Annotated in this window: 54 protein-coding genes, 1 tRNA gene and 3 pseudogenes (1 of these 58 only partly in view); 24 read left to right on the top strand and 34 right to left on the bottom strand. The window is 68.4% G+C overall.

The genetic code is table 11. From position 1 onward, the window contains the following. Both J2739_RS26195 and J2739_RS26190 read right to left on the bottom strand, forming a co-directional pair. Positions 1-281, bottom strand: the 5' end (the start) of a protein-coding gene (locus J2739_RS26195; protein ID WP_309907177.1) for a DUF6538 domain-containing protein. 1,720 nt of this gene lie to the left of the window's left edge; 281 of the gene's 2,001 nt are visible here — the first part of the coding sequence; its start codon is at positions 279-281; the stop codon falls past the left edge of the window. An 86-nt stretch (positions 282-367) separates the two neighbouring features. Further along, a tRNA-Gly gene (locus J2739_RS26190) sits at positions 368-441 on the bottom strand. A gap of 292 nt (positions 442-733) precedes the next feature. Between J2739_RS26190 and J2739_RS26185 the strand changes: the two genes are divergently transcribed. Together J2739_RS26185 and J2739_RS26180 are read left to right on the top strand one after the other, a co-directional pair. Beyond that, entirely contained in the window at positions 734-1,147 is a 414-nt protein-coding gene (locus J2739_RS26185; protein WP_309907175.1) for a hypothetical protein, read from the top strand. Positions 1,148-1,152: 5 nt separating this feature from the next. Next, the gene (locus tag J2739_RS26180; protein WP_309907173.1) at positions 1,153-1,539 is read left to right on the top strand and encodes a c-type cytochrome; all 387 of its coding nucleotides are present in this window, start codon (positions 1,153-1,155) and stop codon (positions 1,537-1,539) included. Positions 1,540-1,597: 58 nt separating this feature from the next. Here the strand turns inward: J2739_RS26180 and J2739_RS26175 are convergent, their stop codons facing one another. The 4 genes from J2739_RS26175 to J2739_RS26160 all read right to left on the bottom strand — a co-directional run bounded on the left by J2739_RS26175 (position 1,598) and on the right by J2739_RS26160 (position 4,256). Beyond that, positions 1,598-2,071 (bottom strand): c-type cytochrome, encoded by a 474-nt coding sequence (locus J2739_RS26175; RefSeq protein ID WP_309907171.1) that lies wholly within the window; start codon positions 2,069-2,071, stop codon positions 1,598-1,600. 31 nt (positions 2,072-2,102) lie between these two features. Further along, positions 2,103-2,735, bottom strand: a complete 633-nt coding sequence (locus J2739_RS26170; RefSeq protein WP_309907169.1) for a TetR/AcrR family transcriptional regulator — start codon at positions 2,733-2,735, stop codon at positions 2,103-2,105. Between the two features lie 2 nt (positions 2,736-2,737). Further along, positions 2,738-3,163 carry an ester cyclase gene (locus J2739_RS26165; protein WP_309907167.1) on the bottom strand — a complete coding sequence of 142 codons (426 nt, stop codon included), beginning with the start codon at positions 3,161-3,163 and terminating at the stop codon, positions 2,738-2,740. Positions 3,164-3,434: 271 nt separating this feature from the next. After that, on the bottom strand, positions 3,435-4,256 hold the full coding sequence (locus tag J2739_RS26160) for a ferritin-like domain-containing protein (protein WP_309907166.1): 822 nt from the start codon (positions 4,254-4,256) through the stop codon (positions 3,435-3,437). 228 nt (positions 4,257-4,484) lie between these two features. Here J2739_RS26160 and alaS point away from each other — a divergent pair, with 228 nt between their 5' ends. The 3 genes from alaS (at position 4,485) to J2739_RS26145 (ending at position 9,636) form a co-directional block, all read left to right on the top strand. Further along, on the top strand, positions 4,485-7,109 hold the full coding sequence (gene alaS / locus J2739_RS26155) for an alanine--tRNA ligase (RefSeq protein ID WP_309907164.1): 2,625 nt from the start codon (positions 4,485-4,487) through the stop codon (positions 7,107-7,109). Positions 7,110-7,325: 216 nt separating this feature from the next. Further along, positions 7,326-8,345, top strand: coding sequence for a 2-dehydropantoate 2-reductase (locus tag J2739_RS26150; RefSeq protein WP_309907162.1), 1,020 nt, complete (start codon positions 7,326-7,328; stop codon positions 8,343-8,345). Positions 8,346-8,382: 37 nt separating this feature from the next. Next, on the top strand, positions 8,383-9,636 hold the full coding sequence (locus J2739_RS26145) for a D-amino acid dehydrogenase (RefSeq protein ID WP_309907160.1): 1,254 nt from the start codon (positions 8,383-8,385) through the stop codon (positions 9,634-9,636). Here the strand turns inward: J2739_RS26145 and J2739_RS26140 are convergent. Both J2739_RS26140 and J2739_RS26135 read right to left on the bottom strand, forming a co-directional pair. After that, positions 9,627-10,370 carry a transporter substrate-binding domain-containing protein gene (locus J2739_RS26140; protein WP_309907159.1) on the bottom strand — a complete coding sequence of 248 codons (744 nt, stop codon included), beginning with the start codon at positions 10,368-10,370 and terminating at the stop codon, positions 9,627-9,629. The genes J2739_RS26145 and J2739_RS26140 overlap by 10 nt on opposite strands. Positions 10,371-10,379: 9 nt before the next feature. Beyond that, a complete protein-coding gene (locus J2739_RS26135; RefSeq protein ID WP_309907157.1) occupies positions 10,380-10,562 on the bottom strand; it encodes a hypothetical protein in 183 nt (60 codons plus the stop codon). Positions 10,563-10,814: 252 nt separating this feature from the next. Between J2739_RS26135 and J2739_RS26130 the strand changes: the two genes are divergently transcribed. From J2739_RS26130 to J2739_RS26060, 15 genes and pseudogenes are all read left to right on the top strand, one after another. Further along, positions 10,815-11,792, top strand: a complete 978-nt coding sequence (locus J2739_RS26130) for a Bug family tripartite tricarboxylate transporter substrate binding protein (RefSeq protein ID WP_309907278.1) — start codon at positions 10,815-10,817, stop codon at positions 11,790-11,792. Between the two features lie 7 nt (positions 11,793-11,799). Continuing rightward, positions 11,800-12,615, top strand: a complete 816-nt coding sequence (locus tag J2739_RS26125; RefSeq protein WP_309907155.1) for an SDR family oxidoreductase — start codon at positions 11,800-11,802, stop codon at positions 12,613-12,615. Positions 12,616-12,632: 17 nt separating this feature from the next. Then, on the top strand, positions 12,633-13,187 hold the full coding sequence (locus tag J2739_RS26120) for a cupin domain-containing protein (protein ID WP_309907154.1): 555 nt from the start codon (positions 12,633-12,635) through the stop codon (positions 13,185-13,187). Between the two features lie 18 nt (positions 13,188-13,205). Continuing rightward, positions 13,206-14,078 carry an alpha/beta fold hydrolase gene (locus J2739_RS26115; RefSeq protein WP_309907152.1) on the top strand — a complete coding sequence of 291 codons (873 nt, stop codon included), beginning with the start codon at positions 13,206-13,208 and terminating at the stop codon, positions 14,076-14,078. A gap of 33 nt (positions 14,079-14,111) precedes the next feature. Continuing rightward, positions 14,112-14,939, top strand: a complete 828-nt coding sequence (locus tag J2739_RS26110) for an IclR family transcriptional regulator (protein WP_309907150.1) — start codon at positions 14,112-14,114, stop codon at positions 14,937-14,939. Between the two features lie 10 nt (positions 14,940-14,949). Beyond that, the gene (locus J2739_RS26105) at positions 14,950-15,783 is read left to right on the top strand and encodes an SDR family oxidoreductase (RefSeq protein WP_309907148.1); all 834 of its coding nucleotides are present in this window, start codon (positions 14,950-14,952) and stop codon (positions 15,781-15,783) included. Further along, complete coding sequence (locus J2739_RS26100; protein WP_309907147.1) at positions 15,776-17,473, top strand: thiamine pyrophosphate-binding protein; 1,698 nt, start codon at positions 15,776-15,778, stop codon at positions 17,471-17,473. The genes J2739_RS26105 and J2739_RS26100 overlap by 8 nt, the downstream gene beginning before the upstream one ends. A 9-nt stretch (positions 17,474-17,482) precedes the next feature. Then, positions 17,483-18,283, top strand: a complete 801-nt coding sequence (locus J2739_RS26095) for an aspartate dehydrogenase (protein ID WP_309907145.1) — start codon at positions 17,483-17,485, stop codon at positions 18,281-18,283. Between the two features lie 6 nt (positions 18,284-18,289). Next, on the top strand, positions 18,290-19,765 hold the full coding sequence (locus J2739_RS26090; RefSeq protein WP_309907143.1) for an aldehyde dehydrogenase: 1,476 nt from the start codon (positions 18,290-18,292) through the stop codon (positions 19,763-19,765). A gap of 14 nt (positions 19,766-19,779) precedes the next feature. Beyond that, the gene (locus tag J2739_RS26085) at positions 19,780-20,754 is read left to right on the top strand and encodes a VOC family protein (RefSeq protein ID WP_309907141.1); all 975 of its coding nucleotides are present in this window, start codon (positions 19,780-19,782) and stop codon (positions 20,752-20,754) included. Positions 20,755-20,855: 101 nt separating this feature from the next. Then, positions 20,856-21,815, top strand: a pseudogene (locus J2739_RS26080) (Bug family tripartite tricarboxylate transporter substrate binding protein). A 52-nt stretch (positions 21,816-21,867) separates the two neighbouring features. Then, on the top strand, positions 21,868-22,089 hold the full coding sequence (locus J2739_RS26075; RefSeq protein WP_309907139.1) for a recombinase-like helix-turn-helix domain-containing protein: 222 nt from the start codon (positions 21,868-21,870) through the stop codon (positions 22,087-22,089). A 12-nt stretch (positions 22,090-22,101) separates the two neighbouring features. Further along, positions 22,102-23,139, top strand: coding sequence for a Rieske 2Fe-2S domain-containing protein (locus J2739_RS26070; protein WP_309907138.1), 1,038 nt, complete (start codon positions 22,102-22,104; stop codon positions 23,137-23,139). Between the two features lie 43 nt (positions 23,140-23,182). Continuing rightward, positions 23,183-24,154 carry a PDR/VanB family oxidoreductase gene (locus tag J2739_RS26065; protein ID WP_309907135.1) on the top strand — a complete coding sequence of 324 codons (972 nt, stop codon included), beginning with the start codon at positions 23,183-23,185 and terminating at the stop codon, positions 24,152-24,154. A gap of 29 nt (positions 24,155-24,183) precedes the next feature. Next, positions 24,184-25,290: a porin gene (locus J2739_RS26060; RefSeq protein WP_309907133.1), complete on the top strand. Its 1,107-nt coding sequence runs from the start codon at positions 24,184-24,186 to the stop codon at positions 25,288-25,290. Positions 25,291-25,302: 12 nt separating this feature from the next. Here the strand turns inward: J2739_RS26060 and J2739_RS26055 are convergent, their stop codons facing one another. The 19 genes and pseudogenes from J2739_RS26055 to mltG all read right to left on the bottom strand — a co-directional run bounded on the left by J2739_RS26055 (position 25,303) and on the right by mltG (position 43,783). Then, a complete protein-coding gene (locus J2739_RS26055) occupies positions 25,303-26,193 on the bottom strand; it encodes a methyltransferase, TIGR04325 family (protein WP_309907131.1) in 891 nt (296 codons plus the stop codon). A 20-nt stretch (positions 26,194-26,213) separates the two neighbouring features. Further along, positions 26,214-26,477 (bottom strand): copper-binding protein, encoded by a 264-nt coding sequence (locus tag J2739_RS26050; protein ID WP_309907277.1) that lies wholly within the window; start codon positions 26,475-26,477, stop codon positions 26,214-26,216. Further along, positions 26,454-26,924 (bottom strand): annotated as a pseudogene (locus J2739_RS26045) (cupredoxin domain-containing protein); the annotation flags it as partial. The pseudogene J2739_RS26045 and the gene J2739_RS26050, both read right to left, overlap by 24 nt. A gap of 37 nt (positions 26,925-26,961) precedes the next feature. Continuing rightward, positions 26,962-28,383: a multicopper oxidase family protein gene (locus J2739_RS26040; protein WP_309907129.1), complete on the bottom strand. Its 1,422-nt coding sequence runs from the start codon at positions 28,381-28,383 to the stop codon at positions 26,962-26,964. A gap of 24 nt (positions 28,384-28,407) precedes the next feature. Beyond that, on the bottom strand, positions 28,408-29,823 hold the full coding sequence (locus J2739_RS26035; RefSeq protein ID WP_309907127.1) for a TolC family protein: 1,416 nt from the start codon (positions 29,821-29,823) through the stop codon (positions 28,408-28,410). After that, positions 29,820-30,134, bottom strand: a complete 315-nt coding sequence (locus J2739_RS26030; RefSeq protein WP_309907125.1) for a hypothetical protein — start codon at positions 30,132-30,134, stop codon at positions 29,820-29,822. The genes J2739_RS26035 and J2739_RS26030 overlap by 4 nt, the downstream gene beginning before the upstream one ends. 119 nt (positions 30,135-30,253) lie before the next feature. Then, entirely contained in the window at positions 30,254-30,679 is a 426-nt protein-coding gene (locus tag J2739_RS26025) for a hypothetical protein (RefSeq protein ID WP_309907124.1), read from the bottom strand. 52 nt (positions 30,680-30,731) lie between these two features. Beyond that, positions 30,732-32,996, bottom strand: coding sequence for a copper-transporting P-type ATPase (locus J2739_RS26020; RefSeq protein WP_309907121.1), 2,265 nt, complete (start codon positions 32,994-32,996; stop codon positions 30,732-30,734). Between the two features lie 97 nt (positions 32,997-33,093). Then, positions 33,094-33,675, bottom strand: coding sequence for a hypothetical protein (locus J2739_RS26015; RefSeq protein WP_309907120.1), 582 nt, complete (start codon positions 33,673-33,675; stop codon positions 33,094-33,096). A 101-nt stretch (positions 33,676-33,776) separates the two neighbouring features. After that, positions 33,777-34,256, bottom strand: coding sequence for an aminoacyl-tRNA deacylase (locus tag J2739_RS26010; protein WP_309907118.1), 480 nt, complete (start codon positions 34,254-34,256; stop codon positions 33,777-33,779). Between the two features lie 118 nt (positions 34,257-34,374). Next, positions 34,375-34,758 (bottom strand): FHA domain-containing protein, encoded by a 384-nt coding sequence (locus tag J2739_RS26005; RefSeq protein WP_309907116.1) that lies wholly within the window; start codon positions 34,756-34,758, stop codon positions 34,375-34,377. Positions 34,759-34,863: 105 nt separating this feature from the next. After that, the gene (locus J2739_RS26000) at positions 34,864-37,587 is read right to left on the bottom strand and encodes a CoA-binding protein (RefSeq protein WP_309907114.1); all 2,724 of its coding nucleotides are present in this window, start codon (positions 37,585-37,587) and stop codon (positions 34,864-34,866) included. 16 nt (positions 37,588-37,603) lie between these two features. Continuing rightward, entirely contained in the window at positions 37,604-38,893 is a 1,290-nt protein-coding gene (locus tag J2739_RS25995) for an ATP citrate lyase citrate-binding domain-containing protein (RefSeq protein WP_309907112.1), read from the bottom strand. 306 nt (positions 38,894-39,199) lie between these two features. Beyond that, positions 39,200-39,865: an ankyrin repeat domain-containing protein gene (locus tag J2739_RS25990; protein ID WP_309907111.1), complete on the bottom strand. Its 666-nt coding sequence runs from the start codon at positions 39,863-39,865 to the stop codon at positions 39,200-39,202. Further along, positions 39,862-40,668, bottom strand: a complete 807-nt coding sequence (locus tag J2739_RS25985; protein WP_309907109.1) for a TatD family hydrolase — start codon at positions 40,666-40,668, stop codon at positions 39,862-39,864. Before J2739_RS25985 ends, J2739_RS25990 begins: the two co-directional genes overlap by 4 nt. A 64-nt stretch (positions 40,669-40,732) precedes the next feature. Further along, a complete protein-coding gene (locus J2739_RS25980) occupies positions 40,733-41,107 on the bottom strand; it encodes a PilZ domain-containing protein (protein WP_309907107.1) in 375 nt (124 codons plus the stop codon). Continuing rightward, positions 41,104-42,123, bottom strand: a complete 1,020-nt coding sequence (locus tag J2739_RS25975; RefSeq protein ID WP_309907105.1) for a DNA polymerase III subunit delta' — start codon at positions 42,121-42,123, stop codon at positions 41,104-41,106. Before J2739_RS25975 ends, J2739_RS25980 begins: the two co-directional genes overlap by 4 nt. Then, positions 42,120-42,767: a dTMP kinase gene (tmk, locus tag J2739_RS25970; protein ID WP_309907103.1), complete on the bottom strand. Its 648-nt coding sequence runs from the start codon at positions 42,765-42,767 to the stop codon at positions 42,120-42,122. Before tmk ends, J2739_RS25975 begins: the two co-directional genes overlap by 4 nt. Then, positions 42,764-43,783 (bottom strand): endolytic transglycosylase MltG, encoded by a 1,020-nt coding sequence (gene mltG / locus J2739_RS25965; protein ID WP_309907101.1) that lies wholly within the window; start codon positions 43,781-43,783, stop codon positions 42,764-42,766. The genes tmk and mltG overlap by 4 nt, the downstream gene beginning before the upstream one ends. A gap of 82 nt (positions 43,784-43,865) precedes the next feature. On the opposite strand from mltG, the gene ygfZ reads away from it, so the two are divergent. After that, complete coding sequence (ygfZ, locus tag J2739_RS25960; RefSeq protein ID WP_309907099.1) at positions 43,866-44,789, top strand: CAF17-like 4Fe-4S cluster assembly/insertion protein YgfZ; 924 nt, start codon at positions 43,866-43,868, stop codon at positions 44,787-44,789. Between the two features lie 18 nt (positions 44,790-44,807). Here the strand turns inward: ygfZ and J2739_RS25955 are convergent, their stop codons facing one another. The 6 genes from J2739_RS25955 to J2739_RS25930 form a co-directional block, all read right to left on the bottom strand. Beyond that, positions 44,808-45,020, bottom strand: coding sequence for a YbdD/YjiX family protein (locus J2739_RS25955; protein WP_309907097.1), 213 nt, complete (start codon positions 45,018-45,020; stop codon positions 44,808-44,810). After that, the gene (locus tag J2739_RS25950) at positions 45,020-47,083 is read right to left on the bottom strand and encodes a carbon starvation CstA family protein (RefSeq protein WP_309907095.1); all 2,064 of its coding nucleotides are present in this window, start codon (positions 47,081-47,083) and stop codon (positions 45,020-45,022) included. The genes J2739_RS25955 and J2739_RS25950 overlap by 1 nt, the downstream gene beginning before the upstream one ends. A gap of 126 nt (positions 47,084-47,209) precedes the next feature. Then, positions 47,210-47,842: a response regulator transcription factor gene (locus J2739_RS25945; protein WP_309907275.1), complete on the bottom strand. Its 633-nt coding sequence runs from the start codon at positions 47,840-47,842 to the stop codon at positions 47,210-47,212. A gap of 2 nt (positions 47,843-47,844) precedes the next feature. Next, a complete protein-coding gene (locus J2739_RS25940; RefSeq protein ID WP_309907093.1) occupies positions 47,845-49,206 on the bottom strand; it encodes a cache domain-containing protein in 1,362 nt (453 codons plus the stop codon). A 24-nt stretch (positions 49,207-49,230) separates the two neighbouring features. After that, positions 49,231-50,100 (bottom strand): YbgC/FadM family acyl-CoA thioesterase, encoded by an 870-nt coding sequence (locus tag J2739_RS25935; RefSeq protein WP_309907091.1) that lies wholly within the window; start codon positions 50,098-50,100, stop codon positions 49,231-49,233. Next, entirely contained in the window at positions 50,097-51,047 is a 951-nt protein-coding gene (locus J2739_RS25930) for an alpha/beta hydrolase (protein WP_309907089.1), read from the bottom strand. Before J2739_RS25930 ends, J2739_RS25935 begins: the two co-directional genes overlap by 4 nt. Before the next feature lie 63 nt (positions 51,048-51,110). Here J2739_RS25930 and J2739_RS25925 point away from each other — a divergent pair, with 63 nt between their 5' ends. Beyond that, a complete protein-coding gene (locus J2739_RS25925; RefSeq protein ID WP_309907087.1) occupies positions 51,111-52,247 on the top strand; it encodes an iron-containing alcohol dehydrogenase in 1,137 nt (378 codons plus the stop codon). On the opposite strand, the gene J2739_RS25920 is transcribed toward J2739_RS25925, so the two are convergent. Further along, positions 52,217-53,101 (bottom strand): LysR family transcriptional regulator, encoded by an 885-nt coding sequence (locus J2739_RS25920; protein WP_309907085.1) that lies wholly within the window; start codon positions 53,099-53,101, stop codon positions 52,217-52,219. The two genes, J2739_RS25925 and J2739_RS25920, sit on opposite strands and share 31 nt — an antisense overlap. 90 nt (positions 53,102-53,191) lie before the next feature. Between J2739_RS25920 and bla the strand changes: the two genes are divergently transcribed. Both bla and J2739_RS25910 read left to right on the top strand, forming a co-directional pair. After that, positions 53,192-54,073 carry a class A beta-lactamase gene (bla, locus tag J2739_RS25915; protein ID WP_309907273.1) on the top strand — a complete coding sequence of 294 codons (882 nt, stop codon included), beginning with the start codon at positions 53,192-53,194 and terminating at the stop codon, positions 54,071-54,073. An 852-nt stretch (positions 54,074-54,925) separates the two neighbouring features. Continuing rightward, positions 54,926-55,734, top strand: a pseudogene (locus J2739_RS25910) (hypothetical protein); the annotation flags it as partial.

The following is a 55,734-nucleotide window of genomic DNA, read 5'->3' as shown; positions in this document are numbered from 1 at the left end:
AGGCCGGCGGCATCGGCAGCATCAGCCAAGCTGATCAGGCCGGTGGTCAAAAGGACGGGCGAACCCGTGGTGAGCTTCTTCGCGTCAATCATGGCTTGGATACGTTGGAAGTCCTTCTTCCAACCGAGAGCTACCTCCAGCGCGAGGCGAGCAGCCACGCTGTAGTCGGAGGTGTTGAGCGTCCTGCGAAGATCCGAACTCCCGAGGACGCCCCTTAGCGTTTCCGGGACCCGGATTCTGGCGTAGAAAATGCCGCTTCGGCGGCGGTAGAAGTAGGCCATGTGTCACACAGATGTGGCACAGGGATGTGGCGACATGCCACCGTCGACGCCCTAAGTCCTTGACCGGCAAGGACTTCTTCTACATGTGGAGCGGGTGAAGGGAATCGAACCCTCGTATGAAGCTTGGGAAGCTGCCGTTCTGCCATTGAACTACACCCGCAGCAGTCGCGGATTCTACCGGCAGTTACGACAGGCAGCCGACGTTGGCCGCTTACAGCTTCCAACGTCCGGCGCCCGCTTCGACCCTCCGCTCGGTCGATTCATGCGACCTGCCACGATCCCGCCTCCCCAACCCGATGGAGGCCCCTTACCCGCTTTGTGCGCAAACGCACATTGCCATAAACCCGCCGCACTCACCATCGAAAGCGTCCGCGGCAATTCGCGATGCGACAGGCGACGCGCGTATCGAGCCAACCGGACATGGACCTTGACTTTGACTTTGGGAGTCGATGATGAAGCACACCTTTCCTTTGACCTGGCGACAGCCAGCCGCGGCGCTCGCAGCGGCGGTACTGGCGGCCGGCCCCATCCTGGCGCACGGCCAGCTCGCCTTCCCGCCACGCAAGGCGCAGAGCGCGCCCCTGACGCTGCTGCTCAGCGGGCCCGCGGGTGAGCACTCGTCGCTGGTCTATGCCGCGGACAGCGGGTGGCGCATGCAGCCGGGCTGGAACGTCAAGGCGGATGCGGCCGACGGATCGCGACTCACACCCGCGGCATTGGCCACCGCGCCCCAACCGCCGGCCGAAGCGCCCGCGCTGGTGCGGCCGCTGACGGTGTTCCTCGACGGTCCGACCGGCTTCACCTTCGTCTACGTGGCCGATGAAGGCTGGAAGTTCGTCGGGCAGATCGCCAACCCTGGTCGTTAATCGCCGTGGGCCGGCGCGCCTGGTTCTTCAGCGTGCTGGCCGTCTGGGCGGCGATGCACGCCTGCGGGGTGGTTGCACAAGAGGCGCGCCAGCCGTTCGATGATCCGTCGATCGCCCGCGCCTGGCAGGCTCTGCGTACCGTCGATTGCGAGCGTTGCCACGGCGCGGGCCACATCGGATTGGCAGCACCCTCCATCGTCGACTACGCCCGCACGCAAGAGCGGGAGGCCTTCATGCGGATGGTCTTGGATGGCGACCCGCCACGGGGCATGCCGGGCTACCGCGGCAATGCGCTGGTGCGCGAGAACATCGACGGCATCTACCGCTACTTCCGCGGGCGCGCCGACGGATCCATCGGGGCGGGCGACCGACCGGGACGATCCGAGCATTGATTGGCCCATGGCGGCGCGTGTCCCGGCACGTACTGCCGCAATCCCGCGGCTTGCGTCACTACGGAAACTGCACCGCTGGACCCTGCGCCTTCTGCCCGGGCGGTACGTAGGCCGGCGCCGCCGTGCCAGCAGGTCCCAACGAGCGGGTGTAGGCGTAGATGGCTTTCAACTCGGCGTCGCTCATGTCGCGCACGTTGAACCAGGGCATGGGGGGCCGCGGCTCCATATGGCGCGCATGGTGCAGCCACTGGCGTTCGGTCATGCTGGCCATCATGAGGCGCAGGTTGGTCGCATAGGTCGTGCCCCATGGGCCCGCCCACCCGAGGCTGTCGCCGGTCAGCCAGAGCTTCTCGTCGACCTTGCCGTTGTTCTGTGCATAGCCGGGCGTGTGGCAGTCGTTGCAGCCGGCGATCCGGATGAGATGGCGGCCTCGTTGCAGCGGATCGCGGCTCGGCTCCGGCGGGCCGGCGAGGGCGGCAGATGAGGCGAAGGCGATCACGGCGGCAGCGATGATCATTCGATGCAGTGTCATGGGGTGCTCCTTGAATACACGTTGGAAAACATCACTTCTTGGCGCCGGCGCGGCGAGCCGGGCCGGCCGGTGCCGCGGCGTCCACCAGTGCCCGGATGGCCCAGCGCCGGACCTTGCGTGCCTCCGCATCGTCCAGGCGGAGCACGTCCTTGAAGACCACCATCGCCTCCGGGCCCACCACCAGTGCGAGCGCGTGCTTGAGACGCTTCAGTGCCGCAGGCTTGAAGCGGTCGCGGGCCGGGGCCAGCGCCGCTTCGATCAGCGGCGTGCGGCGGTTCTGGCGCGCCGGCACCTGCGCGTCGATCTCGCCGCGCGCGCTTCGCTCCAGGGACTGCGCCAGCATCATGCGAAGCGGCGCCTCGTTGGCCGTGATCATGGCGTGCAGCGCCTGGTCCACGTGCTCGAGGCGCGCGACCACGTCATGGGCCGGGGCACGGCGCAAGGCGTCCTCGGCCTGCGGCGTCTCGATATCGATGGAGGCTTCCAGATGCAGCGCTTCCATGTTCGGAAAGTAGCGGTAGGCGGTGGCACGCGACACCAGCGCCTGCTCGGCGACCTCCTCCAGCGTGGGCCGGCGCCCCTGCCGCGCCAGTTGCGCTGCCGCCTCCAGCAGCGCCTTGCGGGTGCGCTGCTTCTGCTGGGGGCGGCCCCGTTGCCCGGCCATGCTCAGGCCGTCTGGGGAAGCTGCTGCAGGATGGCGCCGATGTCGACCCAGACGTTCTCCCTGCGGATGTCGCCGCTCTCGGCGAACTCGATCACATGCAGCAAGCGGAAGGCGAGCGGGCGGTCGCGGCCCTCCAGGCCGAAGGGGCGGCCCGGCGCCTTGCCGGTCCACAGCGAGTCGTCGACCATGAAGTCGTTGCCGTACAGGCGGCGCAGCGACTGCACCTTGCCTTCCGACAGATCGGCGAACAGCGCTTCGTAGAAAGGGCGCGCGGCATCGCGGCCGCGGCTCGGGCCGCTGGGCCAGCCGACGACGTCGTGTTCCACGTCGGCGGTGAGCGTGGCCAACACGCCTTGCACATTGTCCTGGGCTTCGAAGCCGAAATGCTCGTCGAGCTTGCGATCCATCTCGCTGGGGGTCATCACCATGGCGCTTTCCTTTTCTGGTTGGGCAGGGCGCGATGATAATGAGACAAGAATCTCATGACAAGAATTTAGTCTTGCCATTTGGCGTATGCCGATGGTTGTATGAGGCGCGATGGAATCGCTCGCCGGAGCCGCTTCCTGAACTTGGGAGAAGCCGAGCGCGTCGGGGCGAGCGACGGCACGGGCGACCTGGCTGCAGCAGTTGAAGCAGCGCTTCGACCGGGCAACCTGTCTCAGGCGAACCCGACGATCGGGCCGGCCGGGGGCATCCGCGTCAGCGCAGGAACACGCACGTCATGAGCAGCTCGACCGGGAACTGAAGCGCCGCCTGCACCGGCTGCGGCAGCTCCAGCGGCCGCATCAGCATCTTGAGCGTGGCGCCGGGACTGAGGTTGCGGCTGACCGTGCGGCCCATGCGGCCGCGCATCTCGCGCAGGTAGCGCGCGTCCTCCGTGCGCTCAGGCGAGCGGTTCTTTGCGATGTGGCGGATCGCACAATCGGCATCCTCGCTCTTGAGCTCCCAGGTGCGACGCGCCAGTGTGCCCAGCACGCGCACGCGGCTCAGGCCTTCCTCCTCGCGGTAGCGGCGGAAGAAGCGATAGAAATGCTTGTAGTGACTGACCTCGTCGTTCGCGATGCGGGTCGCGAGATCGATGAAGACCGGTTCGCGGATGCTGCGGGCCAGGGCGCGGTAGTAGGTGGCGGTGCCGGTCTCGACCACGCAGCGCGCCGACATTTCGAGCCCGCGACTGGGCGCCAGCAGTTCCACCTTGCAGTAGGTCGCGTACTCCGCGAGGAAGTTGCGGTAGGCGGGCTCCCAATCGAACTCCGGCCAGACATGCGCCACGTAGGCCCGCAGCGCCCTGCCGTGCTGCAGTTCCTCGGGCTCCCAGTGCTCGCGTAGCCAGGTGGTGACCTCGTCGTCGCCTTCGAAGAAGTCGACCAGGTTGCTCGTGTACAGGTCGGAGCCGCTCTCGACGAAGGAGGCCGAACAGGCGAGGTAAAAATGCGTCTCGTCGGACCGCACCTCGTCGAGCGGGATGCGGGAAAAATCCAGGTCCTCGATGCTCCAACGTGCGGTGTCGTCAGGCTGCATGGCAATACCTTACACCGATGGCGGTCGATGCGCGCGGTGTGTGTGGATCGAACCTGAGCGCCGGGCGCGCAGGCCGCCCGGGCAGCGGTCCGTCTCCAGAGGCGGTCCGGGGGGCGGCGAGGACAGGGTCAAACCTATAATCGACGGCTCAGCAGATCAAGCAGTCAGGTGGGTTCGATGCAGGGGCTGCCCGCTGCCGGCCGCCTGTCCCAGCACTCCAATCCAAAGATGAGCCAGCCCACCTTCAGCGTCGCGGACATCCGCAAGTCCTTCCTCGATTTCTTCGCCTCCAAGGGTCACACCGTGGTGCCGTCGAGCTCGCTGGTTCCGGGCAACGACCCGACCTTGATGTTCACCAACTCCGGCATGGTGCAGTTCAAGGACGTGTTCCTCGGCAGCGACAAGCGTCCCTACGTGCGCGCCGCGTCCGTGCAGGCCTGCCTGCGCGCCGGCGGCAAGCACAACGACCTGGAGAACGTGGGCTACACCGCGCGCCACCACACCTTCTTCGAGATGCTGGGCAACTGGAGCTTCGGCGACTACTTCAAGCGCGAATCGCTGAGCTGGGCCTTCGAACTGCTGACGCAGGTCTACAAGCTGCCGGCCGAGCGGCTCTGGGCGACGGTCTACCAGGAGGACGACGAGGCCTACGACATCTGGACGAAGGTGATCGGCCTGCCGCCCGAGCGCGTGGTGCGCATCGGCGACAACAAGGGCGGACGCTACATGTCCGACAACTTCTGGATGATGGCCGACACCGGCCCTTGCGGCCCATGCTCCGAGATCTTCTACGACCACGGCCCCGGCATCGCCGGCGGCCCGCCCGGCTCGCCGGATGAAGACGGCGACCGCTACATCGAGATCTGGAACAACGTGTTCATGCAGTTCGACATGCAGCCCGACGGCAGCGTGAAGCCGCTGCCCGCGCCCTGCGTCGACACCGGCATGGGCCTGGAGCGCCTGGCCGCGATCCTGCAGCATGTGCACAGCAACTACGAGATCGACCTGTTCGAGCGTCTCATCCAGGCCGCGTCGCGCGAGACCGGAGAAAAGGACCTGCACAACAAGAGCCTGCGCGTGATCGCCGACCACATCCGCGCCACCGCCTTCCTGGTGGCCGACGGCGTGATCCCCAGCAACGAGGGCCGCGGCTATGTGCAGCGGCGCATCGTGCGCCGCGCCATCCGCCACGGCTACAAGCTGGGGCAGAAGAAGCCCTTCTTCCACAAGCTGGTGCCCGACCTCGCGGCGCTGATGGGCGCGGCCTACCCCAAGCTGGTGGCCGACGAGCAGCGCATCACCGAGACGCTGAAGGCCGAGGAGGAGCGCTTCTTCGAAACGCTCGCCAACGGCATGGAGATCCTCGACGCCGCCCTGGCCGATGGCGCCAAGGTGCTGCCGGGCGAGGTGGCCTTCAAGCTGCACGACACCTACGGCTTCCCGCTCGATCTCTCGGCCGACGTCTGCCGCGAGCGCGGCGTGGAGGTCGACGCCGCGGGCTTCGATGCCGCGATGGAAAAGCAGAAGGCCGCCGGCCGCGCCGCCGGCAAGTTCAAGATGGACCGCGCGGTCGAATACGCGGGCGCGGCCAACGCCTTCACCGGCTACGAGCACCTCGAGGAACAGGCCCGCGTGCTCGCGCTGTACTTCGAGGGCGCACCCGTCCAGGAACTGAAGGAAGGCCAGCCCGGCATCGTGGTGCTGGACACCACGCCCTTCTATGCCGAGAGCGGCGGCCAGGTCGGCGACCAGGGCGTGCTGGTGGCCGAAGGCCTGCAGTTCGGCGTCGAGGACACGCAGAAGATCAAGGCCGACGTCTACGGCCACCACGGCATGCAGACGCAGGGCACGCTCAAGGTGGGCGACGCGGTCACGGCGCGCGTCGACACGGCGCTGCGCGCCGCCACCATGCGCAACCACAGCGTGACCCACCTGATGCACAAGGCCCTGCGCGAAGTGCTGGGCACGCATGTGCAGCAGAAGGGCTCGCTCGTCGACGCCGACAAGACGCGCTTCGACTTCGCGCACAACGCGCCCGTGACGCCCGCGCAGATCCTCGAGATCGAGCGCCGCGTCAACGCCGAGATCCTGGCCAACCAGGCCACGCAGGCGCGCCTGATGGACATGGAGTCGGCCCAGAAGACCGGCGCCGTCATGCTCTTCGGCGAGAAGTACGGCGAGACCGTGCGCGTGCTCGACATCGGCTCGAGCCGCGAGCTGTGCGGCGGCACGCACGTGGCGCGCACCGGCGACATCGGCCTGTTCAAGATCGTGAGCGAGGGCGGCGTGGCCGCCGGCGTGCGCCGCATCGAGGCGGTGACCGGCGCCAACGCATTGGCCTACCTGCAGGCGCTCGAGGCCACGGTGAACAGCGTGGCCGCCACGCTCAAGACGCCGGTGCCCGAGGTGCAGCCGCGCCTCGTGCAGGTGCTGGAGCAGGTGCGCGCGCTGGAGCGCGAGGTCGGTGCGCTGAAGGGCAAGCTGGCGTCGTCCAAGGGCGACGAGCTGCTGGCCCAGGCGGTGGAGGTCAAGGGCATCAAGGTGCTGGCCGCCAAACTGGACGGCGCCGATGCCAAGACGCTGCGCGAGACCATGGATAAGCTCAAGGACAAGCTCAAGACCGCGGCCATCGTGCTGGCGGCGGTCGACGGCGCCAAGGTCCAGCTGGCGGCCGGCGTCACGGCCGACAGCATGGGCAAGATCAAGGCCGGCGAGCTGGTCAACTTCGTCGCCCAGCAGGTGGGCGGCAAGGGCGGCGGCAAGCCCGACATGGCGATGGCCGGCGGCACCGACGCGGCCGGGCTTCCCAAGGCGCTCGCCTCGGTCCAGGACTGGGTCTCGCAGCGGGTCTGACCCTAGCCCTGCCGGGCGCGTCCGTGCCATAGTCGCGCGGATGAAAGGGGCTTTCCCGTTGTTGCTGACCCTGCTCTCCGCCCTCGGCGCCGGCGCCGCACTGGCGGCCGGGCCCGCCCAGGCGGTCGGCTTCGAGGGGCGCGACGGTACGCGCATCACCGGCTGGCTGATGCTCCTGCGCCCGCGTGCTGGCCTTGCTTCGGCAGGCCCTCGCCCATGAATGAAGTCTTGCCCGTCGATGTGCTGGTGATGGGCGCGGGTGCCATCGGCTGCTACATCGGCGGCAGCCTGGCGTCCGAGGGCGTGCGCGTGCTCTTCGTCGGCCGCCCGCGCGTGCTCGAGGCGCTCGAGCGGCATGGGCTGCGGCTCAGCGACCTGGACGGCGGCGAGCGCTACATGCCGCCCGGCTCGCTGCAGCTGGCCGAGCGCATCCCACCCGGCGTGCGGCCAGGCCTGGTGCTGCTGACCGTGAAGAGCGGCGCGACCGCGCAGGCCGCAGCCGAGCTCGGCGCGGCGCTGCCGGCGCGCACGCCGGTGATCTCGCTACAGAACGGCATCTCGAATGCCGCCACGGCCGCACGGATGGCACCGACGCTGCACGTGCTCCCGGGCATGGTGCCGTACAACGTCGCGGAGATCGGTCACGGCGCCTTCCACCGCGGCACCACCGGCCGCCTGGCCGTGCAGGATGACGCGGTGCTGCGGCCCTGGCTGGCCGTGTTCGCGCGCGCCGGCGTGCCGATCGACCGGCAGGCGAACATGCTGCCGGTGCAATGGGGCAAGCTGCTGCTCAACCTCAACAACCCGGTCAATGCGCTGTCCGGCCTGCCGTTGCGCCAGCAGCTGCTCGACCGCGGCTATCGCCGCTGCCTCGCGGCCCTGATGGACGAGGCCCTGGAGGCGCTTGCTTGGGCGAACATCAAGCCGGCTCAGCTGGCCGCCGTGCCGCCGCGCCTCATGCCGCTGATCCTGCGGCTGCCGGACGCCCTGTTCCGCGTGGTCGCGGCGCGCATGCTGCGCATCGACGACAAGGCGCGCTCCAGCATGGCGGACGACCTGGCGCTGGGCCGCGGCACCGAGATCGACGCGCTGTGCGGCGAGGTGGTGCGGCTCGCGCGCTCCAATGGCGCCCGCGCGCCGAGGAGCGCCAAGATGGTGGCGCTGGTGGAAGCCTGGCCGCAGCGGCCGCACCCGATCCCGGCCACGGAGTTGCTGTCGGCGCTGGGCGTGAAATGACGCCCACCCGCAGCCTCGTCATTCGAGAAGGAGCGGCATGCGTGTCCTGATCCTCGGCAGCGGCGTCATCGGAACCACCGTGGCGTACTACCTCGTCAAGTCCGGGCACGAGGTCACGGTCCTCGATCGCCAGGATGCGCCGGCGCTCGAGACCAGCTACGCCAATGCCGGCGAGGTCTCGCCGGGCTACTCGGCGCCCTGGGCCGGACCCGGCGTGCCGCTGAAGGCCGTCAAGTGGCTGCTGATGCGCCACAGCCCGCTGGTGATCCGGCCGATGCTCGATCCGGCCATGTGGCGCTGGGGCATCGCGATGCTGTGCAACTGCACGCAGGCGCGCTACGAGACCAACAAGAGCCGCATGGTGCGGCTGGCCGAGTACAGCCGCGATTGCCTTCGGCAGCTGCGCGCCGACACCGGCATCCGCTACGACGAGCGCGCGCGGGGCACGCTGCAGCTGTTCCGCACGCAGAAGCAGCTCGACGGCACCGGCAAGGACATCGAGATACTGAAGGCCTACGGCGTGCCCTACCAGCTGCTGGACCGCGAGGGCTGCGTGCAGTACGAGCCGGCGCTGGCCGCGGTGCGGCAAAAGTTCGTGGGCGGCCTGCGCCTGCCCGGCGACGAGACCGGCGACTGCTTCAAGTTCACGCAGGCGCTGGCGCGGCTGGCCGAGGCGGCGGGGGTGCGCTTCCGCTTCGGCGTGACCATCACCGACATCGCGCGCGATGCCGAAGGCGTGGCCGCGGTGCATACCGATGCCGGCCCCTTCCGCGCCGACCGCTACGTACTGGCGCTGGGCAGCTATTCGCCGCGGCTCGTGAAGCCGCTGGGCATTCGCCTGCCGGTGTACCCGGTCAAGGGCTTTTCGATCACCGTGCCGATCACCGATGCCGCGATGGCGCCCGAATCCACGGTGATGGACGAGACCTTCAAGGTCGCGGTGACGCGCCTCGGCGAGCGCATCCGCGTCGGCGGCACCGCGCAGCTTTCGGGTTACGACCTGCGCCTGGACGATCGCCGGCGCGACACGCTGGAGCACGTGGTCACCGATCTGTTCCCGCAAGGCGGCAACGTCGCCGGCGCTGAGTTCTGGACCGGCCTGCGGCCGATGACGCCCGACGGCACGCCGCTGCTCGGCACCACGCCGGTCCCGAAGCTGCTGCTGGCGACTGGCCACGGCACGCTGGGCTGGACCATGGCGGCCGGCACGGGGCGGGTGATGGCCGACCTGATCGCGGGCCGTGCGCCCGAGATCGATATGGAAGGCCTCGGCCTGGAACGCTACGCCTGAGCGCCGGCCGGCGCCACGCTCGCGCCCTGGATGCGATGCCGCGCCAGCGCCTCGGCCACGAAGCCGTTGGCTTTCATCTCCTCGACGAAGGCGCTCAGCGCGGCGGCCGCTTCGGCGCCGCGCGAGGCCGGCGTCCCCATGGCCTGCTGGATCACCATGAAGCGCCCGGGCAGCAGGCGCAGGCCCGGTGAGCGTGCGGCTTCGGCTTCGAGCACCTGCCGGATGCCTGCGGCCACCTCGACCTCCCCGGCGTGCAGGCTGTCGAACACGCCCTGCGCGCCCTGCACGCGCACCAGTCGGGCCTTCTGGATCTCGCGCGTGAGGAAGAGGTCATAGGCGCTGCCGGTGCCGACCGCGATCCGGATGCCCTCGCGGTCCACGTCCTCATTGCGCTGCAGTCCGGCGCCCGCGGGCACGAGGTAGGCGCCCTCGATGAGCACATAAGGCGCGGTAAAGCCGAGCCCCTCGCTGCGCGCGGGGTCGATGGCGAAGAAGCCGATGTCGGCCTTGTCGTTGCGCACCGCATCGACCGAGGCCGCGGCTTTCTCGAACACGACCAGCTCGAGGGGCACGCCCAGACGCTGCGCGAACTGGCGCGCCAGGTCGACCGACACGCCGACCGGCTCGCCGGTGGCGGCATCCTTGTTCGCGAGGATCGGATTGCCGAGATTGATGGAGGCGCGCAGCGCGCCGGTGGGCGTGAAGGCCTGGACCACGGAAGCGGGCATGTGCATGGGCGCCTCTCAGTTCCGCCAGTTGCCGGTGTTGCGGGTGCCGGCATCGGCGAACGGCTCGCAGTCGGTCACGCGCTCGCCGCATAGGGGCGTGATCTCCGCCGGGTAGCTGCGGGTCTCCAGCGTGGCGGCCTGCAGCGGATGGAGGGCGAAAAGCCAGAGCGCGGGGAGGGCGGTCGCGAGTCGTTTCATGGGGCGGTCCGTGGAAGGCTGCGGGCTGCCAGTGTAGGGGGCCGGTCGTCCCCCGCGCGACCGACGTGCCGACCCGCGCGCCACGATGCCCTGCCTCTCGGCTTCGCCGGTTCCGTGCTGGACACAGGGTTTATGCCTAGACAACCTGAGCACTTCGGGATTATTCTTCGTGCATGCGTTCCAAGAATAAATCAATGTTTTATTAGTGGAACAAATGAAGCCTTCGCCCAACCACGAATCGAACCCACGATGATGAAGCCCACCCGTCGCCAGGCGCTCGCGCTGGCCCTTTCCCTCGCCGCTGCCAGTGCTGCCGCTCCGACCTGGGCGCAGGGCTATCCGGCCAAGCCAATCACCCTCGTCGTCGCCTATCCGGCCGGGGGTGATACCGACGCGCTCGCACGCCTGTTCGCGGAAAAGCTGTCCAGCCGCATCGGCCAGCCGGTGGTGGTGGACAACCGTCCCGGCGCCAGCGGCGTGATCGGCAGCAACTTCGTGGCCAAGGCGCCGGCCGATGGCTACACGCTGCTGCTGGCGCCCAGCACCTTCTCGATCGCGCAGCTGGTGCTGAAGACCGGGGGCGGCGCCAGCTACGACGTGCTCAACGGCTTCACGCCGATCATCCAGCTCGGCACGCTGCCGCTGTTCCTGGTGGCGGGCGGGGCCTCCGGCTTCAAGAGCTTCAAGGACGTGCAGGGCGCCAAGGACAAGACGCTGTCCTATGCCAGCCCGGGCAGCGGCTCCCCGATGCACATCCTCGGCGAAATGGTCAACAAGGCAGCCGGCCTGAACCTCGGGCACGTGCCCTACAAGGGCGTGGCCCCGGCGGTCAACGACGTGCTGGGCGGCCATGTGCCGCTGACCTACATCACCTATGGTCCCGTCGCGCCGTACCTGGCGGGCGGCAAGATGCTGCCGCTCGCCGTCGCGGACCGCGTCCGCTCGCCGCTGGCGCCGAACGTGCCGACCTTCGCCGAGCTCGGCTACAAGAACGTCGAAGTCACAGCGTGGCACGGCTTGTTCGGGCCCAAGGGCCTGCCGCCCGAGATCGTGAAAACGCTCAACGGCCACTTCAACGAGATCCTCAAGATGCCCGACGTGGCTTCCAGGATGGCGGTGCTGGGCGCCTTGCCGCTGGGCGGCGCGCCGGACGTGCTGGCCAAGACCAATGCGGCGGATTTCGAGCGCTTCGGCAAGGTGATCAAGGAACTCGGCATCCAGGCCGACTGAGGCAAGGATGACCGACGTCAAAGCCGTTCCCGATCCCGAGAGCCTCCAAAGCCTCCTGGCCGAGCTGCCCGCGAACCTGCTCGCCGGCCGGCGCGTGCTGGTGACCGGCGCGGCGCGCGGGCTGGGGCTGGCGTTCGCCAAGTGCATCGCCGCGGCCGGTGCATCCGTGGTGCTGGCCGACATCCTGTCGGATTTGGCCGAGACCGAGGCGCAGGCCTTGCGCAAGGCCGGCTTCAATGCCCAGGCACTGGCGCTGGACCTGTGCGACCCCGCCTCGATCGAGACCGGTGCTGCCGCTGCGGTGCAAACGCTGGGCGGCCTCGATGGCCTGGTCAATAACGCCGCCATCACCAATTCCGGCGGCCGCGACGCCCAGGCGCTGGATATCGAGACCTGGGACCGCGTGATGGACGTCAACGTGCGCGGCACCTGGCTCATGAGCCGCGCCTGCCAGCCGGCCCTTGCACGGAGCGGGCGCGGTGCGATCGTCAACCTCGCTTCGGACACCGCGCTGTGGGGCGCGCCCAAGCTGCTGGCCTATGCCTCCAGCAAGGGCGCGGTGATCTCGATGACCCGTTCGCTGGCGCGCGAGTGGGGTGAGTCCGGCATCACCGTCAACGCGGTCGCGCCCGGGCTCACGCTGGTGGAAGCCACCGAGTACGTGCCGCTCGCGCGCCACCAGAAGTACCTCGAGGGCCGCGCGCTCCCGCGCGAGCAGCAGGCGGTGGACGTCTGCGGCGCGGTGCTGTTTTCCCTGTCCGGCCTGTCGCGCTTCGTGACCGGCCAGCTGCTCGCCGTCAACGGCGGCTTCGTGATGCACTGACTACCAAGGAGTTTTGAATGAGCGATTTGTCCGAGCCGAAGAAATTCGATGACAGCAAGGTAGGCGAAACCCTGCGCCGCCCCGAAGGCGCGAGCCTGGAGGCGTGGATGAACACCCGCATCGCCCGCTATGCCACCCGCAAGTACGACTGGGAGGCGCTGAAGTTCCAGTCCGACCTGGACCCCAAGTTCCGCCGCGCGCAGATGCGCTACGTGGGCACCGGCGGCACCGGCGTGGCGAGCGACGTCAACACCGTTCCGGCCGAGAGCTTCACCTTCTCGACCATGGTGATCCCGGCCGGCCACGAAGGCCCGCCGCATCTGCACGTCGACGTCGAAGAGGTCTTCTTCGTGCTGCGCGGCAAGCTGAAGGTGGTCCTGACCACGCCCGAGGGCGAGCGCTACGAGACCGTGCTGAGCGATCGCGACCTGATCTCCGTGCCGCCGGGCGTGTACCGCGAGGAAATCAACATCGGCGACGAGGATGCGCTGATGTGCGTGATGCTGGGCGCGAAGAAGCCCGTCACGCCGACGTACCCGGCGGACCATCCGCTGGCCAGGATCAAGCGCTGATCGGGACGTGCGAGAGCCATGAGCGACACAGCCGTCATCGATGCCCAGCCGCTGCCGGCCGCCGAGCTGGCGCGGCTCGATGCGCGCTTCCCGGCGCGCAGCGTGCCGGTACAGGGCGGCGCCGTGGTCTCGGTGCGCGAATGCGGCGCCGGGCCGGCGATCGTGTGCCTGCACGGCATCGGCTCGGGCTCGGCCTCGTGGCTGGACACCGCCTTGCTGCTCGAAGGCGAGGCGCGCCTGATCGCCTGGGACGCGCCGGGCTATGGCGCGTCGACACCGCTCGCCGCACAGGCGCCTGCCGCGCACGACTACGCGCAGCGCCTGCATGGCCTGCTCGACGCGCTGGACATCACGTCCTGCGTGCTGGTCGGCCATTCGCTCGGCGCGCTGATGGCGGCGTCCGCGGCGCGTCGCGGCTCGCCGCTGGCCGCGCGTATCTCGAGGCTGCTGCTGATCAGCCCGGCCTCGGGCTACGGCGCGCCCGGCCGTGCGCAAGCCCGCGCCCGCGTGCATGCCGAGCGCCTCGCGGCGCTGGCCGAACTGGGCATCGCCGGCATGGCCGCGAAGCGTGCGGGCCGCTTGCTGTCGGAGCACGCGAGCGAGACCGCGCGCCAATGGGTGCGCTGGAACATGGCGCGCCTGCATGAAGCGGGCTACCGCCAGGCCGTGGAACTGCTGTGCGGCGCCGACCTGCTCGCCGACCTTCCGCCCGCCATGCCGGCGCGCGTGGCCTGCGGCGCGCTGGACGTGGTCACCACGCCCGAAGCCTGCGCCGAAGTGGCCAGGCAATGCGGCGTGCCGCTCGAACTGCTGCCCGAGGCGGGCCATGCGAGCTATGTGGAGCAGCCCGCCGCAGTGGCCGCGCTGCTGCGCGAAGCCCTCGCGGGCTGATCGATCAACAAGAACGACGAGAGAACCTGAACCATGAGCAACGACCTGATCGAAGAGGGCGCCGAGCGCTACAACGTGCCGGCCCTGGAACGCGGCCTGCGCATGCTGTGCGAGTTCAGCCGCGAGAGCCGCACCCTGTCCGCGCCCGAGCTGGCGCGCCGCTTCGACCTGCCGCGCTCCACGGTCTTCCGCCTGCTCAGCACGCTGGAGAACATGGGCTTCCTGGAGCGCGCCGAAGGCGGCCGCGACTACCGCCTCGGGCTGGCGGTGCTGCGCCTGGGCTTCGAGTACCTGGCTTCGCTGGAGCTCACCCAGCTGGGCACGCCCTTGCTCAACCGCCTGTGCGAGGAACTGCGCACGCCCTGCAACCTGGTGGTGCGCGACGGGCGCTCCATCGTCTACGTGGCCAAGGTCGCGCCGCCTTCACCCTTTGCCAGCTCGGTCACGGTGGGCACGCGCCTGCCGGCCCATGCCACCGTGCTGGGCCGAATCCTGCTGGAAGACCTGACGCTGCCGCAGCTGCGCGCGCTCTATCCGGAAGACAAGCTGGAGACCTTCTCGCCGAGCACGCCGAAAACGGTCAACGAGCTCTTCGATATGGTCCAGGCCGACCGCGAGCGCGGCTACGTCCTGGGCGAGGGCTTCTTCGAGTCGAACATCTCCACCATCGCCGCGCCGGTGCGCGACCACAGCGGCCACATCGTGGCGGCGCTGGGGGCGACCGTCACCTCCGGCCACATCGACGAGTCCCGCATGGACGAGATGGTGCAGCGCGTGCGCGGCACGGCCGAGGAGATCTCGGGCCTGCTGAACTACGCGCCCGCCGGCAAGGCCAAGGTGGTCCCGCTGCGCAGCGCCTGAGGCCGACGACATGCCCGCATCCACCTCTTCCTTCTTCGCTGCCGATGCGCTGGCCGGCCGCGTGGCCGTGGTGACCGGCGGTTCGTCGGGCATCGGCCTCGCGACCGTCGAAGCCTTGCTCGATGCCGGCGCCTCGGTCGCGCTGTGCGGCCGCAATGCCGAGCGCCTGGAGCGCGCCGTGGAGGGCCTGCGCGAGAGCCGGCCGCAGGCCCGGCTCTTCGCCCAGCCCTGCGACGTGCTCGACCCCGCCTCGGTGAAGGCTTTCGCCGCGGCCAGCGAGGCGGCACTGGGCCCGGCCTCGATGCTGGTCAACAACGCCGGCCAGGGCCGCGTCTCCACCTTCGCCGACACCGAGGACGCCGCCTGGACCGAGGAGCTGCACCTCAAGTTCTTCTCCGTCATCCACCCGACGCGTGCCTTCCTGCCGCAGCTCGCGGCGCAGCGCACCGCTTGGGGCGATGCCGCCATCGTCTGCGCCAACTCGCTGCTGGCGCGGCAGCCCGAGCCGCACATGGTCGCGACCTCGGCCGCGCGCGCGGGCCTCCTGAACCTGGTGCGCTCCATGGCCACCGAGTTCGCGCCGCAGGGCGTGCGCGTCAACGGCATCCTGATCGGCCTGGTCGAGTCGGGCCAATGGCGCCGCCGCTTCGAGGCGCGCGAAGACAAGGCGCTGGGCTGGTCCTCATGGAGCGGCCGGCTCGCGCAGGACAAACACATCCCGCTGGGTCGCCTGGGGCTTCCGATCGAAGCCGCGCGCGCGATTCTTTTCCTGGCCTCGCCCCTCTCGTCTTACACGACGGGCAGCCACATCGACATCTCCGGAGGCCTTTCGCGCCATGCATAACCCATCCACTCCCGCGCAGGTCACGGCCGGTGCCGTCGTCGCCGCCTTCCTCGAGCAGTGCGGCGTCAAGGCTGCCTTCGGCGTGATCTCCATCCACAACATGCCGATCCTCGATGCCTTCGCGCAGCGCGGGGCGGTCCGCTTCATCTCCGCGCGCGGCGAGGCGGGCGCGGGCAACATGGCCGACGCCTATGCCCGCTCCACCGCCAGCCTGGGCGTGTGCGTGACCAGCACCGGCCCGGCCGCCGGCAACATCGCCGGCAGCATGGTGGAAGCCCTCACCGCCGGCGCGCCCGTGCTGCACATCACCGGCCAGATCGAGACGCCCTACCTGGACAAGGGCATGTCGTACATCCACGAGGCACCCGACCAGCTGGCCATGCTCAAGGCGGTCTCCAAGGCCGCCTTCCGCGTGCGCAGCGTCGACAACGTGCTCGGCACGCTCAAGCGCGCGGTGCAGGTCGCGCTCACGGCGCCCACCGGCCCGGTCAGCGTGGAGATCCCGATCGACATCCAGTCGGCGCTCGTCGCCATGCCGGCCGACCTGTCGCCGCTGCCCATCGAGGCCGCCTTGCCCTCGAAGGCCGGCCTCGACGCGCTGGCCGCGTACCTGGCGGCCGCCCGGCGCCCGATGCTGTGGATCGGCGGCGGCGCGCGCCACGCCCGCCACGCGATCCAGCGTCTTCAGAAGCTCGGCTTCGGCGTCGTCACGACCACGCAGGGCCGCGGCACGGTGCCCGAGGACGACCCCGGTTCGCTCGGGGCCTACAACATCCAGAAGCCGGTCGAGGCCTTCTACCAGCGCTGCGACGCGATGCTCGTCGTCGGCTCGCGGCTGCGCGGCAACGAGACGCTCAAGTACGAGCTCAAGCTGCCGCGTCCGCTGTACCGCATCGACGCCGATGCCGCCGCCGAAGGCCGCTGCTATGCGACCGATGCCTTCGTCTGCGGCGATGCCGCACTCGCGCTCGAAGGGCTGGCCGACCGCCTGGAGGCCATGCACTACAAGGCCGATCCGGCGCTGCTGACCGATCTGCGCGCCGCGCATGACGAAGCGGTCGCCACGTTGCGCGACGGCCTCGGCCCCTACGCCGAGCTCGTGCGCCAGATCCAGTCGGTGGCAGGGCGCAGCTTCAACTGGGTGCGCGATGTCACCGTCTCCAACAGCACCTGGGGCAATCGCGAACTGCGCATCTTCGAGCCGAGTGCGGGCGTGCATGCCACCGGCGGCGGCATCGGGCAGGGCATGCCGATGGCCATCGGCGCGGCCATCGGCGCGGCGGTGACCGGCTCGGGCCGCAAGACCTTCTGCCTGGCCGGCGACGGCGGCTTCATCCTCAACCTTGGCGAACTCGCCTGCATGGTGCAGGAAGAAGCGCCGATGGTGATCGTGCTCATGAACGACAAGAGCTACGGCGTCATCAAGAACATCCAGGACGCGCAGTACGGCGGCCGCCGCTGCTACGCCGATCTGCACACGCCCGACTATGCGCTGCTGTGCAAGTCGATCGCGCTGCCGCACGCCCGCGTGTCGCGCCTGGAGGATCTGAGAGGCCAGCTCGATGAGGCGCTGGCCGCGCGCGGCCCCTTCCTGCTGGAGATCGACATGCTCTCCGTCGGCGGCTTCAAGAGCACTTTCGCCGGCCCGCCGACCAACACCGTGACGCAGATCCCTGCGCTCGCGAAGTGAGGCACTGACATGTTGCGCGTGGCACTCATCGGTTGCGGCGCCATCGGGAGCTCGGTGATCGAGCTGCTCAAGGGCGACGCCTCGCTGGCGGTCGTGGCCGTGGTGGTCCCCCAGGAAGGCCTGGCCGCGGCGCAGGCGCTGCTGCAGAAGTTCGCGCCCGGCGTGCAGGCCGCGACGGCCGTGCCGGCCAGCGGCGTCGACCTGGTGGTCGAGACCGCGGGCCATGCGGCCATCGAGGAACACGTGCTGCCGGCGCTGCGGCGCGGCACGCCGTGCGTGGTGGCCTCGGTGGGCGCGCTGTCGGCGCAGGGCCTGGCCGAGAAGCTCGAGATCGCGGCCATCACCGGCGGCACCCAGGTGCAGCTGATCGCCGGCGCCATCGGCGGCATCGACGCGCTGGCCGCGGCGCGCATCGGCGGACTCGACAGCGTCCGCTACACCGGCCGCAAGCCGCCGCGCGCCTGGAAGGGCACGCCGGCCGAGCAGGGCCGCGACCTCGATGCGCTGAGCGCCGAATGCGTGATCTTCGAAGGCAGCGCGCGCGAGGCCGCCGCGCTGTATCCCAAGAACGCCAACGTGGCGGCCACCGTGTCGCTCGCGGGCCTGGGGCTGGACCGAACCCACGTGCGCCTGGTCGCCGACCCGGCGGTGGACGAGAACGTGCACACCGTCGAGGCCGAAGGCGCCTTCGGCCGCTTCGAGCTGAGCATGCACAACAAGCCGCTGGCGGCCAATCCCAAGACCTCCGCGCTCACCGTCTACAGCGCCGTTCGCGCCCTGCGCAACCGCGCCGCAGCGCTTGCCATCTGATTCATCATGATTTCCAACGAACTCCTACCCATCCACGTCGCCGGCGAATGGCGCCTGGGCGGCGGCGACGCCTACGAGAGCCTGTACCCGGCCACGGGCGAGCCCATCGCGCGCCTGAAGGCCGCGAACCTGGCCGATGTCGACGAGGCCATCGTGCGCGCCGACCTGGCCTTCCGCACCAGCGGCTGGGCGCAGAAGCTGCCGCACGAGCGCGCCGCCGTGCTGCACCGCGTCGCGCAGCTGATCCGCGATGAGGCCGAGCCGCTGGCGCAGAAGCAGCGCCTGGACAACGGCAAGCCGATCAACGAAACGCGCGCGCTGGTGGCGAGCGCGGCCGGCACCTTCCAGTTCTTCGCCGCCGCGCTGGAGACGCTGGAGGAGACCATCACGCCCTCGCGCGGCCCCTTCGTCACGATGAGCGTGCACGAGCCCATGGGCGTGGTGGCCGCCATCACGCCCTGGAATTCGCCGATCGCGAGCGAGGCGCAGAAGCTGGCGCCCGCGCTGGCCGCCGGCAATGCGGTGATCGTCAAGCCGGCCGAGGTCACGCCGCTGATGGCGCTGGAGCTGGCCCGCATCTGCGAGGCCGCCGGCGTGCCGAAGGGCATCGTGAGCGTGCTGCCGGGCAAGGGCTCGGTGATCGGCGATGCGATCACCAGGCATCCGCTGGTCAAGCGCGTGTCTTTCACCGGCGGCACCGCCACCGGCAAGCACATCGCCCATATCGCGGCCGACAAGATGATGCCGGTGTCGCTGGAGCTGGGCGGCAAGTCGCCCACCATGGTGCTGGAGGACGCCGACCTGGACCACGCGGTCAACGGCGTGCTCTACGGCATCTTCAGCTCCTCGGGCGAATCGTGCATCGCCGGCTCGCGTCTCTTCGTGGCGCGCCGCATCTACGACGAGTTCGTCACGCGCGTGGCCGAAGCGGCCAAGGCGCTGCGGGTGGGCGACCCGGCCTCGGAGCGCACCCAGATGGGACCGCTGATCACCGCGAAGCATCGCGAAAGCATCGAGCGCTACGTGGAGCTGGGCGTGTCCGAAGGCGGGCAGATCCGCACGGGCGGCGTGCGGCCGCATGGCGAAGGCCTCGAGCGCGGCTACTTCTACGCGCCGACCATCCTCGAAGGCCTCACGAACAGCGCGCGCATCAGCCAGGAAGAAGTCTTCGGCCCGGTGCTGGTCGCCATGCCCTTCGACGACGAGGAGACATTGATCGCGCAGGCCAACGACAGCGTCTATGCGCTGGCCGCCGGCATCTGGAGCCGCGACTTCAAGCGGGCCTGGCGCCTGGGGCGCGCGGTGCAGGCCGGCACGGTCTGGGTCAACACCTATAAGCAGTTCTCGGTCTCCACGCCCTTCGGCGGCTGGCGCGACAGCGGCCTGGGCCGCGAGAAGGGGCGCGAGGGCATCTTCCAGTACATGGAGCAGAAGAGCATGTACTGGGGCACCAACGAGCAACCGCTGCCGTGGGCCAACTGAAGGGAGTCATTGCCATGAGCGTTACCGGAATCGACCAGATCACCTATGCGGCGGACGACCTGCCGACCTGCCGCCGCTTTTTCTCCGACTGGGGCCTGGCGCTGAAGTCCGAGACGGCGGACCAACTCGTGTTCGAGTGCCTGAACGGCTGCCGCGTCGTCGTGGCGGCGATCGGCAAGCCCGGCTTGCCGGCCGCGATGGAGGAGGGCCCGACGCTGATCGAAGTGGTGTGGGGCGTCGAGAGCGAGGCCGATCTCGCGAGCTATGCCGTGGCCATTGCGCAAGATGCCGGCTTCGTCGAGGGCGAGGTCGAGGGCGCACGCCGTATCGGCTGCACGGACCCCAATGGACTTGCCGTGCGCCTGCAGGTCAGCCGCAAGCACGGCGTCGAGATCCAGTGCGGCGCGATGAACACCTGGAACGCCAAGCCCCGCATCAACCAGGCCGCGCCGATCTATGAACGCGCGACGCCCATCGAGGTGGGCCACGTCGTCTTCTTCGTCGCCGACGTGAAGGCCACCGGCGATTTCTATGCGAGTCGCTTCGGCTTCGTGGGCTCCGACAGCTACCCCCAGCGCGGCGCCTTCATGCGCTGCGCACCGGAGGGGGGGCATCACGACTTGTTCCTGCTGCAACTGCCCTCGGGCAAGCGCGGGCTCAACCACGTGGCCTTCACGGTGCGCGACATCCACGAGGTCTTCGGCGGCGGGCTGCATTTCTCGCGCTGCGGCTGGGAAACCCAACTGGGACCGGGCCGGCACCCGATCTCTTCGGCCTACTTCTGGTACTTCAAGAACCCGGCCGGCGGCCTGATCGAGTACTACGCCGACGAGGACCAGCTCACCGCCGATTGGCAGCCGCGCGAGTTCGAGCCGGGGCCGACCGTCTTCGCCGAATGGGCGGTCGACGGCGGGCTCGACGGGAACACGCGGCGGCAGAAGAACACGGATGCGCCCCAGGGCAAGTTCCTCACCGAAAAGAAATCATGACCCACTCCGCTTCCTGCTCGCGTCGCGCAGCCCGATTTGTCGAAGAGGCCCCGCCAGCGGCCAGGGCAGGCCGGTTGCGCGACGTGCTCCGAACCTGCGGCATCGCTGCGCTCGCCGCCCTTGGCTTCGCAGGCGCCTGCGCGCAGACGCCGGTCGAGAAGCAGCTCGCGAGCGACCGCTTCACCCTCGTCTCGCCGTTCCCGCCGGGCGGCCCGGTCGACACGCTGGCACGCGTGCTTTCCGAAGGCCTGGCCAAGCGCTATGGCCAGCCGGCGGTGGTCGAGAACCTGGCCGGCGCGGCCGGCAACATCGGCATCGACAAGGTCAAGCGCGCGAAGGGCGACGGCCACACGCTGCTGGTGGTGCCGGCCGGCAACCTCACGATCAATCCGACGCTGATGCCGAACTTCCCCTTCGACATCGAGAAGGACTTCGTGCCCGTCACCATGCTGGCCAAGGCGCCCAACGTGCTGGTGGCCTCGCCTTCGGCCGGCATCAAGAGCGCCAGGGAGCTGGTGGCGCAGGCCAAGGCCAAGCCGGGCACCCTGTCCTATGCCTCGCCGGGCGTGGGCAGCGGCCTGCACCTGGCCGGCGAGCTCTTCAAGCAGCAGGCCGGCGTCGACCTGCTGCACGTGCCCTACAAGGGCACGGCGCCGGCACTGAATGACGTGCTGGGCGGAGTGGTGCCGTTGATGTTCAGCAACCTGCCTGCCACGCTGCCCTTCATCAAGAACGGCAAGCTGGTCGCGCTGGGCGTGACCGAGGCCACGCGCAGCCCGGCCGCGCCGGAGATCCCGACCTTGGCGGAGCAGGGCATCCAGGGCGTGGCCGTCACCTCCTGGTACGGCCTGCTCGCACCCGCCGGCACGCCGCCGGCCGTGGCCGAGTAGTTGGCGCGGGATGCCGCCCAGATGCTGGCGCAGCCCGAGGTGCGCGAGCGCCTGAAGGCCCAGGGCATGACCGAGGCCACCATGAAGCCCGGCGAGTTCGCCAGCGCCATCCGCGACGAGACCGCCATGTGGGCCAGGATCATCAAGGCCCGCAACATCGTGGCCGAGTGAGACGCGCCGTCGCAGCCCGAATCCATTTCTCGTTTTTTGCCGGAGACCCACGATGCAACAAGACCGCTACCTCCAACCCCACCAGGCGCGCCAGCGCCCCGCCACGACCTACGAAGACCTGCTCGGCGATGCGATCGAGCGCGCGTTCGGCGACGGGGTCCACGACCTCGCCGGCCTGGTCGAACGGCTCAACGACAGCGGCCTCGCCACGCCCGGAGGCCAGCGCTGGACCGAAGACCTGTACCGCCTCGAAATGGCCAAGCTCGGCGCCTGAGGAGAACACACCATGACCACGATCGCCATCCAACCCGTCGCGCAAGACCCGGTGGACCATCTGCTCGAGATCGGGCTGAAGGACCTCTGGTATCCGATCTGCCCCTCGCACTTCATCGGCGAGAACCCCGTCTCCCTGCGCCGCCTGGGCCGCAAGCTCGCGCTGTGGCGCGACGGCGAGGGCAAGCTGCATGCGCTGGAGGACCGCTGCCCGCACCGCGGCGCGCCGCTGTCGCAGGGCGTGATCCTGGGCGACCGCCTGTCCTGCCCTTACCACGGCGTCGAGGTGCGCCATGACGGCGTGGTCACGCGCGTGCCCGGCAGCCCGGGCTGCAAGCTCGAGGGCTCGAAGGCCACGCGCCACTTCCACCTGGAGGAGCGCGCCGGTGCGGTGTTCCTCTACAACTCGAAGGAGTCGGTCGACGTGCCGCCGCCGCTGGTGCTGCCCGAGCAGCTCACGGACGATGCGCAGTACGCCTCCTTCCTCTGCTACGCCGAGTGGAAGGGCGACTACCGCTACGTGCTGGACAACGTGATGGACCCGATGCACGGGACCTTCCTGCACAAGCAGTCGCACTCGATGGCCGAGGGCGAGTCGCAGGCCAGGTTCGGCGTTCGCCCCACCGACCACGGCTTCGTCTTCGAGAAGGAAGGCCAGCGCAACGTGAACTTCGACTGGACCGAGTGGGCCGACACCGGCATCCACTGGATGCGGCTGGAGATTCCGTACCCGCGCACCGGCGGGCCCGGCGGCAACTTCATCATCGTCGGCGCCTTCGCGCCCATGACAAAGGGCATGACCGCGACCTTCTTCTGGCGCGTGCGCAAGCTGGCGCCGGGCTGGGAGCGCGACACCTGGCGCTTCCTCTACAAGAACCGCCTGGAGGCGCGCCACTGGCACGTGCTGGAGCAGGACCGCGTGATGCTCGAAGACATGGAGCCTGACGCCAACCAGCACGAGAACCTGTACCAGCACGACCTCGGCATCGTGCGGCTGCGGCGCCACATGCGCAACCTGGCGCAGGCGCAGCTGGAGCAGGCGGCGGCCTGACCGGTCCCACGCCTCCAACGCTCTTTTTTCGAGGTTCCCAGCCATGTCTTCCCCCACGCTGAATGCGCTCGTGCACACCATGCGCTACGAGGCCGACGGCATCGTCAGCGTCGAGTTCCGGCCGGCTTCGCCCGAGGTGGAATTCCCCGCCTTCGAGGCCGGCTCGCACATCGACCTGCACCTGCCCAACGGCCTGGTGCGCAGCTACTCGCTGTGCAACCCCTGCAGCGACCGCCAGCGCTACGTGGTCGGCGTGGCCAACGACCGCAAGAGCCGCGGCGGCTCGCGCTACGTGCACCAGCAGTTGCGCGTGGGCATGACGCTGCCGATCTCGGCGCCGCGCAACAACTTCAAGCTGGAGGAGGGCGCCGAGCACTCGGTGCTGGTGGCCGGGGGCATTGGCGTCACGCCGATCTGGTGCATGCTGCAGCGCCTGGTCGCCATCGGCAAGCCGGTGGAGATGATCTACTGCGCGCGCAACCGCAAGGAGGCCGCCTTCTGCGACGCCATCGAGGCGCTGGCGCGCGAGAACAAGGTTGCGCTGACCTGGCACTTCGATGCCGACAAGGGCGCGCCGCCCGATCTCCCGGCGATGCTGGCCGGCAAGAGCGCAGCCAGCCACTTCTATTGCTGCGGCCCGGCGCCCATGCTCGACGCCTTCGAGAAGACCTGCGAGCAGATGGGCTATGCGCACGCGCACGTCGAGCGATTCGCCGCCGCGCACGTGGAGGCGCCCAGCGCCACCGAGACCTACGTGGTCGAGTGCGCCAGGAGCGGCAAGAGCGTGGAGGTGCCGCCGGGCAAGTCCATCCTCGACAGCCTGATCGACGCCGGCCTCAACCCGGACCACAGCTGTAAGGAAGGCGTGTGCGGCGCCTGCGAGACGAAGATCGTCTCGGCCGGCGAGATCGAGCACCGCGACGGCATCCTCAGCAAGGCCGAACGGGCCGCCAACAAGACCATGATGATCTGCGTCTCGCAATGCAGACGTGGGCCGCTGGTGCTGGACATCTAGTTTCCCAACTCTCTTTCCAAAAAAATCCAATGAAGAAGTCTCTTGTGGCCGCGGCCGCATGCGCGGCTGCGGCCGGCGCGTGGGCGCAATCCTCTTCGGTCCAGGTCTTCGGCGTCGTCGATGCCGCCGTCGCCTACACCACCGGCTCGGGCTACGGCTCCGCCAGCAAATGGCAGCTCACCAACAGCGGCAACACCTTCAGCCGCCTCGGCTTTCGCGGCACCGAGGACCTGGGCGGCGGCCTGGCCGCCGGCTTCTGGCTCGAGGCCGGGTTGCAGAACGACAACGGCACGGGCTTCAACACGAACACCAACAACCAGGCCAGCGGCGCGGCCGGTCCCGGCCTGCTGAGCTTCAACCGGCGTTCCACCGTGAGCTTCTCCGGCGGCTTCGGCGAGCTGCGCCTGGGCCGCGACTACACGCCGACCTTCTGGAACACCGCGCTCTACGATCCCTTCGGCACGGGCGGAGGCATCGGCGCCAACCAGCTGTACTTCTCGGGCCTGGGCGGCCTCACGGCGCCGACGGGTACGCGCGCGTCCAATAGCATCGGCTACTTCCTGCCGCCGAACCTGGGCGGCTTCTATGGCCAGGCGATGTACGCGATGGGCGAGAACGACAGCCGCTCCGTGCTGCCCGGCACGCTGCGCTCGAACCGGGACGACGGCGACTACGCGGGGATTCGGGTGGGCTACCTCAACGGGCCGTTCAATGTGACGCTCGCCACCGGCAAGACCCGCTTCGCGACGGGCGACCTGCGGGTGTCGAACATCGGTGCCTCCTACGTCTTCGAGCAGTGGATGGGCTTCAAGCTGATGGGCGAGCTCTACCGCGAGTCGCTGGGCGCGGTCGACGGCAAGGGCGCGCTGCTGGGGTTCATCCTTCCGGTCGGCGTGGGCGAGATCAAGGCCTCGTATGCGCGCTACAAGCGCGAGCCCGCGGGCAATGTGCCGGAACCCACGACCTCCAAGCTGGCGCTGGGCTATGTCTACAACCTGTCGAAGCGCACGGCGCTCTACGGCACGCTGGCCTATCTGCGCAACCGCAACGGCGCGGCGCAGGCGCTGGCCGGTTCCATCACGGCGCCCAATCACGCGTCGAGGGGCACGGAGTTCGGCATGCGTCACGCCTTCTAGCCTGCTGGATCGTCAGGCCGGCACGCTTGCCGTGCCGCCTTCCCTGGGTGGACTCGCTTTGGGTTCGGCCGCGAAGTACAGCCCCGTGAAGGACGGGAAAGAGCGTTCCGGGTAGCCGGGCACATAGAGGGAGCGCTCATGGACCGCCCATCGGTCGCGAAGCGTGTAGCCCAGCCCTTCGACACTGCGGATGAAGCTGCCGCGATTGAAGACGTGCAGGGGTGCAAAGCATCCTTCGCCAATGTTCTGTGTCGTCACGAAGTCCTCGCCTTCATAGAGCGGCAGCTTGTTGAGAAGCAGGTGCAAGGGCATTTCGACACATCGCTTGAGCAGGTCGCCCGGCCGGGCATCTTCCATGTATTGGAGGGCGCCCGAAGCGATCCAGATGTCGACACCTGGACGGTCGAGGCCTTCCTGAAGGTCCTCTGTGAAGGAGAGTGCCGCGGCCCCGTGCTCTTCAGCGAACCGGCGGCCGATGGACACCATGGCCGGCACTTCGACGATATGCCAGCTCAAGGAAGCGGGCATCTCGATGTACCTTCGATAGGCGTAGTAGTGGACCCCCACCGAACCGCCAATGTCGAGAATGCGCGTGCAGCCGTGGCGAAATGCTTCGTTGAGCCACCACATCACCGGGTAGTCGTAGGCGAAAACCTGCTGTGTCCGGACGTTGATGAACTCGGCGGCCAGGGCCTCCTCGTCGAATTCGGGGCTGGAGGGCAACCATTCGCGCGCGGCCCTGAAGCTGTCGAACACGCCGAAGTAGAAGCCATAGCCTTGTCCGGCAAGAAAGTGCTTGCGCCGCCAGCGCAGCAATGCCGGCCGAGTGAGCGGCCCTTCCAGGAGTTCCCGAATGATCCGCGAGACGCTGGGATGTGTCATTGGGACCTGCTCCTCGGACATGCGCCGTCAGGTGGGCCGGGCTACCTGACCGCCTCGATCCTGGTCACCGTGAACTTGCCGCCGATCTTCTCGGCCTCGAACCGGACCTTGTCCCCGACCTGGAGCGTGTCCAGCATGGCTTCGTCCTTCACCTGGAAAACCATCGTCATGCCCGGCATGTCGAGGTTCTTCAGCGGGCCATGTTTGAGTGTGAGCTTTTTGCCGTCTTTGTCTATCTTCCGGATTTCCCCTTCCGTGAGCTCGGCAGCGGCGGCTGAACCTTCGACGTTCACGGCGCCTTTCATGCCGGCCTCGTAGTGACCCGGCTGCAGGCAGGCAAAGTTCACTTTCCCGGCCTTCGTGAACTGCCACACGATCTCGCCCGTCTGGCCGGCGGCGAGCGTCACCATGTTCGGATCGGCGTGCTCCATCCCGGGGTTCTTCTTCATCACTTCATAGTGCGCCTTCAACGCTTCCTCCGTGCCGAGCACCAGCTCGTGCTTGAGCTTTCCGGAGTTGGTGACGACGAAGCGCACGGTGTCGCCCTGCTTCACGTCGATGCCGGAGGGATTGAAGCGCATGGCGTCCGTCATCTCGACGTTGACGGTGCGCGTCGCATTCGCGGCGATGCCGGGTGCGCCGATCGCGTCGGCATGGTCGTGCCCGCCGGCATGGTTGCCGCCTGCGGAAGTGCCGGTGCTCGTCAGTACGAGCAATGCCGCCAGGGCCGTGTTGCAAAGCGTGTTTTTCATGAGGATTCCTTCGGATGTGAAAAAGGGTGAAACGGTGTCAGTGGCCTGCGTGGCTTGACGGGCCTGCGGGCTTGCGAACCTGGACTTCGATGTCCTGGGCCGGCATGTTCTGCGCCGGCATGGCGGCCGCGCCGCCGCCCCGGGCGCGCGGTGCCTCGGGCAACTGCCCGTCGAACTCGTAGGCCACCGTGCCTTGCGGATGCTTGAACCAGCCGGGATTCGAGTAGTCGCCTGGCTTCTGATTCCGGCGCACCTTGACCATGCTGAACATGCCGCCCATCTCGACCGAGCCGAAGGGGCCTTCACCGCCCATCATCGGCGCCGTGTTGTCGGGGATGGGCATCTCCATCTCGGTCATGTCGGCCATGCCGCGCTCGCCCATCACCATGTAGTCGGGCACCAGCTTCGTGATCTTCTTCACCATGTCCTTGTGGTCGACGCCGATCATGGTGGGGACGTCATGGCCCATGGCGTTCATGGTGTGGTGGCTCTTGTGGCAGTGGAAGGCCCAGTCGCCTTCCTCGTTGGCGATGAACTCGACCTGGCGCATCTGCCCGACGGCGACATCGGTCGTCACCTCGTGCCAGCGGGTGCTCTTCGGCGTCGGGCCGCCGTCGGTGCCCGTGACCATGAATTCGTGCCCGTGCAGATGCATCGGGTGATTGGTCATGGTCAGGTTGCCGAAGCGGATGCGCACCTTGTCGTTCAGGCGCACGTTGAGCGAGTCGATGCCCGGAAAGATGCGGCTGTTCCACGACCAGAGGTTGAAGTCCAGCATGGTCATGATCTTCGGCGTCGCGCTGCCGGGCTCGATGTCATAGGCATTGAGCAGGAACACGAAATCGCGGTCGACTTCGTCGATCAAGGGGTGCCGGGCCTTGGGGTGCGTGACCCAGAAGCCCATCATGCCCATCGCCATCTGCGTCATCTCGTCGGCATGCGGGTGGTACATGAAGGTGCCGGGGCGGCGCGCCACGAACTCGTAGACGAAGGTCTTGCCGGGCTGGATGGCCGGCTGGGTCAGGCCCGTGACGCCGTCCATGCCGTTGGGGATGCGCTGCCCGTGCCAGTGGATGCTGGTGTGTTCGGGCAGCTTGTTGGTGACGAAGATGCGCACCCGGTCGCCCTCGACCACCTCGATCGTGGGCCCCGGCGACTGGCCGTTGTAGCCCCACAGGTGCGCCTTGAAGCCGGGCGCCATTTCGCGCACGACGGGTTCGGCGACCAGGTGGAATTCCTTGACGCCGCTGTTCATGCGCCATGGGAGCGTCCAGCCGTTGAGCGTGACGACGGGGTTGTAGGGGCGCCCCGTCGCCGGCGCCAGCGGAGGCATCGTGTCCGGCGTGGTCTGAAGCACCGGCTCCGGCAAGGCGGCCATGGCCACCTTGCCGACGGATGCGGCTGCGATGACGCCGGTGATGGCACCGGCACCGGTGAGGAAGTTGCGTCTGTGGGTCATGTCGTTCGAAGTGGATGAGGCCGCTCAGTGGGCGGCGCCGGAAGAAGCCGGCGGATTCATGGTTGCCGCCGGTGCGGCCATGGGCGTGGGCTTGCCGATCACCGCTGCCGCGAGTGCAGCGTCGGCCAACCAGAACTGCTGCTGGGCGTCGATGGCTTTGTTCACGCTCGCGATCTGGTCGCGCGCCTCGGCCAGCAGCTCGAAGACGCCGATCAGCATGCCGTTGTAGCGAAGCACGTTCTCGTCGGCCATGGTCTGGCGCAGCGGCACGATCTCGTCGCGGTAGTGGCGCGCGATGTCATAGGCGGTGCGGTAGGCCGAATAGCTCTCTCGCAGCTGCGAGGTCGCGCCACGAACCGTGCTGTCGTAGCGGTTCGCCGCCGCCAGCGCCTGCGCATCCAGCGCATCGCGTTGCACCGACCCCCCATCGAAGAGAGGCAGGCGGAGGTCGAGCTCGAATCCGCGGCGCGTGCCGCGGCTGCCGCCATCGAAGACGGTGTCGCGCCGCACTCCGGCCTCGGCATCGATGAAGGTCGACAGCAGATTCAAGCCCTGGGACTTGCCCGCGACGTCGAGCTGCGCCCGGGCCAGCTGAACATCCAGGCGCTGCTCGCTGGCCGTCATCCCCACATCGCGTGCTTCGCGGGGAGTCTTGGGCAGGTCCGGAAGACGCTCGGGCAGCGTCAACCGGGCCGCCTGCGCGTCGTCGAGACCCAGGGCGCGGACGAGTTCCTCGCGCGCCGAGGTCGCGCCGTGAAGCGCCGAGGCGAGCTGCGTGGTGGCATCGGCATAGAACACCTGCTGGCGCGCACGCTGCAGCTTGCTGAAGTTGCCGACCTGCTGCATGCGCCGCGCGAGTTCCGCGCTGGCCTCGGCCGATTCCTTGACCTGCTCGGCGTACTGCAGCGACTGCTGAGCCGCGACGGCGCGTACCCATGCCTGCCTCACCTGGGTGACCTGGTCCACGACCATCCCGGTCAGCTGAACCTGCGCCACAGCGGCCTGGCTGCGAGAGATCGATACCCGCTGCGGCAGCAGCAGAAGGTCGACCAGACCGAAGGACAGCAAGCGCCCGATCTCGAGCTCGTCGCCCAGGCGCATGCGCTCGAACGTGAAGATGGGATTGGGCAGCCGGCTCCTCTGGTTGGCCGCGGCGATGTCGACCCAGCTTTGCGCGATCAGCGCCTGGACCGCAGGGCTGTTCGCGAGCGCCAGGCGCACTGCGTCGTCCTGGGACAAGGGCTTGCTCAGCAGCTCTTGCGAGAGCGCCGCGCGCGCTTCTCGCTGATCCTTGGTACGGCTGAGCTCGAGCTTTCCGGCCGTGAACTGCGAAGCCGAGGCATTCGTCTCCTTCAGCGCATCGTCGATGCCGACAGAGGCACAAGCTGTCAGCAATGCGGCGGGGAGGGCGGCAAGGGCGATCCGAAGGGGGCGCCTCATGGCTTGTCCTTCTTCGGCGTGGGCGGCATCGGCATGGCATGGCCGGCATGCGGATCGGACGCAGCAGCGTCCTCGTTGGCATAGGCTTGCCAGCCGCCGCGCCGGCGAACGGTCTCGTTGGCCTCCTTCCAGGAAGCAGGCTTCTCCTCTGTGAAAGGCTTGTAGCCCTCCATGGCCGATCGGAATCTCGGAGCCGACGCGGGTTCGGTGGCGACCGCGCTCGATGGTGCAGGGTCGGTCTGGGCGCCCGAGGCGAATGCCGCCAGGGCCGGCAAGACCACCAGCCAACGGGCTGGCAAGAAAGTGGACATGGAAATCCTCGCGATGTCATGAACGGCATGTCGTCAGCGGCCCGTGAAGGGGGGTGACGGCATGAGCGACGCATACGCGTCCGCACGCCGGCAGGATGGCTGCCGGGTGCTCGACGCGGTCAGGCGCGAGGTGGCTTGTGAGGAACGCGAGGCGAGACCGTTGCCATCGCGCGGAAGGGTTCGGCCAACTGGGCCTGGGGGAGGCCGTAGAGGAGGGACACCAGGACGGTGGGCGTCATTCCGACCGAGTGACATGCGGCGCAGTTGCCGCATTTGTGGGAAGCAGCGACCCCGTCGTCCTGCGTGCTCGCGGCGTCGTGAGGGTCCGCACCATCGTCGCTGCTCGCATTCAGCGGGTGGTGATGGCCACCGCCCGGCGACGCGTGGTCGTGCAGGCTGTGAGCGTGCAGGCTGTGATCGTGAGCCGCGACCATCGCCGGCGGCGCCGCCTCGGGTGCGCAAAATGCCATGACCGCGGCCGCATAGCCCTGGAAGGGCACGGCCAGCATCATGAACCACAGCAGGAATGCGCGCAGACGAAGCATCGGATCAAATTCTAAAGGGGCAGTCGATGCGTGCCGCCGCGTTTTTGAACCCTCATGAACCCTCCACCCGCGTGGCGCGCAAGCGCAAGGCGTTGGCAATCACGCTGACCGACGACAACGCCATGGCCGCGGCGGCCATGACCGGCGAAAGCAGGACGCCAAGAAATGGATAGAGCACGCCGGCGGCGATCGGAATGCCCGCGACGTTGTAGGCGAAGGAAAGAAAAAGGTTCTCGCGGATATTGCGCATGGTGTGACGAGAGAGCCGGCGGGCGCGCACGATGCCCATCAGGTCGCCCTTGAGCAAGGTGACGCCTGCACTCTCCATCGCCACGTCGGCGCCGGTGCCCATGGCGATGCCGACATCCGCCGCGGCGAGGGCCGGTGCGTCGTTCACGCCGTCGCCGGCCATGGCAACGACCTTGCCCTCCTTCTTCAGCCGCTCGACGACCGAGGCCTTGTCCTGTGGAAAGACCTCGGCGATCACCTCGTCGATGCCGAGCTCGCGCCCGACTGCCTCGGCGGTGGTCCTGCCGTCGCCGGTCAGCATCACGATCCGGATGCCGGCTGCGCGCAGTGCCCGCAGCGCTTCCGGGGTGCTGGCCTTGATCGGGTCTGCGATCGCCACGAAGCCGGCCAGCCGGCCATCCAGCCCGACGAAGATCACCGTGGCCGAGCGCCGGCGCTGTTCCTCCGCCCGGTCGGCCAGGGCGCCCGTGTCGATGTGGTGCTCGGCGAGGAACCTGGCGCTGCCGCAGACCACGCGCGTGCCATCGACACTGCCGAGGATGCCCTTCCCGACCGGCGAGTCGAAATCGGCCACGGCGGAAAGGGGGAGCTTGCGTTCGTTCGCCTCCGCCACGATGGCCGCGGCCAGCGGATGCTCGCTGGCGCGTTCCGCACTGGCGAGCTTTTGCATCAGCTGCTGCGCATCGAAGCCGGCGGCGGGCGCGACATGGACCACGCGCGGCCGGCCTTCGGTGAGCGTGCCCGTCTTGTCGACCACCAGCGCATCGACCTTCTCCATGCGCTCGAGCGCCTCGGCGTCGCGGATCAGCACGCCGAGCTGCGCGCCACGGCCCACGCCGACCATGATCGACATGGGCGTCGCCAGCCCGAGTGCACACGGGCAGGCGATGATGAGCACGGCAACCGCGGCGACGAGCGCATAAGAGAGCGCCGGCGTCGGACCCCAGAACAGCCAGGCGGCGAAGGTCAGCACCGCCACGGCAACGACCGCGGGCACGAACCAGCCCGCCACCTGATCGGCCATGCGCTGGATCGGCGCGCGGCTGCGCTGGGCGGCGGCCACCATCTGCACGATCTGGGCGAGCAGCGTGTCCGCACCCACCTTCTGCGCGCGCATCACGAAGCCGCCGGTCTGGTTGAGCGTCCCTGCGGTCAGCGACGCGCCGGGCGTCTTGGCCACGGGCATCGGCTCACCGGTCACCATCGATTCGTCGACCGTGCCCTTGCCCTCGGTCAGTTCGCCATCGACGGGGATCTTCTCTCCCGGGCGAACGCGCAGCAGATCCCCGACCCGGACGGCCTCCAGCGCGACGCTTTCGTCGCTGCCGTCAGGCCGCACGCGCATCGCATTCTTGGGCGCGAGATCGAGAAGTGCGCGAATCGCGCCGGAGGTCTTCTCGCGTGCGCGCAGCTCGAGCACCTGCCCGAGCAGCACCAGCACCGTGATGACCGCTGCCGCTTCGAAGTAGATGGCGACGGAGCCGTCGTGGCCTCGAAACTCGGCAGGGAAGACCTGCGGTGCGAGCGTACCCACCATGCTGTAGAGCCAGGCGACGCCCGTCCCGAGCGCGATCAGCGTGAACATGTTCAGGCTGCGATGGCGGATCGAGGCCCATGCGCGGACGAAGAAGGGCCAGCCGGCCCAGAGGATCACCGGCGTGGCGAAGAGGAGTTGAACCCAGTTCGATCGTTGCTGCGGAATGAACGAGTGGATGTCCACCAGATGGCCGCCCATCTCCAGGACGAAGACCGGCAGCGTCAGCACCAGTCCGATCCAGAAACGCCGCGTCATGTCGCGCAGTTCCGGACTGTCGCCCGTCTGTGCGGTGGCGAGCACCGGCTCCAGCGCCATGCCGCAGATCGGGCACTGGCCGGGGCCCATCTGCCGCACCTGCGGGTGCATCGGGCAGGTGTACTCCACGTCCTTGCCGGTCCGTGCCGGGGCATGCGTCGGCCCCTCTGCCTGCCCCGCGCCGGCGTTGTGGACATGATGGGCGGCAGACCCCGGCGCGTGAGCATGGGCCTGGTGTGCGTGAGGCGGGTGCGAGGCGTGGGCTTTCGATGGCATGGTCTGTTGCAGTGGCAGAAGCCAGTCTGAACCTTCCCCCCTGGGAAAGGTCAAGCGGGCGTGCCACCGACGGCGCCACCTTCGTCACCCGGCGCGCTCACTCCAGGTAGTCGAGGAACAGGGGAATCACGTCCTGCAGGAAGGCGACTTCCTCTTCGGCGATGCTGCGCGGTTCCACGTCGAAGTGAATGAAGGTGCCATAGAGTGTCCCGTCCTCGCGCTTCAGCAGGCGCCCATAGTAGGACTCGACGAGGCCGTCGTAGGGGCTTGGCAGGCGCTGGTCGCTGGAGACATGGTAGGTCGCGAACTCGCCTTCGCGAATGGCGAACTGGCAGAAGCTCTTGTCCAGTGGCACCGCCTTGAGCCAGCTGCGGTATTCGGCGATGCGATCGAAGACGTGGATGGCCTCCATGGTCTCGCCGGCCAGCTTGTAGATGGCGGTGTAGCGATACGGCGTCCTGTCGTTGAGCAGGGCCAGCGCAGGGCGGATCCCATGCTTGGCAAGAACACTGCGAACCGCCGCCGTCTGGGCGGGCAAGTCGATCTCGTGCATGAGGATCTCAAGGATGGATGAGGGGCTTGGGGCTTGGGGCTTGGTGCCGATGGTGGTGCGGAATTTTAGGAAGCGCTCGCCGGCGGCAAGACGCGCGAGGGCAATCTCCTCGATCAAGTGGGGCAATTGAGCACTGCCATCATCAGGTCACAGCAGGCGCCGAAGATCCGGCAGGGAGGTCATGAAGGATGAAGGCCTCACGAATCGCGCAGGACCGCCGGCACTCGTCAATGCATCGGGGACTTGCTGAAGCACCCGTGCGGCTGGGCACTCATGAGTGCGTGGAACTGCTCGTGCGACATCCGCAGCAGTTGCTCGTGGTCGCCGACCTCCATGTAGACGACATCGTTGCTTTCGAGCTCGTCATCGACCAGGGTCGGAATGCCCCAGGCCATGCCGACCGGCGGCACCGCGCCGCGCTCGCAGTCCTCGAAGAGCGCGGCGATGCGATCCTCGTCGGCCAGCCGAAGCCGGTAGCGGCCGGCGAGGCGCGAGAACTCGCCGACCATGAGAACTCTGTCGGCAGGCAGGACGGCCATCACGCAGCCGTCGTCGTCCTGGAGGATGACCGACTTGGCCAGTTGGCTCGCGGGAACATGCGCGCTGCGTGCCGTCTCCGCGCTGCTGCGGCTGTGGTCGTGCGTGCAGATTTCGTACTGGGTGCCGCGCTGCGCGAGATAGCTGGTCAGATGCGAGGGGAGGGACATGGCATCTCCTTGTGCGAAGTCGCCGGCCGGTCCGATGGGCCCAGGCCGAGCCTGGCAGTTTGCGCCGGCGGACCTTCGACCGCAAGGCCCGAAATGCCTGTCCCTCCGTCGCGGGGCATCAAGATGTCAACAAGCTGTGCCCGCTCGAATCGACCAGTTCCGCCCGCATATCCGGCGGGGAGGGCAGGGACTCCACCACCACCTCGACATAGTCCTCCTCGGCGATGAAGCGAGCGATGCATTCGCCGAGGGTGAAGGTGTCGCCGCTGGCCAGGGCTCTGGCATGGACCTTCTTGCCGTTGTGGCAAAGGCCGTTCCTGCTCCAGAGGTCGATGAGGATGAAGAAGGGCCCCGCGGCGTCGATGACGGCGTGGAAACGGCTGACGCGTGCATCGTCGAGGACGACGTCATTGGAAAGCGCACGTCCCAAGGTCGTTCGCGGCCGCTTCAGCGTCACCAGTTCCGCTCGTCCGTTGGGTCCTTCGATCAGGAGTCTGTGCATGACACATTTCTTAACCCACCCGCAAGACATTGCGCGTAAGAAGAAAGCGCTACAAGCTGCCGGGTTCAGAACGCCTGCGCCGAAGGGGAGCTCAAGGAGAACGATTCAGGCGACGAACTTGCACAGCGTTGCCGCTGTGCGCGTGTCCATGTTGCGGCCGCGATTGAGGTGGTCGTCGATCTCGGCGGCGCAGCCCAGCATGCGCGGGTAAAGGAAGATCGTGAAAGCCGCCGTCTCGAGATCGCGCTCGCCGATGTCGCCGGACTGCAGCGGCTGCCACAGCATCTTGAGCAGCAGGGCGGCGATCACCGCATCCACGTTGACGCAATAGACGTTACGCGACACCCCGGCATCGAAGAGCTGCTGCACCAGCGCCCGGTAGAAGTCGTGGAACACGTTGTGGTCGCCGCGCGCCTCGCGCAGCTTGGCGATGAAGACTTCGCGCGGGTCGAGGTTCACCGGCTTGTCCTTGAACACCGGGTGGTTCACGCCCGGCAGCTTGGCGATGTCCAGGCTGCCCGCGCTCTTCTTCTTGATCTTGTACTGCGAGTACTGGTCGACCGCCTTGGCAGCCAAGGCCTTGAGGTCCAGGCCATGGTTCGGCGCGCCAGGATCGTCGAGGCCGCTGTCCTTGAACTGCTCGATCAGGTAAGCGATGCCTTCGTAGCCGTTGCCGCCATGCGCATACCCGGTGTGCGTGAGGAAACCGACCAGCGCCTTGTTGAGCTGCACCCGCTCGGGCTGTTCGGGGCCATCAGCCGACACCGCGCCCTTGGCGCCCTGGGCCGAGATGGCGCCGGGGCCGTTGGTCAGCAGCAGGCCGACCAGGGTCTGGAATGCAAACAGATCGTTCTCGGTCGGCGTGCGTCCGAGGAGGGCGGCGAAGGCGATTTCGCCGAGGCTTGCGTTGTCGAGCATCTGCGGCTGTGCGATGCCGCAGAACCGGTCCGCCTCATGGCGTGCCGCATCGGCCGACGCGCCGATCAGCGTGCCGAAGAGCTGCAGCCACCAGGGGAAGTTCTGTGCCGTGAGCAGCGAGATGCGCTTGCGCGAGAGCGGCCCCCAGGCGAGGGTGGCCGAAATCGCGGCCAGTACGGCCGCCTCGGTCGGATGGCCGGGAAGGCTCTGCAGCCAGCGCAGGAACACCGAGCGCCCGCCGCGCGCCTGCACGGCGGCCATCAGCGCCTGGGCGCGGGCGTCGGGCGAGCCGGTGGTGAGCGCGGGTGCCGCCGCCGTATCGATCTGCGCGATGTCGAAGCTGTTGCTGAGCGAGGCGCCGAACTCGGTGCCCAGGCCCGCTGCGTGAAAGCGCTCCAGCATGAAGACCAGCGCCTCGCGAGCGGCCTGCTGCCGCTTCGGCCCAACGATGGCGGCCGCCGCGGCCAGCACCGCATTCGGCGCGTTGCCGGCTTCGCGGCTGGCCTGCGCTGCGGCAAGTTCGGGGCGGCCATGCAGGTTGACGTAGGCCGCGATCGCGGGCGCGATCAGCTTCCGGTCGTTCTCGCCGCCGGCATCGTGCAGCAAGGCCAGGGCGACGTTCGATTCGAACGAAAGCGTGGCCGCGTCCAGCATGCTGGTGCCGTGCAGGCTGCTGACCTGGGTCTTCGCATCCATCTGTGAGGCGCCCGAGGCGTCCTTCATGGTCTGGCGCGGCACCACGCCGCCGATCTGCGTGTTGAGCAGTGCCACCTGGTCGCCGTAGGGAGCCAAGGCCGGGACCACCGGGGGACGCAGTTCCGCAGGCAGTTCCAGGCTTTCGTCCGAACCGAACCAGGGCTTGAGCGCCAGCGTGCCCTCGGGCGCGAAGTCGGGCAGGGTGGCATTGGCGCGCATCACGGCCGTCAGCGCGGCAGGGATGTGGGCGATGTTGGTGACCAGCGCCCCCTTGGCCGAGAACTCCGGGTTGTCGGGCGTGAAGATGCCGTCGACGCCGAACTTCTCCATGAACCAGCGTTCCTTGGCCAGCGCGTCGTCCGAGCCGCCCGCCATCGCGCCGGCATGTCCGACCGCGCGGGTGAGCTTGCTTTTCCAGCGGCCCACCACGCAGGCCACCACCGGCTTGGTGAACTTCGCGTCGAGCTCGTAGTAGCCGCCCGGCTCGCAGTAAAGCACCGCGGCCTTGCTGCGCGCGTCGTTGGCGAGCGCGAAGGCGAACTCGGGCGCGGCGTAATGGATGTAGACGTCCTTGCCCGAGGAGATCACGGTGGTGGTGCCCCAGCCCGCCATGCGCAGGTATTGCGCGATGGTGGTGGAAAAGCCGCCCGAGTTGGAGAAGATGGCGATCGAGCCCGGCCGCAGCGAGTCGCCGGGCTTGTCGCCGCCCAGGGCGCCGCCGATGCGCACCTGGTTCCAGGAGTCGGCCACGCCCAGGCCGTTGGCGCCGAAGATGTCGATGCCGTTCTGCTGGCCCATGGCGCGGATTTCGCGCGCGTCGTGCACAGCAATCTTCTCCGTGATGATGAAGATCTTGCGCAGCTCCGGGTTCACTCGGATGAGTTCGGCCACGCCGTCGCGCGCCGCCGAGGGAGGCAAATACACGACGCCGCAGTTGAAGCGGTGGCCCGCCGCCAGCCCGTCGCGCACGTTGTTGAACACCGGGATGTTGCCGGCGGGTGTTTCCAGCACGGCGCCGCCCTTGCCCGGCGCCGTGCCAAACACGACGTTGCCGCCCGAGTAGGCATGGCTGACCGGCGTGACTTCGCTCGATTCACCGCCCAGGATGTTGAGCACGCAGACGCGGTCCTCGCGTGAGGCGACCTGCGTGAGCGAACTAATGCCGACGTAGTACTTGAAGTCGCCCACGCCTGTCTTTTGCCAGCTGGATTGCATGATGGTCCTCTCCCTTTCAAGCGGCCGCGGCAGCGGCCTGTATGCCGAGGCGCGCAGCGATTTGCTCGCGTCCGCCTTCCCTCATCCACCCGTTGATCTTGCGGGCGAACTGGATCACCTCGCTCATGTCGGAGTCGAAGCCGAAGAGCCGGTAGGGGAGGCCCAGCGCGTCGCAGGTGTCGCGCAGGGCGCCCATGCCGCGCACCAGGTTCGGCCCGCCGCGGCCCAGCACCACGTAGAGCGGCGTGGGTCCGTGCTGGCTGAAGTGCTCGCGCAGCGCGTCGGCCATCGCGCGCAGCGTCTCGAAAATGTCGGTGTTGTTGCTCTTGCCGCCGATGATGAAGAGCACGTTGGCCTGCTTCAGCCAGTGCTTGAAGCAGATGCGCGCGACCTCCTTCATCTTCTCGTAGGGCGGATTGCCGCCGAAGTCCGAGCTGATGATCGCGTCGTCACCCAGCATTTCGGTCACCAGAGAGTTCGCGCCGCCGCCGAAGGTGGGCGCGAGCACGGTGCCTTTTTCGTTGATCACGTAGACATCGCTCTGGCCCTGGTGGGTGCGCAGGGTGTTGATCTCCTGCTCGAAGTCGGAGTAGTCGGCCGCGAACAGGTGGGGCGGCAGGCCGAGTCGCAGCCAGCGCGGGTCGTCACGGTCGAAGCCGCACTTGAAGTCGCAGGCCACGGGCGTGAGCCGGCCCTTCTTGTCCTCCCGCATGCGGATGGGGTTGAGCTCCAGCGTGGTCATCCCGAAGTCGTGGAACAGCTCCCACAGCTTGGGCAACTGCTGAACCAGCGGCGAGATGATTTCCTTGGGCGCACCGATCTCGGTCAGCGCATTGGCCACCACGAAGGCCTTGAGACCGGTGAGGGGATCGAAGGGCACCGTCGCGACCTGGCTCTTGTCCAGCTCCTCGATGTCTATGCCGCCCATGTGCGTGAGCGTCATGGTCGGGGCGCGGAAGCGCGTGGAGTCGGTGATCGAGAAGTACACCTCGTGCTTGGCGGGCACGCCGGCCTCGAAGGTCACGCCGTTGGCCTTTGCCTTCTGGTGACCCACCTGGTGCTCGGCGAAGTAGAGGCGTTCCTTCTCGGCCAGCGCGGTCTTCAGGTCGCTCGCGCGGCCCAGCAGGCCGGCTTTGCCTTTCTTGCCGATGCCGCCCTTGAAGACCGGCTTGATGAAGACCAGCCCGTACTTGTCGATGAGCGCCTTGATGTCCTCTTCGCTGGCTGCGGGGCCCAACACCTCGGTGGCCGGAAAGCCCACGAAGTGCAGCAGGCGTGCGCCGTGCAACATGCCGGTGATCTGCATGGTCGATGTCTCCAGGTAGTGCGCGAACTGCGCCGCGGGCTGCCCGCGTTTTCGGGCGGCCTCGGAGAAATCGTAGAAATCGAAGCTGTCGATCCGCCGTCAAGGCGGTGAGGGTTTGTACGGGGCGGTGAGGGGGCCGTTCAGCGGCTTGTACCTGCCGCCGCCGTCAGCGCCTCGTCCAGGTCGACCTGGTGATCGGCAACCGGCTCGAGCCGCCGCAGGCGTGCATGCGGATGTCATTTAACATAATGCACATTGTATTTTCCGCGTCGATGGGGCAACAGCGTCAAGCCTCCTCAGGCGCGCTCACCACTTTCCATCGCCCGGCCGCTTGTTCGCCGGTACCGCGGCGCTCAGCAGCCGCACCGCATCCGGCCGATTGGCCCGTTTGGCAAAGTCCAGGGCCGTCATCCCGAGCTGGTTCCTCATCGCCGTGTCGGCGCCTTCGTCGAGCAGCAGCTGCACCGCGGCGGCGGAGCCGTACATGGCGGCCATCATCAGCGGCGTGCTGCCGTTGGGCGATTGCGCATCGATGAAGGCGTAGTGCTCCAGGAGCTGCTTCATGATCGCCACATGACCGCCGGTGGCCGCATAGTGCAGCGGCGTCCACCCGGGCTTGTTGACGTCGGCGTCGCGCGCGATCAGACGCGTGACCAGGTCCTGCTGGCCCTTGAGCGCAGCCAGCATCAGCGGGCTCTCGTCCTTCGCATTGCGCAGCTCCACATCCGTCTTGGGCGAATCGAGCAGCACCTGGATCACCTTGGGGGACGGCTCGCGCAGGGCGATCAGCAGGCCCGTCTGGCCTTGCTCGTCGCGCGTGTTCGGATCGAAGCCACGGTTCAGGAGCTCGGCGATGCCGCTGGCGTTGTCGCTGCGCGCGTATCGGAAAAAATCGTCGAACGAGCCTGCGCTTGCCGAAAAATACGTTGCAAATACAATAAGATATGCGATGTTTTTAAGGTAATTCTTCACGTCTTGACGCTTGCGAACAGGGTTTCGAAGTTGCGGCTGGTGAGCTGCCCGATGGTCTCGATCGGCAGTTTTCGCAGCTCGGCGATCTGCTGTGCCACGAAGGGCACATAGGAGGGATTGTTGGTCTTGCCGCGGTACGGCACGGGCGCCAGGTAGGGGCTGTCGGTCTCGATCAGCATACGATCCAGCGGCACGAAGGCAGCCACGTCACGCAGGTCCTGCGCCTTCTTGAAGGTCAGGATGCCGGAGAAGGAGATGTAGAAACCAAGGTCGAGCGCGGCGCGTGCGACCGCTGCCGTTTCGGTGAAGCAGTGGAACACGCCTCCGGCCGCCGTCGGCCGACCATCCTCGCCCTCCTCCTTCAGGATTGCCAGCGTGTCGGCCGAGGCCTCCCGGGTGTGGATGATGAGTGGCTTGCGCACCTGCTGAGCCGCGCGGATATGCACGCGGAAGCGGTCGCGCTGCCATTCCAGGTCGGCGATGCTGCGGCCGCCCTTGCGCTCTTCCATCTGGTAGTAGTCGAGGCCGGTTTCCCCGATCGCGACCACCTTCGGCATGGCAGAGCGCGTCACCAGATCGTCCACCGACGGCTCGGCAACGTCCTCGTTGTCCGGATGGACGCCGACACTGGCCCAGAAGTTGTCAAAACCGGCCGCGAGCGCCTGCACCTCGGGGAATTCCTCCAGCGTGGTGCAGATGCAGAGGGCTCGCTCGACCTTCGCGGCCGCCATGGCCTCGCGGATCTGCGGCATCTGGCCGGCGAATTCGGGGAAAGTCAGGTGGCAATGGGAGTCGGTGAACATCGCGGAATTTCGGAAAACGGCGGCGCGACCGCAACGCGTGCGGTCGCTGCCGTGCAGACGGAACTCAAATGGTCTGTGTCGGGCGGTCGGAGGCCATGGTGCCACCAAGCGCCTCTTCGATGCGCGCCTTGAGCTGGCGCGACTTCTCGTCCGAGGGAAAGCGGATGCCGACACCCGGTGCCCGGTTGCCGGCCGCGCGGGCGGGCGTGATCCATGCCACCTTGCCGGCCACCGGGTAGCGCTGCGGGTCCTCGGGGAGCGTGAGGAGCACGTAGACGTCGTCGCCCAGGCGGTACTCGCGCGAGGTCGGGATGAAGATGCCGCCTTCGGCGAACAGCGGGATGTAGGCCGCGTAGAGCGCGCCCTTTTCCTTGATCGCCAACTGAATGACGCTGGGGCGGGCGGGCGCGGCGGGTGTGGGGGAAGCGGTTGGATTCATGGGCGGCGGCTGCCGGAGTTTAGGGTGCTTCGCGCTTCGCTCACAAGCGCTTCGAGCATCAGGCCCGCATTGAAGGGATGTTCTGCGGTTTTTGCCGCATTGGCGAGCGACCGGGCCCAGCGGCCCAACGCCGCCTTCGACGGTGCCGCCGGAAGGTCGGCGGCTTCGAAAAAACGCGGGGCGGCGCCGCTGTCGACCGCCATCAGGTCGTGGCAGAGCTTCTGCAGCGCACTGATGGCCTGGGCCGGCGCATGGTCGGCCAGCGCGCCGACTTCGCCGCGCTGCATGGCCTTCGGGAAAAGGCCCCAGGCCTTGGGCGACTGGCCCGAGGCGGCGAGCCGCAAGGCATCGCTGGGCCGCCCGCCGGCCGCGCGCAGCAGGGCGGCCGCGTCCACCGCCGGGACGCCCTGCCCCACCAGCCATTCGCGCCCCTCGGCGTCGCCCGGCCAGGGCAAGGTGAAGCCCAGGCAGCGGCTGCGGATGGTGGGCAGCAGTTGCCAGGCGGCCTCGCTGGCGAGCACGAAGCGTACGTCGCCGACCGGCTCCTCCAGCGTCTTGAGCAAGGCGTTGGCGGTGATGGTGTTCATGCGTTCGGCCGGATAGACCAGCACCGCCTTGCCGCGCCCGCGTGCGCTGGTGCGCTGAGCGAAGCCGACGGCATCGCGCATCGCCTCGACGCGGATCTCGCGGCTGGGCTTGCGCTTCTTGTCGTCGATGTCGGCCTGGCTCTTCTCGTCGAGCGGCCAGCCCAGCTCCTGCATCGCGATCTCGGGCATCAGCACGCAGAGGTCGGCATGGGTGCGCACGGCGATGGCGTGGCAGCTCGGGCAGTGCCCGCAGGCGCCCTGCCCGCCGGTTTCGTTCGGCTGCTCGCAGAGCCAGGCCGCCGCCAGCGCCAGGCCCAGTTCGTACTGGCCCAGGCCGGAAGGGCCTTGCAGCAGCCAGGCATGGCCCCGCTGCCGCAGCAGTTCGGTCAATGGCTTGCGCAGCCAGGGCGACAGGATCGGCGCGGTCATTGGCTTCGCTTGCGTCCCACCACGCCGCGCTGCACGAGGGACGCCTCGACCTGAGCCCAGACCTGCTCGCGCGAACGGCTCGCATCGATCCGCACGAAGCGCGGCGCCGCCGCGGCGCGCTCGGCATAGCCCCGGGCAACGCGGCGAAAGAACTCGACCGGCTGCGATTCGAACTTGTCCGGCAGCCGCGCGCCGGCCAGGCGCTCGGCCGCGATCTCAGGCGCCAGGTCGAACCACAGCGTGAGCGCGGGCTGCAGCAGCGCACCACCGCGCGCCTGCGCCCACTGCTCCAGGGTGGCGAGCACCGCCTTGTCGAAGCCGCGCCCTTCGCCCTGGTAGGCGAAGGTGGCATCCGTGAAGCGGTCGCACAGCACCACCTCGCCGCGCGCGAGGGCGGGCTCGATCACCTGCACGATATGGTCGCGCCGCGCCGCGAACACCAGCAACGACTCGGTGAGCGGGTCCATGGCCTGTGTGAGGATCATCGTGCGCAGCGTCTCGGCCAGCGGGGTGCCGCCGGGCTCGCGCGTGCGCGTGACCACTCGGCCTTCGGCCGTGAACAGGGCCTCCAGCGCATCGAGATGGCTGGACTTGCCGGCACCGTCGATGCCTTCGAGCGTGAGGAACAGGCCCGGGTGCGTCATCGCTCGCTCCGTGGTGCGGGCTCGATGCCCCGTTGATAGCGGTTGACCGCACGATTGTGCTCGTCGAGCGAACTGCTGAAATGGCTGGAGCCGTCGCCGCGCGACACGAAGTACAGCGACTTGCTCTGCGCCGGCTGCACCGCCGCCAGCAGCGCGGCCTTGCCCGGCATGGCGATCGGCGTCGGCGGCAGGCCGGGCCGCAGGTAAGTGTTCCAGGGCGTGTCCGTTTGGAGGTCCTTCTTGCGCAGGTTGCCGTCGAAGCGCGTGCCCATGCCGTAGATCACGGTCGGGTCGGTCTGCAGCGGCATGCCGGCGCGCAGCCGGTTGACGAACACGGCCGCGATCTCGGCCCGGTCCTTGGCCACGCCTGTCTCCTTTTCGACGATGCTGGCGAGGATCAGCGCCTCGTCGGCCGACTTGAGCGGCAGGTCGGCCGCGCGCGCGGCCCAGGCCGCGTCCAGCTTCTTGTCCATGGCCCGCATCGCCCGCTGCAGCAGTGCGAGATCCGTGGAGCCTTTCGAATAGGTGTAGGTGTCGGGGAAGAAGCGGCCCTCGGGATGCAAGCCGGGTTTCCCCAGCCGGGCCATCAGCTCCTGGTCGCTCTGGCCCAGGGTTTCGGGCTTCAGCTGCTCGGCCTTGGCGAGCGCGGCGCGCACCTGGCGGAAGGTCCAGCCCTCCACCAGCACGATGCTGCGCGTGGCTTCCTCGCCGCGCACCAGCATGTTGAGCAGCAGGCGCGGCGTGACGCCGCGCTCCAGCTCGTAGCTGCCGGCGCGGATCTGCCGGTCCTGCCCCGAGAAGCGGAACCAGCCGTACAGCAGCTGCCACGGCACGGCCACGCCGGCGTCGGCCACCGCCTGCGCGACGCCGCGCGGTGTCGTTCCGGGCTCCACGGAGAGGTCGACCGTGGGCGCCGGCAGCTTCAGCGGCTGCTGCACCCACCAGAGCCCGGCCGCGCCCGCGCCGAGCACGACGAAGGCGGCGAGCAGGAAGAGCGTGAGAAGAAAGCGGCGCACGGATGCGAGTGAGGCGGCAGCAAGAAGAAACGCGGTAGCCCTGCGGGCCGAACGGAACGGAGCCGGCCATGATAATTCAGCGATGACCCCAGTCGTTCTGAATGGCGTAACAGCCCTTTCGCACCTCGGCGTGATCCTCGCCGAGGGCCCCGAGGCCGCCGATTTCCTCAATGGCCAGCTGACCCAGGACTTCGCCCTCCTCGGCCCTGCCGAGGCTCGCCTGGCCGCGCTGTGCACTGCCAAGGGGCGCGTGATCGCGAGCTTCATCGGCATCAGGCCGCAGCCCGAGCGCGTGCTGCTGGTGATCGGTCGCGACATCCTTGCCGCGACCCTCAAGCGCCTGTCGATGTATGTGCTGCGCGCCAAGCTCAAGCTCAGCGATGCCAGCGATGCCTTCGTGCTCCACGGCCTCACCGGCACGGCGCTGACGGCCAACGGCGTCGATGCCGGCGCACCGCCGGGGCGCTGCTGCCAGATCGGCGATGTCAGCGTGGTCTCCCTCTATCCCTCGGACCGCGTCCCGCGCGCGCTGCGCATCGCGCCGGTGGGCAGTGCCGAGCCGGAAGGCCCTCCGCTCGATCCCGCGCTGTGGCAGTGGAGCGAGGTGCGCAGCGGGATCGTGACCGTGAGCGCGCCGATCGTCGATGCCTTCGTGCCGCAGATGCTCAACTACGAATCGGTGGGCGGCGTGAACTTCAAGAAGGGCTGCTACCCCGGCCAGGAGGTGGTGGCGCGCAGCCAGTTCCGCGGCACCCTCAAGCGCAGGACCTACCTGGTGCAGGCGCCGGCGCCGGTGGCCGCGGGCCAGGAGGTCTTTGCTGCCAACGATCCCGAGCAGCCGGTCGGCATGATCGCGCAGGCGGCGCCGACGCCCGGGGGCGGATGGGCTGCGCTCGTGTCCATGCAGATCGCGGCGCTCAATGCCGGTGGCCTGCATGCCGGCAGCGCCGAGGGGCCCGCGCTCAGTGTCGAGCCCCTGCCCTATCCCTTGCTCGAGGACGTCTGAGCCCGGCTCGGCTTCTCGTCAGCAGCAACGGCCCTTGCCGCTGCCGTAGCGCGCCTCCAGCCGCTCGCGGAAGAAGGCTTCGTAGCTCATCGGTGTCTGCCCGGGGTGCGTGCGCTCCATGTGGCTGAGGTAGGCGTCGTAGTCCGGCAGGCCGACCATCAGGCGCAGCGACTGCGCCAGCGAGCGGGTCAGGTAGCGCCCAGCCTCGGGCAAGGCGGCCAGGGAACGCATCAGGCCACCGAGGCCGGCATCGGCTCGAAAGGCGTCTCGCGCGCCGTCGGCCTGTTGGCCGCGCGGGCCGCGAGCGCGCTGCGCACGCTGTAGAACAGCACGCTCAGCACCACGAAGATGAAGAGCCCGCACAGCGCTGCATCGAGCCGGTCGTTGAAGACGATGCGCGCCATGGCCTCGGGCGTCTTCGCCGGCGCGAGCAGCACGCCCTTCTCGATGGCCTCCGCGTACTTCGCCGCATGGGCCAGGAAGCCGATTTTCGGATCGGCCGAGAAGATCTTCTGCCAGCCCGCCGTCAGCGTGCACACCAGCAGCCAGGCGGCCGGCGCGATCGCGACCCACGCATAGCGCTCGCGCTTCATGCGGAACAGCACCACCACGCCCAGCAGCAGCGCCACCGCGGCCAGCATCTGGTTGGAGATGCCGAACAGCGGCCACAGCGTGTTGATGCCGCCCAGCGGATCGACCACGCCCTGGTAGAGGAAGTAGCCCCAGGCCGCGACGCACAGGAAGGTAGCGATCAGGTTAGCCGCGAAGGAATCGGTGCGTTTGAGCGCGGGCACGAAACTGCCCAGCAGGTCCTGCAGCATGAAGCGCCCGGCCCGGGTGCCGGCGTCGACCGCGGTCAGGATGAACAGCGCTTCGAACAGGATCGCGAAGTGGTACCAGAAGGCCATCATGGCCTGCCCGCCGATGACTTGATGCAGGATATGCGCCATGCCCACGGCGAGCGTGGGCGCGCCGCCGGCGCGGCCGAGGATGGTGCTCTCGCCGACGTCCTTGGCGGTCTGCAGCAGCATCTCGGGCGTGACCACGAAGCCCCAGCTCGAGATCGTCTGCGCCACGGCGGCCGGCGTGTTGCCGACCAGCGCGGCCGGGCTGTTCATCGCGAAGTACACGCCGGGCTCGATGCAGGCGGCGGCCACCAGCGCCATCACCGCGACGAAGGACTCGGCCAGCATGCCGCCGTAGCCGATGAAGCGCGCGTGGCGCTCGTTGTCCAGCATCTTCGGCGTGGTGCCCGAGGAGATCAGCGCGTGGAAGCCCGATACCGCGCCGCAGGCGATGGTGATGAAGAGGAAGGGAAAGAGATTGCCCGACCACACCGGCCCGTTGCCCTGCGCGAACTGCGTCACCGCCGGCATCTGCAGTGTCGGCGCGACGAAGACGATGCCGATCGCCAGCGCGACGATGGTGCCGATCTTCAGGAAGGTCGAGAGGTAGTCGCGCGGCGCCAGCAGCAGCCACACCGGCAGGCTGGCGGCGATGAAGCCGTAGCCGATCAGCATCCAGGTCAGCATCTTGCCGTCGAAGGTGAAGAGCGGCGCCCAGTCCGGGTTCTGCGCCACTGCCTGGCCGCCGAAGATGGCCAGCATCAGCAGCACGAAGCCGATCACCGAGATCTCGCCGATTCGCCCCGGGCGGATGTAGCGCAGGTACACGCCCATGAAGACCGCGACCGGAATGGTCGCCGCCACGGTGAAGGCGCCCCAGGGCGATTCGGCGAGCGCCTTCACCACGATCAGCGCCAGCACCGCGAGGATGATGATCATGATCATGAAGGTGCCGAACAGCGCGATCAGCCCCGGCACCGTGCCCATCTCCTGCTTGATCAGGTCGCCCAGCGAGCGGCCGTCGCGGCGCGTCGAGATGAAGAGCACGATGAAGTCCTGCACGGCACCCGCGAACACCACGCCGGCCAGGATCCACAGCAGGCCCGGCAGGTAGCCCATTTGCGCGGCGAGCACCGGCCCGACCAGCGGACCCGCGCCGGCGATGGCCGCGAAGTGATGGCCGAAGAGCACGTTCTTGTCGGTGGGCACGTAGTCCAGCCCGTCGTTGTGGCGATGGGCCGGCGTCATGCGCTTGCCGTCGAGGCCGAGCACGCGATCGGCGATGAAGAGGCTGTAGTAGCGGTAGGCGATCAGGTAGGTGCACAGGGCGGCGGCCACGACCCACAAAGCGCTGATGGCCTCCCCACGGGCCAGGGCCACCGTGCCGAGCGCAAAAGCGCCGACCACGGCCACGACGAGCCACACCAGGTGGCGGCGGATGTTTTGCATGCGGTTGTCTCCAGATGTATGGACCTGGCGAGTGTCCCGATCCGCTCGCCCTTTGCCATCCGTCGCACCGCGCGGACGAGGCGCGCAGTGTTGCGTAAGGGATAACCCGGGACGCTCCGCCCCGCTTCAGCTCCGCCCGAACTGCCGCGCGTGCTCCACCGCATACTTGATCAATTCCGCCTGCCCCTCGATCCCCAGCCGCCGCTTGATGCTCTGCCGATGCGCCTCGACCGTGCGCACGCTCAACCCGAGGTCGCGTGCGATCTGCTTGCTCGATTCGCCGCGACCCAGCGCCGAGAGGATCTCGCTCTCGCGCGGCGTGAGCAGCGGCCGCGGCGCCTGGCTGCGGAACAGGCGCTGCGACACCGCCGGGCTCAAGAAGGTGCCGCCCGCCGCAGCCGCCTCGATGGCAGCGACGATCTCCGCAGCCGGCGCATCCTTGAGCACATAGCCGCGCGCGCCGGCCGCGAGCGCCTGCTGCACGTATTCGGGGTTGTCGTACATGCTGAGCATCACCACGCGCACCGCCGGGTGCCCCTCCTGCAGCCGCGCGGCCAGTTCGATGCCGTTCATGTCCTTCATGCCGACATCGGCCAGCACCAACTGCGGCCGCAGCCGCTCGATCGCTTCCAGCGCCTCGGCGGCGCTGCCGGCCTCGCCCACGATCTCGATGCCCGGCAGCGGATCGAGCCGCGCATGCAGCCCGTCGCGCACCAGAGGGTGGTCGTCCACCAGGAACACGCGGATCGGCGGCCTCATCGTCACGTCGACTCCAGGCTCTTCGCCGGGACGAAGGCGACGATGGCGGTCCCCTTGCTGCCCGAGTGCAGGTCCAGCCGCCCGCCGATGGCCGCGATGCGTTCGCGCATGTTGCGCAGCCCGATGCCGCGGCGTGGATCGAGCTGCGTGGCCTGCAGGTCGAAGCCGACGCCGTCATCGTTCACCTCCAGCCGCACCCCTCGCCGCTCGAAGTCCAGTGCAATGTGCACCTGCCGCGCCCGTGCATGCTTGCGCACATTGGTCAACGCCTCCTGGGTGACGCGGAACAGCGCCGTCTTGACCTCCTCCGGCAGTTCGCGAGGCGTCCCCTGCACCGCGACCACGGCGGCAACCTCGCCCTCCTCGCCGAACTCCGCGCCCAGCCGCTCCAGGGCTGCCGGCAAGCCCAGCTGATCCAGCAGCGCCGGCCGCAGCCGGTGCGAGATGCGCCGCACCTCGGCGAGCGATTCGTTGAGCCGCACCAGCGCCTTGCCCAGCACCGCCGGCGCAGGCTGATGCGCACGCTCCAGCGTATCGACCGCCGACTCGACCAGCAGCTTGGTCGACACCAGCGTCTGGCTGGTGCCGTCGTGCAGTTCGCGCGCCAGGTGGCCGCGCTCCTCTTCCTGCGACTGCACCACCTGGCGCGCCAGCAGGCGCAGCTTGGCCTCGGCGACGCGGTGCTCGCTGAGGTTGAGCAGCAGCCCGCCGGCGCTGACCGCTGCGAGGCACAGTGCGGCGATGGCCGCGATCCACAGCATGGTGGTGGCGACGTTCTGGTTCATCTGCCGGTCCAGCGTCTGCATGGTCGACTGCAGGTCGTCCAGGTACAGGCCGGTGCCGACCATCCAGTTCCAGCGCGGCAGCGCTGTCACGTAGCCCAGCTTGGGCGCGGTCTGCGCGCTCGAAGGCTTGCGCCACTCGTACTCGACGAAGCCGCCGCCGGCGCGCGCCTGCGCGATCAGCGCCTGGATGGTGAAGCGGCCGCGCGAGTCGCGCAGCTCCCAAAGGTCCTGGCCGACCAGCTCGGGCTGGCGCGAGTGCATCAGCGCGCGGCCCTGCAGGTCGTAGACGAAGAAGTAACCGTCGCTGCCGTAGTCGAGCGCAGCCAGCCGCTGCAGCGCCTCGTTGCGCGTGGCCTCGTCGTCGCGGCCCGCGTCGTAGAGCGGGCGCACCACGCTGATCGCCAGGTCCACGTAGCTGCGCAGCTCATTGCGGCGCTGGTTCATGTAGGTTTCTTCGATCAGCGCGCGCTCGCGCCGCGCCAGGTCGCGCTCCTGGTGGCGCACCGCCAGCGACACCAGCACCAGTGCGACCAGCAGCGGTGCGACGGCCAGCGCGACGATCTTGGTGCGGAGATTCATGGTCGGCCGGTGCGCCGGGTGCCCTCAGAGCGCGCGCCGCATCTCGATGTGCGCGATGCCCGCTTCCTCGAACGGCTCGCCATGCGGCATGTAGCCGAGGCGCGTGTAGAAGGTCTCGGCGCTGCGCTGCGCATGCAGCGTCACCTCGCGATCGCCCCGCGCCTTGGCGACTTCTTCGAGCGCGCGCAGAACCGCCGCGCCGTGGCCGCCGCCGCGCAGCACGCGGTGCACCGCCATCCGGCCGATGCGGCCCTGGCCGGGCCCGCCCTGCACCAGCCGCCCGGTCGCGATCACCTGACCGAGCCGGTTGCGCGCCACCGCATGCACGGCGCTCTCGTCGTGCTCGTCCCACTCCAGCTCCTTGGGAATGCGCTGCTCCTCGATGAAGACGCTGCGGCGCACCGCGCCGGCACCCTCGCCGAGTTCGGCCCAGTTGCCGGTGCGGACTTCGGCGAGGGCTTCGCCGGCCTCGAAGGCCTTGAAGATCTCGCGCAGCAGCGCCGGCACCGGCTTCGAGGTCTGCGTGGCCGGATCGGCGAATACGTAGACCAGCTCGCACCCGACCAGGAAGTCGTCGCCCCGGAACAGCCCGCCGTGGAAGACGATGGAAGAGTTGCCCACGCGCACGCATTTCATGGCGACGTCCAGCACGTCATCCACCCGCGCCGATGCCTGGAACTCGATGGTGGCCTTGCGCACGTAGAGGTCGCCCCCCAGCGCGTGCATCGAATCCTCGTAGGGCAGCGCCAGGGCGCGCCAGTAGTCGGACATCGCGGTGTCGAAGTACATCAGGTAGTGGGCGTTGAAGACGATCTTCTGCATGTCCACCTCGGCCCAGCGCACGCGCAGGCGGTGGAAGAAGCGGTAGTCGGATCGGCGGGTGTTCTCGGTCATGGCTGCAAGGCTTCCTTCAGTGCGCGCGCTGCATCGGCCTGGGCCTGCATCGCTTCAGGGATGGCACGGCCCATTTTGACGAACTCGTGGATGACGCCGCGGTAGATCTCCAGGTCGACCGGCACGCCCGCGGCGCGCAGCTTGTCGGCGTAGGCAATGCCCTCGTCGACCACGGGGTCGCACTCGGCCAGGCCGATCCAGGCCGGCGCGACGCCGTCGACGTCCTCGGCGTTGAGCGGCGCGAAGCGCCAGTCGTCCCGCTCGGCCGGGCTGTTGAGGTACTGCGAGAAGAACCAGGTGATGAGCGGCTCGCCGAGCAGCGGGCCCTCGGCGAACCGGCGGTGCGAGGCCGTGTCCTGGTGCGCGGTGGTGCCCGGGTAGAAGAGCAACTGCAAGGCCACCGGCAAGCCGGCGTCGCGCGCGAGGATGGCGCAGACGGCGGCGAGCGTGCCGCCGGCGCTGTCGCCGCCCAGCGCCAGGCGCGCGCCGTCCAGGCCCAGCTCGGCGGCGCGCTGCGCGATGAACAGGCAGGCGTCCCAGGCATCGTTCGAGGCTGTCGGAAACTTGTGTTGCGGGGCGAGGCGATAGTCCAGCGAGACCACGGCGCTGCCGCTTTTCTGGGCCAGGACGCGGCACAGCGTGTCGTGGGTGGCGATGCTGCCGACGGTGAAGCCGCCGCCGTGGAAGAACAGCAGCACCGGCAGCCGCGCCTGCGACGGCGCGTAGAGACGGGCCGGCAGGGCGTCGCCATCGCGCGCGGGGATCGCGAAATCCTCGATGCGCGCGAGATGCGGCTTGGGCACCTCGAGCACGTTGGCACCCTTCTCGTAGGCAGCCCTCGCCTGGGCCGGCGTGAGCGTGTGGTACGGCGCCTGGCGGGCGCGGGCCATGCGGTCGACCACGCCGGCCATCCTGGCGGTGAGCTTCGGCGCGAGGGTTTGGGTCATGGGCAAGAGACGCAGCGCTTGTTAAATTGGAAGGCCCGAATCGTAGCCTCCACCCACACGCCCATGGCCCTCATCCAATACCTGACCCAGATCCAGTTCGACTTCGGCGCCATCCAGCTGCTGCGCAGCGAATGCGAGCGCATCGGCATCGCGCGACCCCTGATCGTGACCGATGCCGGCGTGCGCGCGGCCGGCCTTCTGCAGAAGGCGCTCGACGCGCTGGGCGACCTGCCTGCCGCGGTGTTCGACCAGACGCCTTCCAACCCCACCGAGGCGGCGGTGCGTGCCGCGGCCGCGATCTACCGCGATCAGCGCTGCGATGGCCTGATCGCCGTCGGCGGCGGCTCGGCCATCGACTGTGCCAAGGGCGTCGCGATCGCAGCCACGCACGAGGGGCCGCTGAAGACCTACGCCACCATCGAAGGCGGCTCGCCGAAGATCACCGAGCGCGTGGCGCCGCTGATCGCGGTGCCCACCACCAGCGGCACCGGCAGCGAGGTGGCGCGCGGCGCCATCGTGATCGTGGACGACCATCGCAAGCTCGGCTTCCACAGCTGGTTCCTGATGCCGAAGGCCGCGATCTGCGACCCCGAGCTCACGCTGGGCCTGCCGCCGCGGCTCACGGCCGCCACCGGGATGGACGCCATCGCGCACTGCATGGAAACCTTCATGTCGGCCGCCTTCAACCCGCCGGCCGACGGCATCGCCCTCGACGGGCTGCAACGTGCCTGGGGCTACATCGAGCGCGCCACGAAAGACGGCAGCGACCGCGAGGCGCGCCTCAACCTCATGAGCGCCTCGATGCAGGGCGCCATGGCTTTCCAGAAGGGGCTGGGCTGCGTGCACTCGCTGAGCCACAGCCTGGGCGGCATCGATCCGCGCCTGCACCACGGCACGCTCAACGCCCTCTTCCTGCCCGCCGTGATCCGCTTCAACGCGGGCGCGGAATCCGTGCAGAAAGAGCAGCGCCTGCAGCGCATGGCGCAGGCCATGCATCTCGACTCGCCCGGCGACCTGGCGGTCGCGATCCGCGACATGAATGCGCGGCTGGGGCTGCCCGCGGGCTCGGCCGAGGTGGGCGTGACGCCTGCGATGTTCGAGCCGATCATCGACGGCGCGATGGCCGACCACTGCCACAAGACCAACCCGCGGCTGGCGACCCGCGAGGACTATCGCGCGATGCTCGAAGCCTCGATGTAGTCCAGCAGCCAGCGGCGGAAGGCCTCCATCGCGGCGCTGGGCTTTCTCGACTTGAGCCGGACGAGCCAGTAGCTGCCGGTCATCACCTCGGTCGAAAGCGGCCGCATCAGCCGCCCTTCGTCCAGCTCGCGTTCGAACATCGACGCCGGCGCCAGTGCCACGCCCGCGCCCTGCATGGCGGCCTCCACCATCAGCCGCGAGGAATCGAAAACCGGCCCGCGGACCGTCGGGCACGCCGCGCCAGCGGCCGCAAACCACGCCGGCCAGTCCTCCGTGCGGTAGGAGCGCAGCAAGGTCTGCTGCGCGAGGTCCCGCGGCCGGGCGATGCGCGCCGCGATCGACGGCGCGCACAGCACCGAGAGCGGCGCCGCCATCAGGTGCTCGGCCTTGAGCCCTGGCCAGTTGCCGTCGCCGAAACGGATCGCGAAGTCCAGCCCTTCGCCTGCCAGGTCGACCACGTTGTTGTGCGTCATCAGCCGCAGGTCGACGAAGGGGCACCCCTTCTGGAACAGCCGAAGGCGGGGCAGCAGCCAGCCCACCGCGAAGGTGCCCACCACCCCCACGGTCAGCACCTCGAAGAAGCGGCCGTTGTCGAACTGCTGGACGACCGCCTCCATGCGCCCGAAGGACTCTGCCAGCACCGGCAGCAATGCATGGCCCTCGTCGCTGAGCGCCAGGCCGCGCGGCAGGCGGCGAAACAGCGCCGCGCCCAACCTCGCCTCCAGGCCACGCACCTGCTGACTCACGGCGGCCTGCGTCACGTTCAGTTCGTCGGCCGCGAGGGTGAAGCTGAGATGGCGCGCCGAGGATTCGAAGGCGCGCAGCGCATTGAGGGGAAGATGGACCCGTGCCATAAGATTTTCTTGTGCGAGACAGCAAATACTATCGTTTGCGCCCTCGCTGCCGATCATCGAAAGTCGCTGCTTTTTCAGGAGCACGCATTCATGATTCAACGACGCCGATTGGCTGGCGCCCTTCTTCTTCCGCTGGTCACCGCTTCCCTCGACATTCGCGCCGGCAGCCGACCGAGCCTTGCGCGCCAATTCGCGGATATCGAAAAAGACAGCGGCGGCAGGCTCGGCGTTCACGTGCTCGACACCGCGACCGGCCGGCGTGCCGGTCACCGCCAGGACGAGCGCTTCGCGCTCTGCAGCACTTTCAAGTTCCTGGCCGCGGCGCTGGTGCTGGCGCGGGTGGACCAGGGCAAGGAGCAACTGGAACGCAGGCTCACGTACACGCGCGACGACCTCGTGCCCTACTCTCCGGTGACCGAGAAGCATGCGGGCGCCGAAGGCATGACGATGGCGCAGCTGTGCGAAGCCGCAGTCACCTTGAGCGACAACACCGCAGCCAACCTGATGCTGGCGAGCTTCGGCGGCCCGGCGGGCCTCACCGCCTACATGCGCTCGCTCGGCGATACGCAGAGCCGGCTCGACCGCATCGAGCCCGGGCTCAACGAAGCCCGCGCGGGGGATCCGCGCGATACCACCACGCCGGTCGCGATCGTGAACAGCATGCAAAAGATTCTCTTGGGCGACGCTCTCGCGCCGGCTTCGCGCGCCCAATTGCTGCAATGGCTGGACGACAACAAGACGGGTGGCCAGCGCATTCGCGCCGGCGTGCCTGCAGGCTGGAAGGTGGGCGACAAGACCGGCTCGGGTGAAAACGGCGCGGCCAACGACATCGCGATCCTCCGGCCGCCGGGTCGCCCGCCCGTCCTCCTGGCCGTCTATTTGACGGAGACGAAAGCATCCATGGCCGATCGCAATGCGGCGCACGCCGCCGTGGCGACCGCCGTTGCCGCCTGGGTCGCGAGCGGTCTCTGACAACGCCGGCGCGGACCGGAAGTCGCTCCCCTCGGCGCCGCTCCTGGCGGCGCCTTCGACGCACCGTCATCTCGCGAGCGGCACAAGAGGCCTTCAATGAATTAATTGGTTCTAATTGAGAACTTAAGATTCAATAAGGCCCGGGTGACTCATAGGGCATTGATTGGCAATATCTTCGCGCCCCTGAATTCTTTAGCCTTAATGAATTCGGAGTCGCCGAAAGCGCGTGGAAAGCGCGCAACGAGCCCGCCCCGAATTTGTTAAGTCGAATGGATTCCTAGAGCCAAATTTTGCCGCGTGTTGTCTCATTTCTTTGATCTGGCGCAAACAGATTGATGCTCCAGCGATGAACATCGATCTATTGCAGACACTCATTGATACATCAAAAGGCAACATATGAAGGTTCTTGTCGTCCCTGCGTGCAGCGATTGCGCGCGGCGCATGCCTCTTAACTGAAGACTCCCAGGCACCGACCCGAGTCGGTCATAACTCCGACGATCGAATCGCAGCGGCATGAGGCGGCCGCCGCAGTCCAGTTTGATTCGATGTCCGGCCGCCTCTGGCCCCACTGAAGCAAGAGGGTCGAGCACGCACAACGTGCCATGTCCCTCTAGCCCGCGCGGCGATCCATCGATCCCCGCCTTATTTCTTTTTTTTGAAGTTTTTTTGCGCCCTTTTTGGAAGCGCGGGGGACTTCTTTTTCGCAAACAAACGTTCACCAGGAAATTGAAGATGAGACAGTTCGACAAATGCGCTCTCGTGCTCCTTGCCGCATCAGGCGCGCTCGCGGGTTGCGGCGGCGGAGGAAGCGGTTCAGGCGGCGGCTTCGCCTTCCCTCAAAGCACGGACGCAGTGCCGTCGGCAGCCGCGTCGGCGGCGCCGTCGACTGCCGAGGCCGAGTCAGACACGAAGTCAGAGCTGCTCAGCAAGCTGGACTCGAGCTGGATCAAGATCGCCAATGAAGGTCAGGCATTCACCCTGTCCGCGTCGACGGTCGTGCAGTACGGCGCGAAGTCGTCCTGGGTCAGCAAGAAGGTGTCCGGCGCCGTGGTCTGCAACAACGAAACCTTCGGCGATCCGCTGCCGTATGCGGCGAAGGCGTGCTATGCGCAAGCGGTTGCTCCGGCCCCTGCTCCTGCTCCTGCTCCTGCTCCAGCCCCTGCACCCGCACCCGCACCTGCGCCTGCGCCCGCCGCAGGCACCGTGCTCGCCAATGAAGGCGGTTCGTTCACCGTGCCCTCGCCGACGCTCGTGAAGTACGGCGCCGACACGCGCTGGGTCACCAAGACGGTCACCGGGACGGCCGATTGCACGAACGCATTCTTTGGCACCGATCCCGCGGTCATGACGGCGAAGTCCTGTGTCTCCGCGGGCCCCGCACCTGCACCCGCACTCGCCCCTGCTCCCGCTCCCGCTCCCGCTCCTGCACCTGCACCGGCACCGGCACCTGCACCTGCACCGGCCCCGGCTCCCGCTCCGGCCCCGGCTCCCGCTCCGGCCCCAGCCCCCGCGCCTTCGCCAGGCGTTGCCCTGCCCGGAGACATCGTGGACAGCGCCGGCGCGGTGGTGCCCAGCGCCTACGCGGCGATGGCCTACAAGTTCAACTCCGACGTGGGCGTGACCTACAGGTACGGAGCGCCCGCCAGCAAGAGCGGCGTGGC

The organism is Variovorax soli (assembly GCF_031454625.1).
GTDB lineage: Bacteria > Pseudomonadota > Gammaproteobacteria > Burkholderiales > Burkholderiaceae_C > Variovorax > Variovorax soli_A.
Note: the sequence above shows the minus strand (reverse complement) of the source record. Positions and strands in the feature narration are given on the sequence as shown.

Coding starts and splice junctions, on each gene's coding strand:
- J2739_RS26185 (WP_309907175.1), top strand. CDS start 734: ATGAAGCACACCTTTCCTTTGACCTGGCGACAGCCAGCCGCGGCGCTC.
- J2739_RS26175 (WP_309907171.1), bottom strand. CDS start 2,071: ATGACACTGCATCGAATGATCATCGCTGCCGCCGTGATCGCCTTCGCC.
- J2739_RS26170 (WP_309907169.1), bottom strand. CDS start 2,735: ATGGCCGGGCAACGGGGCCGCCCCCAGCAGAAGCAGCGCACCCGCAAG.
- J2739_RS26165 (WP_309907167.1), bottom strand. CDS start 3,163: ATGGTGATGACCCCCAGCGAGATGGATCGCAAGCTCGACGAGCATTTC.
- J2739_RS26160 (WP_309907166.1), bottom strand. CDS start 4,256: ATGCAGCCTGACGACACCGCACGTTGGAGCATCGAGGACCTGGATTTT.
- alaS (WP_309907164.1), top strand. CDS start 4,485: ATGAGCCAGCCCACCTTCAGCGTCGCGGACATCCGCAAGTCCTTCCTC.
- J2739_RS26150 (WP_309907162.1), top strand. CDS start 7,326: ATGAATGAAGTCTTGCCCGTCGATGTGCTGGTGATGGGCGCGGGTGCC.
- J2739_RS26145 (WP_309907160.1), top strand. CDS start 8,383: ATGCGTGTCCTGATCCTCGGCAGCGGCGTCATCGGAACCACCGTGGCG.
- J2739_RS26140 (WP_309907159.1), bottom strand. CDS start 10,370: ATGCACATGCCCGCTTCCGTGGTCCAGGCCTTCACGCCCACCGGCGCG.
- J2739_RS26135 (WP_309907157.1), bottom strand. CDS start 10,562: ATGAAACGACTCGCGACCGCCCTCCCCGCGCTCTGGCTTTTCGCCCTC.
- J2739_RS26130 (WP_309907278.1), top strand. CDS start 10,815: ATGAAGCCCACCCGTCGCCAGGCGCTCGCGCTGGCCCTTTCCCTCGCC.
- J2739_RS26125 (WP_309907155.1), top strand. CDS start 11,800: ATGACCGACGTCAAAGCCGTTCCCGATCCCGAGAGCCTCCAAAGCCTC.
- J2739_RS26120 (WP_309907154.1), top strand. CDS start 12,633: ATGAGCGATTTGTCCGAGCCGAAGAAATTCGATGACAGCAAGGTAGGC.
- J2739_RS26115 (WP_309907152.1), top strand. CDS start 13,206: ATGAGCGACACAGCCGTCATCGATGCCCAGCCGCTGCCGGCCGCCGAG.
- J2739_RS26110 (WP_309907150.1), top strand. CDS start 14,112: ATGAGCAACGACCTGATCGAAGAGGGCGCCGAGCGCTACAACGTGCCG.
- J2739_RS26105 (WP_309907148.1), top strand. CDS start 14,950: ATGCCCGCATCCACCTCTTCCTTCTTCGCTGCCGATGCGCTGGCCGGC.
- J2739_RS26100 (WP_309907147.1), top strand. CDS start 15,776: ATGCATAACCCATCCACTCCCGCGCAGGTCACGGCCGGTGCCGTCGTC.
- J2739_RS26095 (WP_309907145.1), top strand. CDS start 17,483: ATGTTGCGCGTGGCACTCATCGGTTGCGGCGCCATCGGGAGCTCGGTG.
- J2739_RS26090 (WP_309907143.1), top strand. CDS start 18,290: ATGATTTCCAACGAACTCCTACCCATCCACGTCGCCGGCGAATGGCGC.
- J2739_RS26085 (WP_309907141.1), top strand. CDS start 19,780: ATGAGCGTTACCGGAATCGACCAGATCACCTATGCGGCGGACGACCTG.
- J2739_RS26075 (WP_309907139.1), top strand. CDS start 21,868: ATGCAACAAGACCGCTACCTCCAACCCCACCAGGCGCGCCAGCGCCCC.
- J2739_RS26070 (WP_309907138.1), top strand. CDS start 22,102: ATGACCACGATCGCCATCCAACCCGTCGCGCAAGACCCGGTGGACCAT.
- J2739_RS26065 (WP_309907135.1), top strand. CDS start 23,183: ATGTCTTCCCCCACGCTGAATGCGCTCGTGCACACCATGCGCTACGAG.
- J2739_RS26060 (WP_309907133.1), top strand. CDS start 24,184: ATGAAGAAGTCTCTTGTGGCCGCGGCCGCATGCGCGGCTGCGGCCGGC.
- J2739_RS26055 (WP_309907131.1), bottom strand. CDS start 26,193: ATGTCCGAGGAGCAGGTCCCAATGACACATCCCAGCGTCTCGCGGATC.
- J2739_RS26050 (WP_309907277.1), bottom strand. CDS start 26,477: ATGAAAGGCGCCGTGAACGTCGAAGGTTCAGCCGCCGCTGCCGAGCTC.
- J2739_RS26040 (WP_309907129.1), bottom strand. CDS start 28,383: ATGACCCACAGACGCAACTTCCTCACCGGTGCCGGTGCCATCACCGGC.
- J2739_RS26035 (WP_309907127.1), bottom strand. CDS start 29,823: ATGAGGCGCCCCCTTCGGATCGCCCTTGCCGCCCTCCCCGCCGCATTG.
- J2739_RS26030 (WP_309907125.1), bottom strand. CDS start 30,134: ATGTCCACTTTCTTGCCAGCCCGTTGGCTGGTGGTCTTGCCGGCCCTG.
- J2739_RS26025 (WP_309907124.1), bottom strand. CDS start 30,679: ATGCTTCGTCTGCGCGCATTCCTGCTGTGGTTCATGATGCTGGCCGTG.
- J2739_RS26020 (WP_309907121.1), bottom strand. CDS start 32,996: ATGCCATCGAAAGCCCACGCCTCGCACCCGCCTCACGCACACCAGGCC.
- J2739_RS26010 (WP_309907118.1), bottom strand. CDS start 34,256: ATGTCCCTCCCCTCGCATCTGACCAGCTATCTCGCGCAGCGCGGCACC.
- J2739_RS26005 (WP_309907116.1), bottom strand. CDS start 34,758: ATGCACAGACTCCTGATCGAAGGACCCAACGGACGAGCGGAACTGGTG.
- J2739_RS26000 (WP_309907114.1), bottom strand. CDS start 37,587: ATGCAATCCAGCTGGCAAAAGACAGGCGTGGGCGACTTCAAGTACTAC.
- J2739_RS25995 (WP_309907112.1), bottom strand. CDS start 38,893: ATGCAGATCACCGGCATGTTGCACGGCGCACGCCTGCTGCACTTCGTG.
- J2739_RS25985 (WP_309907109.1), bottom strand. CDS start 40,668: ATGTTCACCGACTCCCATTGCCACCTGACTTTCCCCGAATTCGCCGGC.
- J2739_RS25980 (WP_309907107.1), bottom strand. CDS start 41,107: ATGAATCCAACCGCTTCCCCCACACCCGCCGCGCCCGCCCGCCCCAGC.
- J2739_RS25975 (WP_309907105.1), bottom strand. CDS start 42,123: ATGACCGCGCCGATCCTGTCGCCCTGGCTGCGCAAGCCATTGACCGAA.
- tmk (WP_309907103.1), bottom strand. CDS start 42,767: ATGACGCACCCGGGCCTGTTCCTCACGCTCGAAGGCATCGACGGTGCC.
- ygfZ (WP_309907099.1), top strand. CDS start 43,866: ATGACCCCAGTCGTTCTGAATGGCGTAACAGCCCTTTCGCACCTCGGC.
- J2739_RS25955 (WP_309907097.1), bottom strand. CDS start 45,020: ATGCGTTCCCTGGCCGCCTTGCCCGAGGCTGGGCGCTACCTGACCCGC.
- J2739_RS25950 (WP_309907095.1), bottom strand. CDS start 47,083: ATGCAAAACATCCGCCGCCACCTGGTGTGGCTCGTCGTGGCCGTGGTC.
- J2739_RS25945 (WP_309907275.1), bottom strand. CDS start 47,842: ATGAGGCCGCCGATCCGCGTGTTCCTGGTGGACGACCACCCTCTGGTG.
- J2739_RS25940 (WP_309907093.1), bottom strand. CDS start 49,206: ATGAATCTCCGCACCAAGATCGTCGCGCTGGCCGTCGCACCGCTGCTG.
- J2739_RS25935 (WP_309907091.1), bottom strand. CDS start 50,100: ATGACCGAGAACACCCGCCGATCCGACTACCGCTTCTTCCACCGCCTG.
- J2739_RS25930 (WP_309907089.1), bottom strand. CDS start 51,047: ATGACCCAAACCCTCGCGCCGAAGCTCACCGCCAGGATGGCCGGCGTG.
- J2739_RS25925 (WP_309907087.1), top strand. CDS start 51,111: ATGGCCCTCATCCAATACCTGACCCAGATCCAGTTCGACTTCGGCGCC.
- J2739_RS25920 (WP_309907085.1), bottom strand. CDS start 53,101: ATGGCACGGGTCCATCTTCCCCTCAATGCGCTGCGCGCCTTCGAATCC.
- bla (WP_309907273.1), top strand. CDS start 53,192: ATGATTCAACGACGCCGATTGGCTGGCGCCCTTCTTCTTCCGCTGGTC.